55 protein-coding genes and 1 other annotated feature (2 of these 56 running past the window's edge) are annotated in these 57671 nt (G+C 48.2%); of the genes, 53 read left to right on the top strand and 2 right to left on the bottom strand.

Annotated features, from left to right (window positions below; translation table 11 throughout):
• From SB752_RS24930 to rsmI, 10 genes are all read left to right on the top strand, one after another.
• A protein-coding gene (locus SB752_RS24930) for an aminotransferase class I/II-fold pyridoxal phosphate-dependent enzyme (RefSeq protein ID WP_410718194.1) crosses the window boundary here: on the top strand, positions 1 to 972 show its 3' portion. The gene continues 501 nt to the left of window position 1, outside the view; only the last 972 of its 1473 coding nucleotides appear in the window; its start codon lies off the left edge, out of view; it ends in the stop codon at positions 970 to 972.
• A gap of 59 nt (positions 973 to 1031) precedes the next feature.
• A complete protein-coding gene (gene tmk / locus SB752_RS24935) occupies positions 1032 to 1673 on the top strand; it encodes a dTMP kinase (RefSeq protein WP_410718195.1) in 642 nt (213 codons plus the stop codon).
• A gap of 165 nt (positions 1674 to 1838) precedes the next feature.
• Complete coding sequence (locus SB752_RS24940) at positions 1839 to 2168, top strand: cyclic-di-AMP receptor (protein ID WP_007719896.1); 330 nt, start codon at positions 1839 to 1841, stop codon at positions 2166 to 2168.
• Between the two features lie 105 nt (positions 2169 to 2273).
• Positions 2274 to 2720, top strand: a complete 447-nt coding sequence (locus tag SB752_RS24945) for a YaaR family protein (RefSeq protein ID WP_410718196.1) — start codon at positions 2274 to 2276, stop codon at positions 2718 to 2720.
• Positions 2721 to 2735: 15 nt separating this feature from the next.
• Positions 2736 to 3716: a DNA polymerase III subunit delta' gene (holB, locus tag SB752_RS24950; protein ID WP_410718197.1), complete on the top strand. Its 981-nt coding sequence runs from the start codon at positions 2736 to 2738 to the stop codon at positions 3714 to 3716.
• 3 nt (positions 3717 to 3719) lie between these two features.
• Complete coding sequence (locus SB752_RS24955; RefSeq protein ID WP_410718198.1) at positions 3720 to 4535, top strand: PSP1 domain-containing protein; 816 nt, start codon at positions 3720 to 3722, stop codon at positions 4533 to 4535.
• Positions 4536 to 4563: 28 nt separating this feature from the next.
• On the top strand, positions 4564 to 4935 hold the full coding sequence (gene yabA / locus SB752_RS24960) for a DNA replication initiation control protein YabA (RefSeq protein WP_410718199.1): 372 nt from the start codon (positions 4564 to 4566) through the stop codon (positions 4933 to 4935).
• A gap of 87 nt (positions 4936 to 5022) precedes the next feature.
• Positions 5023 to 5790, top strand: coding sequence for a tRNA1(Val) (adenine(37)-N6)-methyltransferase (locus SB752_RS24965; RefSeq protein WP_410718200.1), 768 nt, complete (start codon positions 5023 to 5025; stop codon positions 5788 to 5790).
• Entirely contained in the window at positions 5726 to 6088 is a 363-nt protein-coding gene (locus SB752_RS24970; protein WP_410718201.1) for a GIY-YIG nuclease family protein, read from the top strand. The genes SB752_RS24965 and SB752_RS24970 overlap by 65 nt, the downstream gene beginning before the upstream one ends.
• Before the next feature lie 16 nt (positions 6089 to 6104).
• The gene (gene rsmI, locus SB752_RS24975) at positions 6105 to 6992 is read left to right on the top strand and encodes a 16S rRNA (cytidine(1402)-2'-O)-methyltransferase (RefSeq protein ID WP_410718202.1); all 888 of its coding nucleotides are present in this window, start codon (positions 6105 to 6107) and stop codon (positions 6990 to 6992) included.
• A gap of 148 nt (positions 6993 to 7140) precedes the next feature.
• On the opposite strand, the gene SB752_RS24980 is transcribed toward rsmI, so the two are convergent.
• Complete coding sequence (locus SB752_RS24980) at positions 7141 to 7392, bottom strand: AbrB/MazE/SpoVT family DNA-binding domain-containing protein (RefSeq protein WP_049742869.1); 252 nt, start codon at positions 7390 to 7392, stop codon at positions 7141 to 7143.
• A gap of 445 nt (positions 7393 to 7837) precedes the next feature.
• Positions 7838 to 8091 (top strand) — a binding site (T-box leader).
• Positions 8092 to 8147: 56 nt separating this feature from the next.
• On the opposite strand from SB752_RS24980, the gene metG reads away from it, so the two are divergent.
• The 11 genes from metG (at position 8148) to spoVG (ending at position 17878) form a co-directional block, all read left to right on the top strand.
• Positions 8148 to 10178 carry a methionine--tRNA ligase gene (metG, locus tag SB752_RS24985; RefSeq protein WP_410718203.1) on the top strand — a complete coding sequence of 677 codons (2031 nt, stop codon included), beginning with the start codon at positions 8148 to 8150 and terminating at the stop codon, positions 10176 to 10178.
• A 27-nt stretch (positions 10179 to 10205) separates the two neighbouring features.
• Entirely contained in the window at positions 10206 to 10976 is a 771-nt protein-coding gene (locus SB752_RS24990) for a TatD family hydrolase (protein ID WP_410718204.1), read from the top strand.
• Between the two features lie 347 nt (positions 10977 to 11323).
• Complete coding sequence (locus tag SB752_RS24995; protein WP_410718205.1) at positions 11324 to 12418, top strand: resuscitation-promoting factor; 1095 nt, start codon at positions 11324 to 11326, stop codon at positions 12416 to 12418.
• 167 nt (positions 12419 to 12585) lie between these two features.
• Positions 12586 to 13134: a ribonuclease M5 gene (rnmV, locus tag SB752_RS25000; RefSeq protein WP_410718252.1), complete on the top strand. Its 549-nt coding sequence runs from the start codon at positions 12586 to 12588 to the stop codon at positions 13132 to 13134.
• 3 nt (positions 13135 to 13137) lie between these two features.
• A complete protein-coding gene (rsmA, locus tag SB752_RS25005) occupies positions 13138 to 14037 on the top strand; it encodes a 16S rRNA (adenine(1518)-N(6)/adenine(1519)-N(6))-dimethyltransferase RsmA (RefSeq protein WP_410718206.1) in 900 nt (299 codons plus the stop codon).
• 209 nt (positions 14038 to 14246) lie between these two features.
• On the top strand, positions 14247 to 14519 hold the full coding sequence (veg, locus tag SB752_RS25010; protein ID WP_005830485.1) for a biofilm formation stimulator Veg: 273 nt from the start codon (positions 14247 to 14249) through the stop codon (positions 14517 to 14519).
• A 162-nt stretch (positions 14520 to 14681) separates the two neighbouring features.
• A complete protein-coding gene (locus SB752_RS25015; protein ID WP_410718207.1) occupies positions 14682 to 14864 on the top strand; it encodes a small, acid-soluble spore protein, alpha/beta type in 183 nt (60 codons plus the stop codon).
• A gap of 299 nt (positions 14865 to 15163) precedes the next feature.
• Complete coding sequence (gene ispE / locus SB752_RS25020) at positions 15164 to 16042, top strand: 4-(cytidine 5'-diphospho)-2-C-methyl-D-erythritol kinase (RefSeq protein WP_410718253.1); 879 nt, start codon at positions 15164 to 15166, stop codon at positions 16040 to 16042.
• Between the two features lie 55 nt (positions 16043 to 16097).
• Positions 16098 to 16931, top strand: a complete 834-nt coding sequence (gene purR / locus SB752_RS25025) for a pur operon repressor (RefSeq protein ID WP_103109815.1) — start codon at positions 16098 to 16100, stop codon at positions 16929 to 16931.
• A 7-nt stretch (positions 16932 to 16938) separates the two neighbouring features.
• A complete protein-coding gene (locus SB752_RS25030) occupies positions 16939 to 17322 on the top strand; it encodes a RidA family protein (protein WP_410718254.1) in 384 nt (127 codons plus the stop codon).
• Positions 17323 to 17590: 268 nt separating this feature from the next.
• Positions 17591 to 17878, top strand: coding sequence for a septation regulator SpoVG (spoVG, locus tag SB752_RS25035; RefSeq protein WP_049742862.1), 288 nt, complete (start codon positions 17591 to 17593; stop codon positions 17876 to 17878).
• Between the two features lie 47 nt (positions 17879 to 17925).
• On the opposite strand, the gene SB752_RS25040 is transcribed toward spoVG, so the two are convergent.
• Positions 17926 to 18942, bottom strand: coding sequence for a CobW family GTP-binding protein (locus tag SB752_RS25040; RefSeq protein ID WP_410718208.1), 1017 nt, complete (start codon positions 18940 to 18942; stop codon positions 17926 to 17928).
• 195 nt (positions 18943 to 19137) lie between these two features.
• Between SB752_RS25040 and glmU the strand changes: the two genes are divergently transcribed.
• The 32 genes from glmU to ftsH form a co-directional block, all read left to right on the top strand.
• Positions 19138 to 20523: a bifunctional UDP-N-acetylglucosamine diphosphorylase/glucosamine-1-phosphate N-acetyltransferase GlmU gene (glmU, locus tag SB752_RS25045; protein WP_410718209.1), complete on the top strand. Its 1386-nt coding sequence runs from the start codon at positions 19138 to 19140 to the stop codon at positions 20521 to 20523.
• Between the two features lie 22 nt (positions 20524 to 20545).
• The gene (locus SB752_RS25050) at positions 20546 to 21496 is read left to right on the top strand and encodes a ribose-phosphate diphosphokinase (RefSeq protein WP_410718210.1); all 951 of its coding nucleotides are present in this window, start codon (positions 20546 to 20548) and stop codon (positions 21494 to 21496) included.
• Between the two features lie 91 nt (positions 21497 to 21587).
• Positions 21588 to 22211 (top strand): 50S ribosomal protein L25, encoded by a 624-nt coding sequence (locus SB752_RS25055; RefSeq protein ID WP_410718211.1) that lies wholly within the window; start codon positions 21588 to 21590, stop codon positions 22209 to 22211.
• A gap of 135 nt (positions 22212 to 22346) precedes the next feature.
• A complete protein-coding gene (locus tag SB752_RS25060) occupies positions 22347 to 23321 on the top strand; it encodes a spermidine synthase (RefSeq protein WP_410718212.1) in 975 nt (324 codons plus the stop codon).
• Positions 23322 to 23413: 92 nt separating this feature from the next.
• Positions 23414 to 23983: an aminoacyl-tRNA hydrolase gene (gene pth, locus SB752_RS25065; RefSeq protein ID WP_410718213.1), complete on the top strand. Its 570-nt coding sequence runs from the start codon at positions 23414 to 23416 to the stop codon at positions 23981 to 23983.
• 108 nt (positions 23984 to 24091) lie between these two features.
• Positions 24092 to 24322, top strand: a complete 231-nt coding sequence (locus tag SB752_RS25070) for an anti-sigma-F factor Fin (protein ID WP_410718214.1) — start codon at positions 24092 to 24094, stop codon at positions 24320 to 24322.
• A gap of 217 nt (positions 24323 to 24539) precedes the next feature.
• Positions 24540 to 28097, top strand: a complete 3558-nt coding sequence (gene mfd, locus SB752_RS25075; protein WP_410718215.1) for a transcription-repair coupling factor — start codon at positions 24540 to 24542, stop codon at positions 28095 to 28097.
• A 31-nt stretch (positions 28098 to 28128) separates the two neighbouring features.
• Positions 28129 to 29199: a peptidylprolyl isomerase gene (locus SB752_RS25080; protein ID WP_410718216.1), complete on the top strand. Its 1071-nt coding sequence runs from the start codon at positions 28129 to 28131 to the stop codon at positions 29197 to 29199.
• Positions 29200 to 29445: 246 nt separating this feature from the next.
• Entirely contained in the window at positions 29446 to 29988 is a 543-nt protein-coding gene (gene spoVT / locus SB752_RS25085; RefSeq protein ID WP_410718217.1) for a stage V sporulation protein T, read from the top strand.
• A 200-nt stretch (positions 29989 to 30188) separates the two neighbouring features.
• Complete coding sequence (locus tag SB752_RS25090; RefSeq protein WP_410718218.1) at positions 30189 to 31835, top strand: putative polysaccharide biosynthesis protein; 1647 nt, start codon at positions 30189 to 30191, stop codon at positions 31833 to 31835.
• A gap of 30 nt (positions 31836 to 31865) precedes the next feature.
• Positions 31866 to 33353, top strand: coding sequence for a bifunctional methyltransferase/pyrophosphohydrolase YabN (gene yabN, locus SB752_RS25095; RefSeq protein ID WP_410718219.1), 1488 nt, complete (start codon positions 31866 to 31868; stop codon positions 33351 to 33353).
• A 3-nt stretch (positions 33354 to 33356) separates the two neighbouring features.
• The gene (locus SB752_RS25100; RefSeq protein ID WP_049742848.1) at positions 33357 to 33656 is read left to right on the top strand and encodes an RNA-binding S4 domain-containing protein; all 300 of its coding nucleotides are present in this window, start codon (positions 33357 to 33359) and stop codon (positions 33654 to 33656) included.
• 277 nt (positions 33657 to 33933) lie between these two features.
• Positions 33934 to 35040, top strand: coding sequence for a M20 family metallopeptidase (locus SB752_RS25105; RefSeq protein WP_410718220.1), 1107 nt, complete (start codon positions 33934 to 33936; stop codon positions 35038 to 35040).
• A gap of 1 nt (position 35041) precedes the next feature.
• A complete protein-coding gene (locus SB752_RS25110) occupies positions 35042 to 35803 on the top strand; it encodes an SDR family NAD(P)-dependent oxidoreductase (protein ID WP_410718221.1) in 762 nt (253 codons plus the stop codon).
• A gap of 24 nt (positions 35804 to 35827) precedes the next feature.
• Entirely contained in the window at positions 35828 to 37186 is a 1359-nt protein-coding gene (locus SB752_RS25115) for a glutamine synthetase family protein (RefSeq protein WP_410718222.1), read from the top strand.
• 12 nt (positions 37187 to 37198) lie between these two features.
• A complete protein-coding gene (locus tag SB752_RS25120) occupies positions 37199 to 38650 on the top strand; it encodes an NAD-dependent succinate-semialdehyde dehydrogenase (RefSeq protein WP_410718223.1) in 1452 nt (483 codons plus the stop codon).
• Between the two features lie 116 nt (positions 38651 to 38766).
• A complete protein-coding gene (locus SB752_RS25125) occupies positions 38767 to 40173 on the top strand; it encodes an APC family permease (protein WP_410718224.1) in 1407 nt (468 codons plus the stop codon).
• Between the two features lie 145 nt (positions 40174 to 40318).
• The gene (locus tag SB752_RS25130) at positions 40319 to 42415 is read left to right on the top strand and encodes a sigma-54 interaction domain-containing protein (protein ID WP_410718225.1); all 2097 of its coding nucleotides are present in this window, start codon (positions 40319 to 40321) and stop codon (positions 42413 to 42415) included.
• A gap of 71 nt (positions 42416 to 42486) precedes the next feature.
• Complete coding sequence (locus SB752_RS25135; protein WP_410718226.1) at positions 42487 to 44631, top strand: GDYXXLXY domain-containing protein; 2145 nt, start codon at positions 42487 to 42489, stop codon at positions 44629 to 44631.
• A 222-nt stretch (positions 44632 to 44853) separates the two neighbouring features.
• Positions 44854 to 46893: a copper amine oxidase N-terminal domain-containing protein gene (locus SB752_RS25140; RefSeq protein ID WP_410718227.1), complete on the top strand. Its 2040-nt coding sequence runs from the start codon at positions 44854 to 44856 to the stop codon at positions 46891 to 46893.
• Positions 46894 to 46992: 99 nt separating this feature from the next.
• Entirely contained in the window at positions 46993 to 47277 is a 285-nt protein-coding gene (gene yabP / locus SB752_RS25145) for a sporulation protein YabP (protein ID WP_410718228.1), read from the top strand.
• Positions 47274 to 47846 carry a spore cortex biosynthesis protein YabQ gene (gene yabQ / locus SB752_RS25150; RefSeq protein WP_410718229.1) on the top strand — a complete coding sequence of 191 codons (573 nt, stop codon included), beginning with the start codon at positions 47274 to 47276 and terminating at the stop codon, positions 47844 to 47846. Before yabP ends, yabQ begins: the two co-directional genes overlap by 4 nt.
• Positions 47847 to 47864: 18 nt before the next feature.
• Positions 47865 to 48173: an FtsB family cell division protein gene (locus SB752_RS25155; protein ID WP_410718230.1), complete on the top strand. Its 309-nt coding sequence runs from the start codon at positions 47865 to 47867 to the stop codon at positions 48171 to 48173.
• Between the two features lie 44 nt (positions 48174 to 48217).
• On the top strand, positions 48218 to 48583 hold the full coding sequence (locus SB752_RS25160) for a S1 RNA-binding domain-containing protein (RefSeq protein WP_376909903.1): 366 nt from the start codon (positions 48218 to 48220) through the stop codon (positions 48581 to 48583).
• Positions 48584 to 48872: 289 nt separating this feature from the next.
• On the top strand, positions 48873 to 51347 hold the full coding sequence (spoIIE, locus tag SB752_RS25165; RefSeq protein ID WP_410718231.1) for a stage II sporulation protein E: 2475 nt from the start codon (positions 48873 to 48875) through the stop codon (positions 51345 to 51347).
• A 64-nt stretch (positions 51348 to 51411) separates the two neighbouring features.
• The gene (locus SB752_RS25170) at positions 51412 to 52173 is read left to right on the top strand and encodes a vWA domain-containing protein (RefSeq protein ID WP_410718232.1); all 762 of its coding nucleotides are present in this window, start codon (positions 51412 to 51414) and stop codon (positions 52171 to 52173) included.
• The gene (locus tag SB752_RS25175) at positions 52133 to 53089 is read left to right on the top strand and encodes a serine/threonine protein kinase (RefSeq protein ID WP_410718233.1); all 957 of its coding nucleotides are present in this window, start codon (positions 52133 to 52135) and stop codon (positions 53087 to 53089) included. Before SB752_RS25170 ends, SB752_RS25175 begins: the two co-directional genes overlap by 41 nt.
• Before the next feature lie 14 nt (positions 53090 to 53103).
• Positions 53104 to 53853: a threonine/serine exporter family protein gene (locus tag SB752_RS25180; protein ID WP_410718234.1), complete on the top strand. Its 750-nt coding sequence runs from the start codon at positions 53104 to 53106 to the stop codon at positions 53851 to 53853.
• 6 nt (positions 53854 to 53859) lie between these two features.
• Positions 53860 to 54312 (top strand): threonine/serine exporter family protein, encoded by a 453-nt coding sequence (locus SB752_RS25185; RefSeq protein WP_103109914.1) that lies wholly within the window; start codon positions 53860 to 53862, stop codon positions 54310 to 54312.
• On the top strand, positions 54284 to 55711 hold the full coding sequence (gene tilS, locus SB752_RS25190; protein ID WP_410718235.1) for a tRNA lysidine(34) synthetase TilS: 1428 nt from the start codon (positions 54284 to 54286) through the stop codon (positions 55709 to 55711). Before SB752_RS25185 ends, tilS begins: the two co-directional genes overlap by 29 nt.
• The gene (gene hpt / locus SB752_RS25195; RefSeq protein WP_103109916.1) at positions 55708 to 56247 is read left to right on the top strand and encodes a hypoxanthine phosphoribosyltransferase; all 540 of its coding nucleotides are present in this window, start codon (positions 55708 to 55710) and stop codon (positions 56245 to 56247) included. The genes tilS and hpt overlap by 4 nt, the downstream gene beginning before the upstream one ends.
• 69 nt (positions 56248 to 56316) lie before the next feature.
• Positions 56317 to 57671, top strand: partial view of an ATP-dependent zinc metalloprotease FtsH gene (gene ftsH / locus SB752_RS25200; protein ID WP_410718236.1) — the 5' portion only. 628 nt of this gene lie beyond the right edge of the window; only the first 1355 of its 1983 coding nucleotides appear in the window; the start codon lies at positions 56317 to 56319; its stop codon lies beyond the right edge, outside the window.

The following is a 57671-nucleotide window of genomic DNA, read 5'->3' on the forward strand; positions in this document are numbered from 1 at the left end:
GATGCCAAGGCCGTCTTTTTGACCAATCCTACCTATTATGGAATGGGCATTGATTTGGCAAAAATGGCTGCGACCGTCCATCGGTTTGATGTGCCGCTATTAATCGATGAAGCGCATGGCGCACATTATGGCTTTCATCCCGCTTTTCCTCGGTCTGCGATGCAGTCTGGAGCAGATGCAGCCGTGCAGTCTACACACAAGATGGCTACAGCTATGACAATGTCCTCCATGCTTCACATAAAAGGGGATCGGATCGATCGGGCACGGTTGTATCGCCACCTGGCCATGATTCAGTCATCGAGTCCATCCTACGTCCTTATGGCTTCGCTTGATCTGGCCAGGCGTCATCTGGTGCTGGAAGCTTCAACTGAATGGGATCGGCTTTTGCCGCTTTTGGACAAGCTGCGTGAGCGGGTTGCTAGGCAGAAATGGCTGGAATGGCCAGAGCAAGCGTCGAATAGCGTGTATGCTACACTTGATCCATTGAAGCTGTTCTTGCATCTGCGCACCTCACAGCTGAGCGGATTTGCCCTGCATGAGTACATGGAGCGCTTCGGTATTTTTCCTGAGCTGTCCGATGACTCTCATGTACTGCTTGCTGCCTCTTCAGGGACGACGGTAGGTGACTTAGAAGCATTGGCGCGACTGCTCGAATCGTTGTCGCCACAAGTAGAGCCAGGGGAAGAGCGAGTGCTTTTGCCAGGTGTCGTGTCTTCCCATTATTTGCGTGAACAGGCTTTGCCGATGTACGAGGCTGTTGACATGCCCCAGGAAACGATTGCTTTGGATCAATCGTTAGGTCGAATTGTAGCGGAGATGGTGATTCCGTATCCTCCAGGCATTCCTGTACTGGTGCCAGGTGAACGGATGGATTCTGAGGGCCTCGTGATGCTCCAGGAGCTGCGCTCGGGGCAAACTCGTTTCCACGGTGTACAAGACGATCGCTTGCAGACCATACAAGTGTTGCGTTAAATAACCTCTAGCGAGGATTAAAAAGGCAAGGGCCTGATTTCAACAGGTGTGGAAGGAGCATGGAAGTGACAACAGGAAAAAAAGGCCGTTTTATCACTGTAGAGGGCGGGGAGGGAGCCGGCAAATCAACGATTATTGTGCGGCTGTATGAAGAATTGCTTTCTCGCGGCATGGATGTCATGCTTACCCGCGAGCCTGGCGGGATTGATATTGCGGAACAAATCCGCGAAATTATTTTAAACCCTGCACATACACAAATGGACAAACGAACAGAAGCGCTCCTGTATGCTGCTGCCAGACGTCAGCATTTGGCGGAAAAAGTAATCCCGGCACTGGCGGCTGGAAAGCTGGTGCTTTGTGATCGGTTTATTGACAGCAGCTTGGCTTATCAGGGACATGCCAGAGGATTGGGCATCGATGCCGTATATGAGATTAATCGTTTTGCGGTCGGGGATTGCATGCCAGAATTGACGCTGTTTTTCGATGTACAGCCAACGACTGGACTGGCACGGATCGATGCTGCGCGTGGTCGTGAAGTGAATCGGCTCGACCTGGAGGGCATTCGTTTTCATGAACGGGTACGCGAAGGCTATCAATTAGCGATGGCACTCGATCCTGAGCGTTTTGTCGTCATTGATGCCGAGCAGCCGATGGAGCAAGTGTATCAAGATGCTCTGGCTACACTAATCGCGCGGTTATAAAACAAGTTTGAACGGTTTGTATGAAGGTTGGCAGTACCGCATTGTAACGTACATGCTGTATAATATGGATAGGCATTATATCGTACCATGCCTAGATGTTTAACATACAATGAAGAAACCATGTACCTCTAAGGGAATGATTACCTGCGGAAAGGGTGATAGCCGATGAAAATGGTAGTTGCGGTCGTCCAGGATAAAGATAGTGGTCGTCTGTCTCAACAACTTGTAAAAAAGGGGTTTCGGGCTACCAAGCTTGCCAGTACAGGCAGTTTTTTACGAGCTGGCAACACGACTTTTTTAATCGGTACGTCTGACGAAAGCGTGCCGGAAGTAATCGACATCATTGCACATAACTGCAAATCCCGCAAACAAATGGTCACTCCCGTTTCTCCTCTCAGTAATGCCGTGGATTCGTTCATGCCGTACCCATTAGAAGTTCAAGTGGGCGGAGCAGCCGTATTTGTACTGGATGTTGGAGAATTCCACTCGTTCTAACCTCTCATTAATAAATAGTTCCTTCTCTCTTTTTTCGCCGCTTTCGTATATACTTGATCTCACAGGGACAAATCCCTTTTAGGATCAGGGTGCGGAGGTGGCGATTTGAAAATCGGTGATGGATTACGACCGAAGCTGGACATGATCAAAGCTGCGGATTCTCGAAGAAATCCACAGCTCGAAAAGATGAATTTTGGCACGATGATTCAAGGCGAAGACGAACGTATGTCCCAGGAGCGGTTGAATCGACTTCTCTCAGACATCGATAAGCAGGGGCAGATTCTCGCCCGTTCCAGATCCGTTCGTGACTTCTATTCTTATAAAAATCTCGTCAAGCAGTTCATGGAGGAAGCCGTCAAATACGGTGTTGCCCTGGATGATAGACGTGGAATGAATCGGCGTGGGCGCAGCAGGCTCTACAAGATCGTCAAAGAGGTGGATGCGGAGCTGCTCAGATTAACAGACGAACTGCTCAGTGAACAGGCACCGATGATTGATCTGTTGGCCCGGATTGGCGAAATTCGCGGCATGCTGATTAATTTGTACTTTTAGTAGGTGTAAACCATCATGACATGGACTCATTTTTCTCAGCAGCCAAGAGCGGCGGAGCTCTTATACCATAGCTTGCGCAACGAGCGACTTGCCCACGCTTATTTACTGGCCGGTCCCAAAGGCGCGGGAAAGAAGCAGATGGCCCTGCATCTGGCGAAATCCCTTTTTTGTAAGGAAAGGGAAGCAGACGCCTGCGGGGCCTGTGTTACATGTAGACGCATCGAGGGTGGTAATCATCCTGATGTGCTGTTTATTACACCGGATGGCGCTTCGATTAAAATTGATCAAATAAGGGCGCTTCAAAAAGAAATGGCGATGCGGGCCGTTGAGTCCCAGCACAAGGTATACATTATCGAGCACGTTGATAAAATGACGACCCAGGCTGCCAACAGTCTGCTCAAGTTTTTGGAGGAACCACCCGCGGGTGTACTGGCGTTGCTCTTGACGGAGCACAGTCACGCGATGCTTCCAACGATTTTATCCCGATGCCAAATTGTACAATTCCCCCCACTTTCTGCAGATTCAATCATCAAAGAACTGCGCGCTGATGGGGTTTTGGCAGGAATGGCGCAGGTTGCTTCCCACATTACGACAAATGTGGAAGAGGCCAAGGTGCTCAGCCAATCAGAATCGTTTGCACAGCTAAGAAATCTAGTGATACAATTGGTGCATGAGTGCAAACAACGCAATTCGTCTGCGCTCTTTACCATCCATGATTTGTTGCAAAAGAGCGACAAAATAAAGGAGGAACTACCCCTCTTTTTAGATTTGCTCATCCTTTGGCTGCGCGATATCCTGTATGTGCAAGTAGGCAGGCATGCCCATCTCATTAACAGCGACCAACAGGATGTGCTGCAAGGACAAGCACTGGTATGGACAAAAGCTGAGCTCTTGCATGGGATAGATTTGGTCATGGAAACGAAAAATCGGATAGAGCGAAATGCCAACGCACAGTTGGCTCTTGAGCGGTTGGTTCTTCAAATCCAGGAGGGATAACCCTTGTATGAGGTTGTTGGCGTCCGCTTTAAAAAGGCGGGCAAAATATATTATTTCGACCCTGACCGACTGCCGATAGAGAAGGATTGCACCGTAATCGTTGAAACGGCGCGAGGGGTCGAGTTCGGGAAGGTCGTCATTGGCAAAAAAGAAGTGGCAGATTCCGATGTGGTCTTGCCGCTGAAAAAAGTGATTCGGATGGCAGATGACCGCGATGCCAAGCAGGTTGACGAGAATAAGCAGGCTGCCAAGAACGCATTTGCAGTATGTCAGACGAAGATCAAGGAACACAAGCTCGATATGAAGCTGGTCGATGTGGAATACACGTTTGACCGCAACAAGATCATTTTTTATTTTACTGCTGATGGAAGAGTTGATTTCCGTGAGCTGGTTAAAGACTTGGCTTCCGTATTCCGCACGCGGATCGAGCTGCGCCAGATCGGTGTACGCGATGAAGCAAAAATGCTCGGCGGCATCGGTCCATGTGGTCGATTGCTTTGCTGTTCGACGTTCCTCGGTGATTTTGAGCCTGTATCGATCAAAATGGCCAAGGACCAAAACCTTTCGTTGAATCCAGCCAAAATCTCTGGTCTGTGTGGCCGGTTGATGTGCTGTTTAAAATACGAGAACGACAACTATGAAAGCACGCGCGACGAAATGCCTGATGTTGGAAAAATGGTGACCACCCCGATGGGGAATGGACGCGTTGTGTCTGTTAACATACTGGACCAATCCGTCCAAGTAGAGCTTTCGATCGACAAACGGGTCACAGAGTTTGGACTTGATGAGATTGCGATAGGGCTCCCCACTTTTGAATAAGCAGTGGGGGTAGGGGAGAGGTGAGCTAGTGGACAAACGGGAAATCTTCGTCAAAATGGCGAGCATTGAAGAACGTATTGGGGACCTGTATAAAGAGATTGGTGAGTTGAAAGACGTCATCGTCGTTTTGATGGAGGAAAATGCCCAATTACTCGTTGAAAACCAGCACCTTCGCAACCGACTGGAAAGAAAGAAGACAGGGCCCCAAACAAAACAAAAGGGAACAAGCCCTGTTGCGAAGGAGAAAGCCAAGAAGGCCGTAGTCGGAGAAGGATATGACAATCTGGCTCGTCTGTACGCAGAAGGATTCCACATCTGCAATGTGCATTTCGGAAGCTTACGTAAAGAAGGAGATTGCCTCTTCTGTCTCTCGTTCCTGAGCGGAGGCCCTCAAAAATAAAACGGTGTGTAAGGAAAAGCGACCTGGGCCACGTGTCAGGTCGCTTTTTCAAAGAGACGCAAAATCTAAAGGAGTAGGAAAAAGCGAATGGAACCTGTCACAGGCGTGCCGCTTTTTGAATCAGAGCGCATCGATGATTTATTGACACACGAGCTGAAAATTATTCAAAGCCATGAAGTATTTTGCTTTTCGATGGATGCCGTACTGCTGGCGCGCTTCGCTTCCGTACCGAAAAGAGGACGAATCCTGGATTTTTGCACGGGCAATGGTGCGATTCCGTTAATAATGACGACACGTACTCCCGAGGCAAAATTTGAAGGAATTGAAATCCAGGAACGGCTGTTTAGCATGGCGAGCCGTAATGTAGTGCTAAATGGGCTGGAAGAGCGAATTACGATGCACCACGGTGATGTAAAAGATGCGGTATCGCGTTTTGGGCATGGCGAGTTTGATTTGATTACGTGCAATCCGCCGTATATGCCAGCAACTAGCGGAGAAAAAAACATCAGCGAGCACTTCGCCATTGCGCGACACGAAATCATGCTTTCGCTTGAGGACGTAATCCGGGTAGGCAGTCAGCTGCTGAAAAACGGTGGCAAGCTGGCGATGGTCCATCGTTCTACTCGCTTGATCGATATCATTTCATTGATGCGCCAATACGGGATCGAGCCCAAGCGGATGCGGCTCGTATATCCGCGCAGAGAAGCGGAACCAAACATGGTCCTCATTGAGGGGATGAGGGGCGGCAGGCCAGAGCTCAGAATTGGTTCGCCGTTGATTGTCTACGAAAATGGAGAGGAATACTGTGAAGAACTACAAGAAATCTATTTCGGAAGACGCGATTCCCTCCTATAAAAGTCATTTTGTCTACATTCTGTCCTGTGCAGACAGCAGCCTGTACACCGGCTACACTACCGAGCTGTTGAGGCGCATTCGTATGCACAACGAGGGCAAGGGTGCGAAATACACACGTGGACGTGGGCCGGTAGAACTGCTTTATTGGGAAGAAGGGACAGATCGCTCCTGGGGATTGAAGCGGGAGGAAGCAATCAAACGACTGCCCCGCCCAAAAAAGGAAGACTTGATTGCCACTTTGCATGATCGACTGAATGAAGCCAGTCAAATAGTGTCGAAGAATTCGATGCCACAGTAGGAGGGAGGGACTCACGATGAATGTGCAACGAAGTTTTGCTGCTGAAGAAACAGGTGTCCTTTATCTGGTGGCAACACCTATTGGAAATCTGGAGGATATCACAGTCCGCTGTCTGGAAACACTGCGAGCTGTCGATGTCATTGCTTGTGAAGATACGCGCCAGACGAGAAAGCTGCTCAATCATTTTCAAATTGAAAAACGAACCGTGAGCTATCACGAGCATAATAAGGAAGCGAGTGGCAGCGGCCTTTTGCAATGGCTCGCAGAGGGTAAAAAAATTGCCTTGGTAAGTGACGCAGGCTTGCCTGCTATATCTGACCCTGGAGCCGAGCTAGTACGTGATGCAACAGAGGCAGGCTATCCGGTAATCCCGGTTCCAGGAGCCAATGCAGCTTTGACTGCGCTGATCGCATCAGGCTTGCCGACAGAGCGTTTTGTATTTTGCGGGTTCATAGGACGCGAAAACAAGGAGCGACGTGTGGAGCTGGAACGACTCAAAAGGTATCCGGAGACTTTGATTTTTTATGAAGCACCGCATCGTATTGAAAAGACGTTGACCGCGATTCGGGAAGCGTGGGGAAATCGCCGCGCTGTTTTGGCGAGAGAGCTTACCAAGCGCTACGAAGAGTTTGTCCGTGGAACGCTGGACGAGCTGATCGGATGGCTGCAAGAGGGTGAAGCGCGAGGCGAGTTTTGTTTGATAGTAGAAGGGTACACAGGGCCTTTGGAAGATGACCCTGAGGAAGCTTTGTGGTGGGCTGCTCTCAGTGTTGTAGAGCATGTCGATCATTACTGTACACAAGGCATGACAAAAAAGGAAGCAATCAAGCAGGCTGCTGATGATCGCAACGTTGCGAAGCGGGATATATATAATGAATACCACCGTCATCCTGATGATGAGTAGAGCTGACCAAATTGGGTCAGCTTTTTTTGTGAATGCTTTGCGAGTAAATTTGTCCCAAAGTCACGATGTTGCAGCGTTTTTCTCATACAAAAAAGCCTTCAAAGGGCTTGTCCACCTTCGAAGGCTTTGGTATATGTAAAGACTAAAATTAGCGTTTTACAACTGGCATTTCAGTCAGACAGTCTTGGCAAACAATTTTACCTTTAAAATGAGATACTCGATCAGCGTTACCACAGAAGATGCATGCAGGCTCGTACTTTTTCAAGATAATGCGCTCGCCATCTACGTAGATTTCCAAAGCGTCTTTTTCAGCGATGCCCAGTGTACGGCGCAATTCGATTGGAATAACTACACGGCCCAACTCGTCCACTTTACGAACAATACCTGTTGATTTCATCATAATGATTTCTCCTCCTAAATTGTGGATATGTCGATCCTATTGGTACGCGTATATTGTTAATCGTCAATATTCGACATTTTCTGTTGGGATCATCATACCAGCGATTCCCAAAGGTGTCAACATCATTTTGACAATTCTTTGAAAAGAAAAGTGTTTTTTGAAAATGAAAAGATTGATATACCAACGTTTATTCGATCAACTTCAACAATATGGAAATTCTTATGGATAAAATTTACTGGGATTATAGCCCGAAATATAAGTCGTATTATGTCGAATTATATAGAGGTGGTTCGACAAATAAAACTTATTTTCCCGTTATGTCCTTTTTTTGTCATCATCTTTTGTCGAATACGCAATTTTTCCTTATCCGTAAAAAGGCGCAAGGAGGATGTTTACAAAATATAGCGGTCGTGTACAATAGAGGATAAATGAGGCATTTCTATAACAAACGACCATGATGGGAAGAGTAAGCGGATACTCCTTATTCCAGAGAGCCGGGCTAGCTGAAAACCGGTATAAGCGAGCATGCTGAACATGGACCCTGAGTCCTGTAGATGAATGAGCGACGGCCTGACTGTTCGCAGTAGTCTACAGCGTATGCCCACGTTACGGGTCGAGTCACTTTTGACTCACCAAGTCCATTTTCCGTGAGGGAATGGAGCTTTTGGGTGGTACCGCGAGATAGAGCTCGCCCCAATTTATTTGGGGTGGGCTTTTCCTTTTTTTAAAACGTAAATTGGAGGAGTTATGTTGCAATGAAACCGACTTATTACATTACCACACCGATTTATTATCCAAGCAACAAGCTGCACATTGGGAATGCCTACACCACGATTGCATGTGACGCGATGGCTCGCTTCAAACGTCTGCAGGGCTATGATGTTTACTACCTGACAGGAACAGATGAGCATGGTCAAAAGCTCCAGGAGCGTGCAGCCGAGGATGGCAAGCAGCCACTGGAATTTATTGATCCTGTCGTCGATTGGATCAAGGACTTGTGGAATAAGCTCGATATTTCTTATGACGATTTTATTCGTACGACACAGCCTCGCCACAAAGACGTGGTACAAAAGGTATTCCAGCGTTTGCTCGACCAGGGAGATATTTATTTAGGCGAGTACGAAGGCTTTTACTGTGTACCGGACGAGGCATTCTGGACGGAGACACAATGTAAGACTGACAAAGGCTACATTTGTCCTGATTGCGGGCGCGAAGTGAAGAAAGTAAAGGAGAAAAACTACTTCTTCCGTATGTCGAAATATCAGGACAGATTGCTTCAGCATATCGAGGCGAATCCTGAGTTTATCCAGCCAGAGAGCCGCCGTAATGAAATGATCAATAACTTCCTGAGGCCCGGTCTGCAGGATTTGTCTGTATCTCGCAGCACGTTCGACTGGGGGATTAAAGTACCAAGCGATCCTGAGCATGTGATTTATGTATGGATCGATGCTTTGACTAACTACATTTCTGCGCTTGGTTATTTGTCCGATGACGACAGCAAATATCGTCGCTTCTGGCCAGCCAATGTCCACATGGTTGGTAAGGACATTTTGCGCTTCCATACCATTTACTGGCCGATTCTGTTGATGGCTCTCGATGTTCCGCTACCAAAACAAATCTTTGGTCATGGCTGGCTCTTGATGCCTGACGGAAAAATGTCGAAATCAAAAGGGAATGTGATTGATCCGAAGCTGTTAATTGACCGCTATGGTTCTGACGGTGTTCGTTACTTCCTGCTTCGTGAAATCAATTTTGGTCAAGATGGCATCTTTACACCTGAATCGTTTGTCCAACGTTTGAACTACGACCTGGCAAATGACATCGGTAACCTTTTGAGCCGTACCGCTACCATGATTGAAAAATACTTCGATGGGGTTGTTCCTGCTGCCCAGGACGCTGGCGAGCCGGATGACAGCCTGATTTCTCTGGCGGTGAAAACCAAAGGACTGGTTGAGGAGCATATGGAAGAAATGCGCTTCAGCAATGCGCTGGCTCACATCTGGGAGCTGGTGGGAAGAACGAATAAATACATCGATGAAACAATGCCGTGGAACCTCGCGAAGTCCGAGGAAACAAAAGGACGCCTGGCGACTGTTATGTATAATCTCGTGGAGAGCATCCGGATCAGCTCCGTGCTCATTCAGCCGTTTATGACCAAAGCACCTGCGAAAATTTGGGACCAATTGGGTATTTTGGGTAATGCCGAAGCAACTAGCTGGGAATCTGCAGGCGTATGGGGTGGACTGCCAGCTGGAAGCACTGTTAGCCGTAAAGAACTGCTGTTCCCGCGTCTGGACGTTCAAGCCGAGCTGGCGTTCATCGACGAGTCGACAGCAGAAGCACGCCGTCAGGCAGAGGAAAACAAGAAAAAGCAGGACGCGTTGAAAGGGGAACCAGCTGTGAGTGAAACGGCTGCAAACCAAACCGAAGCAGCCCAAGCGGAAAAGCCGGCAGATGCGAAAGACGAGATCGGCATCGACGATTTTGGCAAAGTAGAGCTGCGTGTGGCACAGGTTGTAGAATGTGCGAAGCATCCAAATGCCGATAAACTGCTGATTCTTAAGCTTGACCTCGGTTATGAAAAGCGTCAGGTTGTTTCGGGGATTGCCAAGTACTTCACTCCGGAAGAAATGGTAGGCAAAAAGGTTATCCTCGTAGCCAACCTCAAGCCGGTAAAACTGCGTGGAGAAATGTCCCAAGGCATGATTTTGGCAGCGTCCGCAGGCGATCAGCTGACACTTGCTACAGTAGACGAGGGCATGCCAAACGGAGCGATCGTGAAGTAAAAAGGGGCAGGAAAGGAAGGACCAGCTGTGTTATTTGAAACGCACGCGCATTTGAATGCAAAGGAATTTGATGAGGATCGGGAAGAAGTCATCGCCCGCGCGCAAGAAAATGGCGTCAGTACGATTGTAAACATCGGTTTTAATGCAGAGACGATCCCGACCTGCATGGAGCTGGCAGAAGCCCATGATTTTATATATGCAGTCATCGGCTGGCACCCGCAAGACGCCAAGGACATGACCGATGAGCATCTGGAGTGGATCGAGGAGCTGAGTCGTCATCCAAAAGTCGTAGGCTTGGGCGAAATGGGCCTTGATTACTACTGGGATACATCGCCGAAGGATGTTCAGGCAGAGGTATTTCGCAAGCAGATACGTCTGGCGCGCAAGCTCGACATGCCGATCATTATTCACAACCGGGATGCCCATCAGGACGTTTTGACCATTTTGAAAGAAGAGAAGGCAGCCGATGTGGGTGGGATCATGCACTGCTTCTCGGGTAGCTGGGAAACAGCCAAGATTGCACTTGATATGAACTTCTACATTTCGTTCGGGGGACCGCTCACTTTCAAAAATGCCAAGCAGCCAAAAGAAGTAGCGGCCAAAGTACCGCAGGGCAAGCTGTTGATAGAAACGGATTGCCCATATCTCACGCCGCATCCGTTCCGTGGCAAGCGAAATGAGAGTGGCTACGTCCGCTATGTCTGCGAGGAGATGGCGAACATTCGTGGCTTGTCTTACGAGGAAATGGCGCAAATTACTACTGACAATGCCAAGCGTTTGTTTCGACTAAGCAAATAAACAAAAGCGGGAAATCACGGCTTTCGTGGATTTCCCGCTTTTTTGTCGTTGTTCTACTCCTTTTTATCGACGCATACCATGAACAATGTGTCGAACGATTATTGTCCATCCGACACGTGCTCTCGACAGGAAACAGCTACCATTCGCCATTGGTTTTTTGCTAGTCTGGTTCCATTATCGCTTCGGCCAAAGTAGGGGGAATTTGACAAAGCCGGGAAGATAACATACAATCAAATCCGACCTTAATTAGTACCGGCCACTTCCAGAATATTAGTGCAATTACATCGACCCTTACCTGGCTAGACAGGAAAAGCCAACGCGCTTTTCTAGGAAAAGGAGTGTGGGAAATGGAGTTACGCGCAATTTGGGAAAGGTATAAGAATCGGGGGCTTGTCTTTTTCGGCTGCCTTGCTCTTGTGCTGGTTCCCATGATTGGCTATTTCTCTGCCCAGGCTACCCAGCCAAAACAGGTCACTTTTTCGTTGGACGGAGAAAGCAAGACGGTAGCTACCAAAGCAAAGACCGTCGAGCAGTTCTTAACCGAGCGAAGCATTACGGTAACGGAAAAGGATTCCCTTCAACCGACACCTCAGACGAAGCTAACAGACGGAGCAATCATTACCTTACATACAACCTGGTCAATACCAGTCCAGGTTGACGGGCAGACAAAAGTGATACAGACACTCAATCGCGATGTAGCTGGTGCGTTGAAGGACGGCGGCATTGCGCTGGGTGAAAAGGACCGGGTAGAACCGGCTTTGACCGCATCGTTGACCAAAGATTCTGCGATCAGCGTCAAACGCGTTGTGGAGCAGACGGTCGATGTGGATGAGAAAGTTACTTTCCAGGAAATACGCAAGAACGATCCCTCTTTAGAAAAGGGCAAGTCCCGCGTGCTACAAAGCGGGCAAGAAGGTAAGGCAATTGCACACTACAAGCTGGTCATGGAAGATGGAGTTGAGGTCTCCCGTGAACTGGTTTCAAGAGACGTACTTGCACCAAAGAAGGACCATGTGATCGCTGTCGGAACTGCAGTCCCAGTACTCCAAACGGATGATAAATCACAACGGGTCTTGGTCGCTTCAGCAGGTATGGTCTCTCGTGGTGGAAAAGTGTTTAGGCCGAAAAAAGTACTGACCGGTGTTACTCTAACTGCTTATTCACCATCAGGTGGAGGCAAACATCCTAGCTCGCCGGGCTATGGTCGAACGGCGACAGGAGTAAAAGCTAAGGCAGGTCATACGATTGCTGTAGATCCCAAGGTCATTCCATATGGATGGTGGGTCTACATTGATGGAGTAGGGTATCGTCGAGCAGAAGATACGGGTGGCGCTATGCGTGGTGGTAAAATTGACGTATTTGTTGGCACAGAATCGGAGGCGGTCCAATTTGGCCGCAAGCGCAACAAAACCGTTTACATTATAGGTCCGCAGAAGCCGTAGGACAGGAGCGATTGCTCCTGTCTTTCCGTTTTTTATCGAGTCATGATAAGCTGAATACTAGTAAGACGGTCCAGGGCCCAAAAACGTTTCACCCTTTTTGGGCTTTTGGCTTGGTTTTTTGGAACACTAGTACCATACGGATTTTTGTACGAAAGTGGGAGCACATGATGAAGATCAAAGAAGTCATCGTGGTAGAGGGAAGAGACGACACCGCTGCAATCAAGAGGGCGGTCAACGCGGACACGATTGAGACGGGCGGCTCTGCCATTCATACAAGAACGATCGAGAAAATCAGACTCGCGCAGCAAAAGCGCGGCGTTATCATTTTTACGGACCCTGATTATCAGGGGGAGCGCATTCGCAAAATTATTAGCCGTCAGGTGCCTGGTTGTAAGCATGCCTTTATCACACAGGAGGATGGCACCAAAAAAGGCGATATCGGGGTCGAGAACGCCTCTGACGAAGTAATCATTCGTGCACTGTCAGAAGTGCGTACAGAGATGGCAGAAACGGCAGGAGAGATTACGGCAGACGATATGCTCGAAAACGGACTGACGTCAGGTCCAGACTCCAAGGAGCGCCGTATAAAGCTGGGAGAGGCACTTGGCATCGGATACGCGAATGCGAAGCAGATGTTGCAGCGACTAAACGCTTTCCAGATCAATCGAGATGAATTTGAAGCGGCTATGAAAGCCATTAACAAAGAGAGGGAGTAAGCCATGACCCAACTAGCTGGGAAGGATATCGCCACACCTACACGCACCAAGGAAATTTTGGAGAAGTATGAGTTCTCCTTTAAAAAGAGTCTTGGTCAAAACTTTCTGGTCGACACCAATATCCTGCATAATATTGTTTCAGCCGCTGATCTGACCAAAGCAAAGGGAGCAATTGAAATCGGTCCGGGTATAGGTGCGCTCACAGAGCAGCTGGGACGCGTGGCAGGTAAGGTTATGGCGATTGAGATCGATCAACGTCTTTTGCCTATTCTGGAGGATACGCTGTCTCCCTATGAAAATATCGAGGTTGTGCATGGAGACGTGCTGGAGCTGGACCTGAAGTCCTTGATAGAGGAAAAAATGACAGGCGTAGACAAGCTTAGCGTAGTAGCCAATTTACCTTACTACGTGACGACGCCGATCCTGATGAAGCTCTTGGAAGAGCGTCTCCCGCTAGAAAATATCGTCGTGATGATTCAGAAAGAAGTAGCGGAGCGGATTGCAGCCAAGCCAGGTACGAAGGATTACGGCTCTCTTTCCGTAGCGGCACAATTCTATGCGGAAACAGAAGTAGCTATGATCGTGCCTGCAAGTGTTTTTATACCGCGTCCAAATGTAGATTCAGCGGTGATTCGTCTAAAGGTGAGAGACCGTCCTCCCGTCGAGGTGGATGATCAAGACGTTTTCTTCCGAGTTGTGCGTAGCTCGTTCGCTCAGCGTCGCAAAACACTGTTGAACAACCTGATGAATGGTCTGTTTCTAAAAACACAAAAGGATGAAGTAATACAGATGCTCGCTGACATCGGAATCGATCCGACTCGTCGAGGGGAGACACTTAGTATTGAGGAATTTTCTCGCCTTGCAAACGAAGGTTTACGGCGCGGTTTGATCAGCAAAAAATGAAAATGCCTCCCCGTTTTTGGGCTAATTACGCCAAAAATGGGGTTTTTTTATGTATTCAGCATTTAGTGACGATATTAGTGACAAAAATCTACGTATTTCATGAAAAAAACCCCGTTGACAAAATATCGGCTGGATTGCTATAATTTTTTATTTCTTTGACAAAATAAGCATGTGCTGTTATAATAGATTTAAGCGAGGTGGATGGAACAATGGCAAGAAACGCATTACTTGACATTAAACGCAGTTTAGACGGGCACATTGGTGAGCGCATCCTGTTGAAAGCTAACGGTGGCCGCCGAAAAACTGTCGAACGAAGTGGCATCCTCGAGGAAACATACCCATCTGTGTTTGTGGTAAAGCTAGATGATGATCAACTCTTTGAGCGGGTCTCTTACAGCTATGCTGACATCTTGACGGAAACAGTAGAGTTGACGGTGTGCCGGGAGAACGAGCACATCCGCATTACATTTGTACAACAGTAGAGCCCTTTGGGTTCTACTGTTTTATTTTTCGGAGTAGAAGCAGATAATATTCTGCTTCAGTATAAGTGCATGCAACCACGCCCCGCCAAATCTATGGCGTAGTGGTCAATGAAAAAGCCTCTGTGGGACAAACTAAACTTGTCAACGAGAAGGGAGGCTATCATGGGTCGCAGACGAGGCAGCATGATGTCAGAGGAGTTCAAAATGGAGCTAGCCAAGGATCTTGGGTTTTACGATAAGGTGAAAGCCGAGGGCTGGGGTGCCATCACGACGCGTGACGCTGGCAACATGGTAAAACGGGCTGTGCAGATGGCTCAGGAAGCGCTAGCTGCCAAAAAGCTATAACGGGCTGATTGTCCGAGTAGTCGCAGTTGTAGGTTTCGCAAGAGGGTCGAGGCGCTTTTCGTATACCATACAAACTCGTTGACAAGGCCAGGGGATTCCCTGGTCTTTTTGCTTGATACATAGCGTGCCCGGGATGGGATGACGAGGGCCAAAAGCATGCTACGGTAGTGCCGCTTTTTCGAATTTTTCGCCTTATCGTTGCCAACATATTCTTTTTGGTTGATCAAGTGGCATGGAAGAGAATCCCTATGCTACAATAGGGAACTAGGAAATTGAGAAAGTGGGCAGAGGTGAACAACGTGCGTATCTCGGTCAAAGCTCCGGCCAAAATCAACTTGACTCTTGACGTGCTTGCCAAACGGCCGGACGGTTATCACGAAGTGGAAATGGTGATGACTACCGTAGACTTGGCTGATCGTGTAGATCTGACCCTACGCGAAGATGGTGAGATTACGCTGGACTGTTCTGCCAGCTTTGTACCAGATGATATTCGCAACCATGCGTATAAAGCGGCAGTCCTTATGAAAGAACGCTATCAGGTGCGCCAGGGCGTACACATGTATATCGACAAACAAATACCCGTCGCTGCCGGTTTGGCAGGTGGAAGCAGTGATGCTGCTGCCACGTTGCGCGGATTGAATCAATTGTGGAAGCTCGGGCTGACGATAGACGAGCTGGCTGTATTAGGTGCAGAGATCGGCTCTGATGTGCCATTCTGCGTTTATGGAGGCACAGCGCTAGCAAAAGGGCGTGGAGAGAGAATCACGCATCTAGGGACGCCAGCTCCGTGCTGGGTCATTCTCGCCAAGCCGCCGATTGGTGTATCGACTCCAGACGTATACGGCAATTTGCGTGTACAGGAGATTACTAACCATCCACCAACGAAGCAGATGCTTCAAGCCATCGAGAGACAAGATTTCTCCCTGATGTGCCATTCGCTTGGGAATGTGCTCGAAAATGTAACGTTATCCATGCATCCACAGGTACGGCAAATCAAAGAGCTCATGATTGCGTCAGGAGCAGATGGAGTCCTGATGTCGGGCAGTGGACCGACTGTATTTGCCCTTGTACAAAAGGAAGCCAAAGTGCATCGCATCTATAATGCCTTGCGTGGATTCGTCAAAGATGTGTATGTTGTCCGAATGTTAGGCGCCGGTGAAGGGGAAGTGCTTGCATGAACCCGTATGGAAATGATACATTAGCACCATAATATTCGGTTTTGGAGGAAGAGCCATGAAGAAATTGCGCAGAAGTGCGCGTCTGGTCGACATGACGCAGCACTTGCTTGCTCATCCCCACACACTGACTCCTCTTACTTTGTTTGCCGAACAATACGGGGCGGCGAAATCATCTATTAGTGAGGACTTGTCTATCATCAAGGAAGCGTTTGAAGTCCAAGGTGTAGGCTTGTTGAAGACGGTGGCGGGGGCGGCAGGGGGAGTAAAGTTTATTCCTCAGGTCAAAACGGACGAGGCCCTTCAGTTTATTCGTGATCTGATGGTTCATCTGGCTAACCCGGAGAGACTGTTGCCAGGTGGATACCTGTACATGTCCGACATTCTTGGAAATCCGTCTACGATGTCACAGATCGGCAAGATTTTTGCGACGGCTTATGCAGAAAAAAATGTAGATGTCGTCATGACCGTGGAAACGAAAGGAATTCCGCTTGCATATGCGACGGCTATGTTCCTGAACGTTCCAGTGGTGATTGTGCGCCGTGACAACAAGGTAACGGAAGGTTCAGTTGTGAGCATCAATTATGTATCAGGTTCCAGTAAGCGGATTCAAACCATGTCACTGGCGAGACGTGCTCTGGCTGAGCAATCGCGTGTGCTGATTGTGGACGACTTCATGAAGGCAGGCGGTACGCTGCGGGGCATGATCGATCTGTTGCAGGAATTCCGTGCTACGGTAGTTGGATGTGGCGTTCTGGTGGAAACTACGGCCGACGTGTCTGAGCGTCTGGTTGATGATTATGTTTCACTTGCCAAGCTGCAGGATGTGGACATCAAGGGCAAGCAGATAGAAATTGAGCTAGGCAGCTTTTTTGAAAATAGAGGGGAGTAGATGAATGATGGCAATCTCTTTTGTTTCAACTGACAAGGCTCCAGCAGCAATTGGTCCTTACAGCCAAGCGGCAAAGGTAGGTCCGTTCTTGTTTGCATCCGGACAAATCCCGCTTCGTCCAGACGGTACGCTGGTAGAAGGCGACATCGCAACGCAGGCTCATCAAGTTTTTACGAACATCCAAGCTGTATTGGCAGAAGCAGGCGGAAGCTTGTCCAATGTAGTGAAAGCAACTGTGTTTATTAAAGACATGAACGATTTTGGCCAGCTGAACGAAGTGTACGGTCAGTATTTTGGCGACCATAAGCCAGCTCGTTCTACTGTAGAGGTTGCGCGTCTGCCGCGTGACGTGAAAGTAGAAATTGAAATCGTTGCCTATTTAGAAGCATAAAAAAATCTATATCGTTGCCTGCTCATGGAGAGCGACCGCTTTTTAGTGGAAAAGGCAGTGAAAATAGAAAACAGCCTGATGCGTGTTCGAGCATTGGGCTGTTTTTTGTGTTTTTATGACCGTAGTCTTAAAGTTATCTCGTAAATATGCTCAATGATATGAATAATTTTATATATTTTATAAAAATTTGCATAAGATTAGCAGGAATATTTACCCAGAGGGTGGAAATACTCCTAAACGCGTTTCATAGATAAAGGGAGTGAACTAGATGGAAGTTACAGACGTAAGACTTCGCCGAGTGAATACGGATGGTAGGATGAAAGCGATTGCATCCATTACAATCGACCATGAATTCGTGGTTCATGATATCCGTGTCATTGACGGGAACAATGGCATGTTTGTAGCCATGCCGAGCAAGCGTACACCGGATGGAGAATTCCGTGATATCGCGCACCCGATTTCCTCGACTACTCGAGAAAAAATCCAAGCGGCAGTATTAAATGAGTACGAACGCGTAGGTCAAGAAGAAGAAAGCACCATCGAAGCTGGTGCATAACCAAACAAAGCACCCTGTCCCTTACCGGCAGGGTGCTTCGGCGTCCGTTACACGTAGCAATCTTTTAGATCGTTCAAGATTTTTTCCTGATCCATTCCCTCACCGATGAAGACGGCTACCATCTTAGGGCCAAAGTTTTCAAACGGAAACAGATGAACCTGATTATCTGTATGCTGAAAAGAAATAAGCTCCTCTTTGCCGTGAAAAAGAACGTACCCTTTTGCACGATAGACGCTTTTCGGCAAAGCATAAAGAAAGTTCTCAAATTTTTCAGCATGGACCGGACCGGTGAACTGGTAGGAAAAACTGTCGATACTATTGTAAAGAGATGGCTTGCTCGTCCTTAGACCCAGCGACTGCTTGAGTTTGTCCATGGGAGAGAGTCGTCCAATTGTTTTTTGTACGGGTACCATTTTTTCGGGATCACTGTCTTTCGTGTACGATTTCACCAGACGTTCGACTGATAATAGGCTCTCCAGGTTCATGTCGCTTTGGATGGCCTGATGGATTGGAGCAAGTGGATTTAGTTCTTTCAATTTTTGCTCCACTTTTTGAAGAACCTCGGGTGTGGTCAGATCAATTTTATTTAATAGGAGCAAGTCTGCGTATTTGACTTGGTTACGGATGGTTTTGACCAAAGTGCTTGTAGAGGCAAAACGAGAATTGAGCTCCAGGAAGCGAGAAGCGTCTACGACACTTACGATTCCGCAGAGTTGCAGTCGATCATACAATTCTGGGTGAGTCAGCGCATCGACCACATCAATCGGGTCTGCGACACCAGTCGTTTCAATGAGGATGCGATCGGGAGCAAGTGATTGGAGAATTTCTTTTAACCCCTCCGTCAATTCCCCTTGGATGGAGCAACAGATGCAGCCGTCCAATAATTTTTTTACAGGAAAGCCAAAACCTTGCAGTTGTTCTCCGTCAATATCTTCCTCACCCATTTCGTTCATCAGGACCACAACCTTGTCATTCTGCTGCTGCAGATGAGTAAGTAATTTTTGCAAAAGTGTAGTTTTTCCGCTTCCCAAATATCCAGTCAGTAAGTAAACCTGAGCATTCATGTATTCCTACCTCCTCTAAAAACCCCTTTCGCCCATCAATATATCACACTTTTATCAGAAAATTAAATGTTTTCCGTTATATGGCTAACTTTCAGGAAAGATCAGGGAAACAGTGAGAATCCTGCATCGAGTGTCTTGAAATCCACATATGATTAAGATATAGTCATTGTGGAACTTCTACGATGGAGGGTTGACATGTCTAAGATCCATGCCGTGGTTCTGGCAGCTGGTCAGGGTACACGGATGAAATCGAAGCTGTACAAGGTTTTGCACCCTGTGTGCGGTAAGCCAATGGTCCAGCATGTAGTGGATACGCTTGGCAACATGCAGGTTGAGGAAATCGTTGTCGTCGTAGGTCATGGTGCTGACACAGTCCGCGCCAAACTAGGCGAGGACATCACTTATGCACTGCAAGAAGAACAGTTGGGAACGGCACATGCCGTTTCGAAGGCAGCGCCGTTTTTACAAGATAAAGAAGGCACTACGTTTCTTTTGTACGGAGATGTCCCTCTCTTGTCTGCACAGACGTTGTCCGATTTGCTTAGCTATCACGAAAAGCAGCAAGCGGCGGCGACCGTTCTGACAGCCGTGCTTCCTGATCCTACTGGTTATGGGCGTATCGTGCGGAATGAGTCGGGCGAAGTATTGCGAATCGTGGAACATAAGGACGCCTCCGATGAGGAAAGGGCGGTCCGCGAGATTAATACCGGAATATACTGTTATGACAACCGAAAATTATGGAAAGCCTTGGCGGAAGTGAAAAATGACAACGTGCAAGGTGAATACTATGTAACAGACTGTGTGGCCATTTTACGCGATGCTGGTGAAAAGGTAGTAGCATTCGAAGCGAAGGACCCGGATGAAACGATGGGTGTCAACGATCGCGTGCAGCTGTCTGAAGCCGAGGCATACATGCGTAAGCGTATTGCGGCAACTCACATGCGCAATGGTGTGACGATTATTGATCCTTCCTCTACGTACATCGAGGCGGATGTCATCATCGGATCGGATACCGTAATCGAGCCGGGTACACACTTGCGCGGACGGACAACCATTGGTGCAGATTGCGTCATCGGTCCACAAGTCGATTTGACCAATGTCGAATTGGCTGATGGTGTTTCCATTACGTATTCTGTCATGGTTGACGCAAGTGTCGATGCAGAAACTACGATTGGTCCATATGCCTACATTCGTCCGGGAACACAGATCGGGCGCAATGCCAAGGTCGGCGATTTCGTAGAATTGAAAAATGCAAAAATTGGTGACGGTACCAAGGTCCCTCATCTTAGCTACGTAGGTGATGCGGAAATTGGAGACGGTGTCAATATTGGCTGCGGAACGATTACTGTCAATTACGACGGTGCAGTCAAGCATAAAACAATCGTGCAGGATGGAGCTTTCATTGGTTGCAATACCAACTTGGTTGCTCCAGTCACTGTGGGACAAAATGCGTACGTTGCTGCAGGTTCGACAATCAATCAGGATGTACCAGATAATGCGCTTGCGATCGCACGTGAGCGTCAGGTAAATAAATTAGACTACGCTAGCAAAATGCCTCGCAAGGGCAAAAAGCAATCATAACGGGAGGTTCTAAGAGAAGATCATGGCTAACTACCGCGACCCAAAACTGAAGGTATTTACGTGCAACGCAAACCCGGAACTGGCAAAAGAAATCGCTGAACACATTGGTGTACCGCTCGGAAACGCACAAGCAGTGCGCTTTAGTGATGGCGAATGCCAAATCAAATTGAATGAAAGCGTTCGCGGTTGTGACGTATTTGTTATTCAGCCAACGTCTGCTCCCGTTAATGAACACCTGATGGAGCTTTTGGTAATGGTGGACGCACTCAAACGCGCTTCTGCAAAAAGCATCAACGTAGTAATTCCATACTACGGCTATGCTCGCCAAGATCGCAAGGCTCGCGCGCGTGATCCGATCACTGCCAAGCTGGTTGCTAATCTGATCGAAACGGCAGGGGCACAACGTGTCATTACAATGGACTTGCATGCTACACAAATCCAAGGATTTTTCGACATCCCTGTGGATCACCTGCTGGGAGTACCAATTCTGGGTAAACACTTCTCTGAAAAAGGTCTGTCGGACATCGTGGTTGTATCTCCTGACCATGGTGGGGTTACTCGTGCCCGGAAACTGGCAGAACGTCTGGAAGCGCCAATCGCCATTATTGACAAGCGTCGTCCTGAGCCAAATGTAGCTGAGGTTATGAATATCGTAGGGAACATCGAAGGCAAAACCGCAATCATCATTGACGATATCATCGACACAGCTGGAACCATCACACTCGCTGCCAATGCACTGGTAGAGGCAGGTGCTCGTGATGTTTATGCATGCTGCACGCATCCTGTTCTGTCTGGACCAGCAATCGAGCGTATCGCTAACTCGAAAATTCGCGAGCTGATCGTAACCAACTCGATTCCGCTGACAGATGAACAAATCATTGATAAAATTACGGTTCTGTCCGTTGCACCAATCATTGGTGAAGCGATTATTCGTGTTCACGAAGAGCTGTCTGTAAGCAAGCTGTTTGATTAATCAAGCCTTCCCCTTTTAGGGGATTGAAATAAACCTCCGATGGACAAGCTAGAGAGGAAACTTTTACTAGCGGTCTTAAGGAGGTTTTTTTGTGGAAGCGATACAGGCACAATCACGCACGCTAGACACGGGTAACACCGTCAAGACATTGCGGAGAAATGGGTGGGTACCTGCTATTGTTTACGGCAGCGATATGGGCAATCAGACCATCCAAGTCTTGGGCAAGGATCTGGATGCTGCTCTGCGCCATCAGGCGACGAACAAACCTTTTCGATTAAGCGTAGATGGCAACGCACATGATGTGATGGTGTACGAGCTGCAGCGCCACCCATTAATGGGGAACATCCTGCATGCCGACTTTAAGAAGATTAACATGAATGAAAAGATCCATACGACTGTTCCGGTCCTCATGACAGGAGATCCGGAGCTGGGGGTCGCAACACTCATCCGCCATAGTGTAGAGGTAAGCTGCTTGCCAGGAAACATCCCGGAATCATTTACAGTAGATGTGGATGGGTTCAATATTGGTGATGTCGTACTGGTCAGTGATTTGCAAATTCCACCTGGTGTTGAGCTGGGGCTGGATTCTACGGAAGTGCTGATCAGTGTACTGCCGGTCAAAGCCAAGTCAGAGGAGTCCATCGAAGCACAGCATGCCGCTGCAGAGGTAGCGGAGCAGGCAGAGGCTACAACAGAACAGGCAAAAAAAGTATAGAATATCAGGTAGAAGGCTCAGATGTACAGCTCTGAGCCTTTTTCTTGTTCCCCCAGGGACAGGTATCCACGCAAAAGACGAACCGGTTTCATACCTTGACTATATACACTAGGAGAGGGTGGAATCGAGACAGGTATGGACAAGCTTTTGTGGATGGCATCGGGTGCAGGTATTGCACTGGCTGTAGGGGCGCTGGTTTGGATTTACGTGCGGTATTGGCTCGGAATCCTCAGACAGTACGTTTCCAAGGATGAACAACCAGATGGGCCTTATCGTGTTCTGCGCAAGGTTCAAACGCCTTTTCAAAAAGTCGCACTGGTTGAGCACAATGACCAAATGTTAGTGTATGCAAACGGATATGTCATGTTCGGTACGACCGATGATGAGGACATGTACGGGGAAGCGCTGGTTCATGTGCCTTTGTCTTTGGCAAAGAAACGTGATCGCGTTCTGCTCGTTGGTGCAGGTGGTGGTATTACGACAAGGGAAGTGCTTCGGTATCCGGATGTCAAAGAGATTACCGTTGTCGACATAGACCCAGTGATGATGGAGTTCGGGAAGACACTGGAGCCGCTGGTCAAATTCAATCAAGGCTCATTGAATCATCCCAAGGTATGTACGGTAGTAGCAGACGGCAGAGCTTTTCTTGAGGCGAACGATGAAAAGTGGGATGCGATTATTCTGGATCTTCCTGAACCGACGATGAACAGCCTCTCGCTGGGGCGTCTATACAGCTGGGAATTTTACAGACTGTTGCAGGAGCGTTTGAATCCAGGAGGAATCGTGGGCATTGCCTGCTCAGTCCTGTCTGCCATGCCCGAATATTTTTGGACCATTCAAGCAACGCTTAAAGCCGCAGGTTTTTCCGTATTGCCTTACCATTTCGACTTGATTGTGGAGCACGAAGAGGATTGGGGATTCATGGTGGCCGCCACCAGACCTATTTCAGCGGCAGAGGTGCGAATTTCCGTACCCAACCGTTACCTGAATCCCGCAAGGTTAAAAGATATGTTCCACATCCGTTATGGATACGCAAAATATTGGGAAGAGGATGAAATTCAAACGGATAGCAATCAGGTATTGGCGTTAATCGAGGATGAAACGGATTAGCACGTCTTTTATAGCTCCACTTCAGATGGGGCTTTTTCTTTTGTTCAGATCAGCATTCTAGTACAATGAGGGGAGATTAGGAGGGAAGCAGAGTGAAAGTGATCATCGGATTGGGCAACCCTGGCAAAAAATATGAGGATACAAGACATAATGCTGGATTTATGGCCATAGATAAGATTAGCGAGAAATGGGGTATCCCTGTTACGCAAAACAAGTTTCGTGCGCTCGTTGGCGAGGGGAGACTGGAAGGAGAGAAGGTTCTTCTCGTTAAGCCTCAAACATACATGAACCTGTCTGGTGAATCGGTCGCAGAAATTATGAAATTTTACAAGCTGATCCCGGACGATTTGGTCGTCATTTTTGATGATCTTGATTTGCCGACCGGACAGCTGCGCTTGCGGGAAAAAGGAAGTGCAGGTGGACACAATGGCATTAAATCCATGATTGCACATTTGGGTACGCAGGATTTCAAACGGATAAAGGTAGGAATCAACCGTCCAGAGCCCGGAAGAAGCGTCAGTGATTATGTGCTGCAAGCATTCCCGGCTGCGGAGAAGGAAAACATTAACGAGGCTGTTACACTTGCAGCAGATGCGGCCGCCATGTGGACAAGAGAGCCGTTTATAAAAGTGATGAATCAATATAACAGCTTGAAAAAATAACATGCACGAATGACTCAAGCACTCGCACAACGATCGTGTGCCTCTAGTATGATTTCCCATCGAAAAGTCCATACTAAGCGATATGAACAGTATGGGGGTGGCATATACATGAGCATACGATATACGTGTCGTTGTTGCGGGATGAAGATTGCCGAATTTGATGAATCACAAGTGACTGAAGCGCAGCTCGGGTTTGATTCCTTGACCCCAGAGGAACGTGCTCTTATAATATCGAGAGAACAAAGTGGAGATACGGTTGTCAGCATTACGTGCGATTATTGCCGTGAAGCGCTGAATCATAATCCAGAGCTTTCGTTAGTTGGAAGCCCGCTTCAATAAGTGGATACCCTTTTCGGAACGCTTGCACTGACAAGGTCTTAGCTTGGGGAGCTAAGGCTTCTTTTCGCATGGTCGACCGATTCGGTCATCATGAAGAATCGTCTCTAGGTAAACTTTCTGAAATGCGTAACAACTTTTAAGCTACACACAAACACCTTGCCATGAATAGTCCTGGTAGAGGTTTTTACCCGAGAAGAATGAGAGAGGGGATTAGTGAATGCAAGTCATCATTAACCCGATGAAACAGGACACAAATGTCGGGACGATCGTGGCTGGTCTGGAAAAGGGACTACACGAACAGCTTATCTCTGGTTTGGCAGGCTCAGCCAGACAGACGCTTATGGCGGCAGTGAAACAGATGACTGATCGCCCAGTTTGTGTTGTGACCCATAACATGTACCAAGCGCAAAAAGTATATGAAGATTTGATCGAGCTAGTTGACCCCGATCAAGTATTGCTCTACCCAGGCAACGAGCTAATAGGTTCAGAGCTTGCCGTGGCCAGTCCAGAGATGCTGGCGCAAAGAATTCATGTGTTCAACCGTTTGGCCCAGGGCTTTACGGGTTTTTTGGTTGCTCCGTTCGCAGGCTTGCGGCGGTTAGTGGTGCCACCACAGGTTTGGAAGGAAGCACAGATCAAGCTCACTGTCGGTGAAGAGCTGGACATTGAAGCCTTTTTGCTGCGTTGTATTGAGCTTGGCTACGACCGCGTTGATATGGTTGAGCGCAAAGGAGAATTGAGCGTCCGCGGCGGGATTATTGACCTATATCCGATCGATTCTGAATGGCCTGTGCGAATCGAGCTGTTTGATGTGGAAATCGACTCGATCCGTACATTTGACATGCTTTCCCAGCGCTCTTTGGAATCCGTACAGACGTATGTCCTTGGCCCGGCAAAAGAAATGTTTGCGTCGACGCCGTTGCTTCAAGAATCCGCTGTGCGCTTAGAACAAAAGCTCGGTGAAACCGTTGCCAAACTAAAGGATGGCGGCGCCAAGGAAAAAGTAGTCGAGCGCATCGGGACAGATGTGGAGAAAATGAGCCAGGGGCAGCGTTTCCCTCAGCTTTATTCATACATTTCGGTGATATATCCTACCGAGGATACACTTCTGTCTTACATGCCAGCGGAAACTCTTCTCATTATTGACGAGCCTTCTCGCGTTTTGGATACGTCTGCTCAATTGCAAAAGGAAGAAGCAGAGTGGCTCACAGGCAGAATCATTCAGGGTGAGTATATGGCCAATCTCAGCCTGTCTCGTACGTACGAAGATATCGTGATGACCAAAAAGCGGCAGATCGTTTACTTGTCCCTGTTCCTGAGACAATCCCCGAAGACACAGCCGCAAAATATCGTCAATCTGACCTGTCGCACGATGCAAAATTTCCATGGGCAAATGAACGTGCTCAAAACGGAGCTGGCTCGTTGGAAAAAGTCACAGGATCAGATCGTGTTTGTAGCAGCAGACATGGAGCGTGCCAAAAGACTGGAGCGCGTTCTGCACGATTATGAGATGGAAGCAGATGTACTTGGAGATGCAGTAGAAACGGTGCCACCGGGACGTCCAACCATCATTTTGGGCAACCTGCAAACCGGATTTGAGCTTCCCTTGAATAAGCTTGTCGTCATCACGGAGGGCGAGGTATTTACAGCGAAGCAGCGCAAGGCTCGCAAAGTACAGCAAACGATGAACAACGCCGAGCGGATCAAGAACTACCTGGAGTTAAAACCGGGCGATTACGTCGTGCACGTCAATCACGGTATTGGAAAATACCTTGGAATTGAAACCAAGGAAATACTCGGAATTCATAAAGATTATCTTCATATTCAATACGCTGCGGGTGACAGTCTGTTTGTTCCGATTGATCAGATCGACCATGTCCAGAAGTACGTGGCGAGTGAAGAGGCTACTCCCAAAATTTATAGCCTGGGCGGCAGTGAGTGGAAGCGTGTCAAAAACAAGGTACAATCCTCGGTCAAAGACATTGCTGAGGATTTGATCAAGCTGTATGCATCGCGGGAAGCGGCAGTAGGCCATTCCTTTTCAGTGGATACGACTGAACAGCGTGAGTTTGAGTCGATGTTCCCGTACCAGGAGACGCCAGACCAGCTGCGAGCCATTTCAGAGGTTAAGTCAGACATGGAACGAAAGCGTCCGATGGATCGTCTAGTGTGTGGGGACGTAGGCTACGGAAAAACTGAAGTAGCGATTCGTGCAGCCTTTAAGGCAGTCATGGACGGCAAGCAGGTAGCTGTTCTTGTGCCGACAACGATTCTGGCACAGCAGCATTACGAAACATTCCGCGAGCGGTTCTCTGAATATCCGATTCGGGTTGAGGTTTTGAGTCGTTTCCGTTCACGTAAAGAACAGAATGCTACCTTGAAGGGACTAAAGGAAGGCATAGTTGATGTCGTCATCGGTACGCATCGCTTGCTGTCCAAAGACCTGCATTTCCGCGAGCTTGGTCTGCTCATCGTGGATGAAGAGCAGCGCTTTGGTGTAAGTCACAAGGAAAAGCTGAAGCAGATCAAAACCAATGTCGATGTTATGACGCTTACAGCGACGCCGATTCCACGGACCTTGCACATGTCCATGCTGGGAGTTCGTGACCTGTCTGTTATCGAAACGCCTCCAGAAAATCGTTTCCCGGTGCAAACCTATGTGATGGATTACAGTCCGGCTCTGGTGCGTGAAGCGATTGAACGGGAGCTCGCCCGCGATGGTCAAGTGTTCTTCCTGTACAATCAGGTACAGGGAATCGAACAAATGGCAGAGCAGATTTCCATGCTGGTTCCTGATGCACGTATCGCGGTAGCGCATGGACAGATGAATGAAAGCGAGCTGGAGGGCGTCATTCTCGACTTTTTAGAGGGCAACTTTGACGTTTTGGTTAGTACGACCATTATTGAGACAGGTGTGGACATCCCGAATGTAAACACGCTGATTATCTACAATGCTGACAAAATGGGCTTGTCCCAGCTGTATCAGCTGCGCGGTCGGGTCGGTCGTTCCAATCGGATCGCGTATGCCTATTTTACGTACCAGCGTGATAAGGTACTGACAGAGGTAGCAGAAAAGCGTCTTCAGGCCATCAAGGAGTTTACCGAGCTTGGCTCCGGCTTCAAGATCGCCATGCGCGACTTGTCGATTCGCGGTGCGGGTAATTTGCTCGGTGCAGAACAGCATGGCTTTATCAACACAGTCGGATTTGATTTGTACAGCCAGATGCTCAAGGAAGCGATCGATGAGCTGAAAGGCGAGGTCAAGCAGGAAATTGTCACACCTGTGGAAATCAATCTGCAGCTGGATGCGTATATTCCTTCGCTGTACATTACAGATAGCAGGCAAAAAATTGAAATGTACAAAAAATTTGTGGCTGTTTCTTCGCTGGAGGATGTCGATGATCTGGCAGAAGAGCTGCTCGATCGCTTCGGCCCTGTACCAAAGCCGGTTGATAATCTCCTGACCATTTCCAGATTGCGCGTATATGCCCTTGAGCACCACATTACGGAAATTAGTCAAAAGAACCCGGATGAAATCAAGCTGATTCTGCATCCTAGCCAAAACAACAACATTGATGGAGGAGCCTTGTTTGCTCTTGCCAGTAGTTGGAGCCGAAGAGTAGGGCTCTCGGGTGGACAACAGATCACCATTGCTGTTAAAGTAAAAGGGTTAAGAGAAGACGAAGGCGTGCAGTTGGTTGAAAAGCTGCTGCGTCAATTTGATCAGGTGCGTCGAGACACTGGTACGAAAGAGCCCTATGTCCTAGACAAATGAGTGGGCCTGCCAGGAAGGGAGAACCTTAATTATGAAACGTTCTGTAGCCATTTTATCTTCGGCTGTATTGGTCGTGGCACTCATGACCGGATGCGGAAAAGCGGAAGAAAATGCGCAGTCTAACCAACCACCAGCAAATCAGACAGATGGCCAAAATGGGAATCAGGCAGCAGATGCCAATGATCCATTGACTCAATTTCCTAAACTGACTTTGCCGTTCACGGTAGATCCTAAGGCAGTGGTAGTTGAGTATCAGGGAGGAACCGTAACAGGTCAGGAGTATGAAGAGTTTTTGCGTGTTATCAACTTCATGAATCCTCAACAAGGCGGCATGATTGAGATTGCTGACAATGATGCGCTGAAAGCTTTTGCCCGTGAGTATACAGCGACTAAGATTTTGGCTTCCCGCGCTGATGCTGCGATCCAAAAAGAGTCCAAGGATATGGCGGAAAAAACCTTTGAGAAAATCAAAGGCCAGTACATGGGCTTTTTGGGTAAAGACGAAGCGAAGTTTACCAAGCTGATTGAGGGCCAAGGAGTAACCAAGGAAAAGGTTATTAACCAAATGGCGCTCATCAACGACTCGATCAATGTGCTGAAAAAGGACATTAACGATGCTAAGTTGAAGCCAATTTATGACAGCATGGATAAAGCGTCCCGTACGACTGCTTCTGTCCGTCATATCTTGATCTCCACCGAAAAACGTACGCCAGAGGAAGCATTGAAGCTGGCTAACGATCTGGAAGCTCGCCTGAAAAAAGGTGAGGACTTTGCAAAGCTTGCGAAGGAATTTACGGATGATCCAGGCAGCAAGGAAACGGGCGGCCTGTATGAAAATGCTGATGTAACTGGGTGGGTGCCTGAGTTCAAAGAGGCATCCCTGGCACAAAAAGTTGGAGAAGTGGGACCACCAGTTAAAACGGACTATGGTTACCACATCATCAAGGTAGAGAACCGCAAAGAAAAAACGTTTGACGAAATGAAAGACCAGCTCCGTGCAAGTGCACTGGAAAAAGGGTACGATGAATTTGGCAAAACCGAGCTGGACAAGCTTATTACCAAGTACAACGTTCCTGAAGCAAAACACCCAGCGGCAAAGTAATAAATAGGCTCACTTAAAAACAGGGAAGCAAATTTCCCTGTTTTTTCGTTTTCTCGCATATTCTTGAAGCATGGGCAAATACTATAATCACTCGCTACCACCCGGGGGAGAGTAACTGAAACAATCTGGTAAAAATTTCAGCCGTCACGCATAGTTAAAATTAGAATTTCAGGAAAAAATACAGCTAACCAACCAACACTATTTCATTTCACTACCCACTTCTCAGGGAAAGCGAGGCAACATGACATGAAAGCAACTGGTATCGTTCGTCGAATTGACGACCTCGGCAGGGTCGTGATTCCCAAGGAGATTCGTCGTACACTGCGCATTCGTGAAGGCGACCCGCTTGAGATTTTTGTGGACCGTGACGGAGAAGTCATTCTCAAGAAGTATTCGCCAATTGGAGAACTGGGAGATTTCGCAAAAGAATACGCTGACTCTCTCTATGAGAGCATGAATCATACCGTATTGATTTCGGACAGGGACAGCGTGATTGCCGTATCGGGTGCGTCAAAAAAGGAATATCTGGAAAAGGCAATTGGCAGCATTGTGGAAAAGAGCTTGGAGGAAAGAAAAACACGCCTGGAGAAAAATGCAGGATCGTATGAGATTTGTCGCGACATGAATGAGACGTATGGATCATTCGTGGTAGCTCCTATCGTGGCTGGCGGCGATCCAATCGGGTCGGTCATTCTCCTCAATAAGAATGAGTCCACCAAGATGGGCGACTTGGAGATGAAAATGGCGGAAACAGCAGCCGGATTCCTCGCCAAACAGATGGAGCAATAGGTGTGTAAAAAGAAGCAGCCTCGCATGTCGGGGCTGTTTTTCTTGTTGCCTTTTCCATGTACTATCAGACTATAAAAATTATAAGGATGATAGTATAAGTGCAACTAAGGCCCTGCCTGCGCCAATAGGCTTGGCAAAGCCAAGTTTTCTAATGGTATAATGGACGAAGTTTCTGGTTGGAGAGGAGAAATTTCACGCACATGGGTCAAGAAAAGGCATCTGTACAATTTGTGAAAGGCGCCGCGATTCTCGGGGTTGCCGGTCTTGTCTCCAAACTGTTGGGCGCAGTATACCGCATTCCGTACCAAAACATTGCCGGTGACATCGGTCTGTACGTATACATGCAAGTGTACCCGCTATATACCACCCTCCTGATTTTGGCGACCGCAGGTTTTCCGATTGCCATCTCCAAAATCGTCTCGGAGCGAGTGGCAGTCGGCGATGTAATTGGCGCGCGCAGGGCATTTCGCGTAGCCAGTATTTCGCTCGTGATCCTCGGCTTCTTTTTCTTTCTCCTGTTGTATACGGGAGCCCCTCTAATTGCCACGTTTATGGGCGATCAGCATTTGACTACACCGCTTCGCGCGGTCGCATGGTCGTTACCGTTAGTTCCGATGGCAGCTATTTTACGAGGTTATTTTCAGGGACATCAGAATATGATGCCTACAGGTGTTTCACAGGTAGCTGAGCAGTTAATTCGTGTTGTATTTATTTTATTGTCCGCGGTTTGGGCAATGAGTGTGTATCAGGATGCTTATTTGGCGGGAACAGGTGCAGTATTTGCGGCATTCCCTGGTGGGGTGGCTGCTGTTCTCGTATTGCTGTGGTATTGGAAAAAGGACAAGCATAACCTGCTTCCGATTGCTACGACGCAAGTACAGTCGTCAGGTGTAAGTGCGTGGACGAATCGTCAGGTACTACAGAGCTTGTTGTATTATGCGCTACCCATCTGTATGGGCGCATTGGTGCTGCCGCTTATTCCTCTGGTAGACTCGGTGACCGTCGTAAACATGCTCCAGTGGAGCGGTATGCATGAGGATTTGGCCAAGCTGGCAAAAGGTGCGTTTGACCGCGGGCAGCCGCTCATTCAGTTTGGAACGTTCTTTGCCACATCGCTTTCATTGGCATTGGTTCCAGCTATTAGTGAAGCGGCGGCGCAACGGCAAAACAAGCTGATTGCCAACCGGGCTGAGGTTGCCATTCGTCTTACGTTTTTGCTAGGTCTCCCAGCCTCCTTTGGCCTCGCGCTGCTGGCTGAGCCAATCAACGTGATGCTCTATGGAGATGATAAAGGAACACAGGCACTTGCGATCCAGTCGTTCACGATTATTTTTGCGACGCTCAGTATTGCGAGTGCAGGAATTTTGCAAGGAATGGGCCGGGTGATGCGACCTGCGCGCAATTTGTTTATCGGGGTAGTTGTTAAGCTTGTCCTCAATCTAGCGCTCGTTCCTTTTTGGGGAATTGCGGGAGCGGCATTGTCCACGGTGCTCGCGTATTTGGTTGCCATGGGCCTCAATGTGCTTGCGGTGAAAAAGTATTCCGGAGCACAAATTGGTCTGCGTCAAACAGCCCTGAAGCCATTCATCTCGGTCATCATGATGTCAGTCGTGGTGCTGGTTGTAGAATGGGGAGCGAGTTCTCTGTTCGGTAAAGTCATCAGCTCGGAGCGACTGTTCCATACCATTGTTGGCCTGATCGCGGTCGGGGCTGGTGCTGTCGTCTATTTGCTGGCGCTTCTCAAAACCGGTGGCCTAACGAGAGCTGACATTCACTTTTTACCAAAAGGCAAACGTATTGCAGCGCTTTTAACCAAGTTTCAGTTTCTTCCCAAGGAAAGACGATAGATAAACGTAACAGGTAAGGAGGCAAGGCCAGTGGGAACAGGGAAAAACACGCTTACGGTAGTAGGCTTGGGTGCAGGTGATCTCGATCAGCTTCCATACGGGATTTACCGCACGCTCAAGCAGGCATCTCATCTGTATCTGCGAACGCAGGAGCATCCAGTCGTTACGCAATTAGTAGCGGAGGGCGTAACCTATGAGTCATTTGATGCAGTGTATGAACAGCATGATGCCTTTACCGAAGTGTATGCGGAGATTGTGGAACGACTGTTGACGAAAGCTGCACAAGAAGACGGGATCGTATATGCGGTCCCTGGCCATCCCCTCGTGGCAGAGCGCACGGTTCAGCTTTTGCTGGAAAACGGCCGGGCAAGAGGCGTAGAAATCGAAATTGGCGGAGGACAGAGCTTTATTGATCCTCTGTTCGCCCGTTTGAAAATTGACCCGATCGAGGGTTTCTCTTTGCTCGATGGTACTGCTTTGGTTGCGCATCAGATCTCTCCTGGCTTACATACGATTATCGCCCAGGTGTATGACGCGTTTATTGCATCGGATGTAAAGCTGACCTTGATGGACGTGCTTCCGGATGACTACCCGGTGACCGTTGCGACAGCAGTAGGGGTTAAAGGTGAGGAACACATAGAGACCGTCCCGTTGTACGAGCTGGATCGACTCGATCACTTTGGCAATTTGTCTCTCGTTTACGTTCCCCCTGCAAAAGATGAGCGTGCACGGTATCGTCAGTTCTCACACTTGAAAGATATCGTTGCGATTTTACGCAGTCCAGACGGTTGTCCGTGGGATCGGGAACAGACGCATCAGAGTATTCGCAAAAACTTGATCGAAGAGACGTATGAAGTGCTGGAGACAATCGATGACGAAGACCCCGATGCGATGTGCGAGGAGCTGGGCGATCTGTTGATGCAGATCATGCTGCATTCCCAAATGGCTGCCGAGGAAGGGTACTTTACAGTAGATGACGTCATTGCTACCTTGAACGAAAAGCTGGTTCGCCGTCATCCGCATGTATTCGGTGAAAAAAGCGCAGAGGATTCCGAAGAGGCGTTGGCGAATTGGCAGGAAATCAAGGCGCAGGAAAAAGCGGCAAAAGGAATCGACGTCACGGCGCAGTCACAACTGGCTGGCATCCCGCGTGATCTGCCTGCGCTCATGTACGCGTACAAGCTTCAGAAGAAGGCTGCGCATGTCGGCTTTGATTGGGACAATATTTCCGATGTATACGCCAAGGTTGACGAGGAATACCGTGAGCTCCAAGAGGCATCCGAGGATGAGCGGGCGGGAGAGCTGGGTGACCTGTTGTTTGCTGTAGTCAATCTGGCGCGATTCCTCAAGCTCGACCCGGAAGAAGCACTCGCATTGACCAACAATAAGTTCAAAAAGCGTTTTTCCTATATCGAAGAAAAGCTGCAGGAAGCAGGTCGTTCATTTGAAGAAACGAACTTGCAGGAAATGGATAAGTGGTGGGAGGAAGCCAAGCACCACGGGAAAGGGAGAGGATAATACATGAGACTGGACAAGTATTTGAAAGTATCTCGTTTGATCAAAAGACGTACACTCGCAAAAGAGGTATGTGACAAGGCACGAGTGGAAATCAACGACCGCCCGGCAAAAGCATCCAGTAACGTAAAGATCGGTGACAAGCTTGCTATCCGCTTTGGTCAAAAGATCGTTAGCGTAAAAGTAGAGGACATCAAAGAAAATCCGCGTAAAGAAGAGGCAGCATCACTCTACACCGTTATTGGAGAAGTACCAGTGCCGCGTGACGAAAAAGAAGAGGAAGCTTACATCAAAGGGAAAGAATAGACTACAATGCAAGAAAGCGAAAAGGATGGGTACTCAGATGAAAGTCTGACTGCACTATCCTTTTTTCTTTGTGGGTTAGATTTTTCTGAACAGTAATATCAAGGAAACGAGGGTAAATAGGTTAATTGGGTTAAACGAGTAGATAATCCCAATTCGCCTGATTGTGAATGTAGAAAAATCAGATATTTTGGGTTGGTATGCAGATTGCAAAGTCCAGTATTGCCATTAAACCAAATTACGTTTAACTGAGGTGGAATGACAACTGGATAAAGTAGAGATGAAAAACGAGCATGGTCATTATTTTGAGGAATCCATCGAAGCGTTAGCCAGTAGATTGATCCAATTTGAGGCTACAAGTGCAGAAAGGGTCAATCAATGTGCAGATTATTGTTGCGACTGGTTGCGTAGCCATGGACTCAACGTCGACGTTTATGTGAATCAGGGATTAAAAAGCGTGGTGGCGACTGTAGGTGAAGGGGAATCTACGCTCATCCTGAATGGACATCTGGATGTTGTACCGGGGCAGCCGGAGCTGTTTGTTCCGAAAACAGCAGATGGGCGACTGTACGGCAGAGGTAGCTACGACATGCTGGGAGCAGTGGCCGCGATGATGGTGCTGACGGCAGGATTGGTCAAGGATCCTCCTGATTGCAAAGTGATTTTGGCATTGGTGCCAGACGAAGAGACTGGTGGTGAGCTGGGGAGCGGCTTTTTGGTCCAGCAAGGAATACTCGGGGATTTGGTCATTTGCGGGGAACCGACGAATTTCAAGATAGGCGTTCATGCAAAAGGGATTCTACAGCTAAAGGTCGATGTAAAAGGAAAAGCTGCGCATGGCAGCAGACCGTGGCTGGGTAAAAACGCCATTCTAAAAGCGATGGAGCATTACCAATCAATCGTCTCCATGGATGTTTTTCAAGAAAGCACAACGTATTTCAAGCAGCCGTCCATCAATTTGGCAAAAATACAGGCGGGAAAAGTATATAATCAGGTGCCTGACTTTTGTTCAATGGGGATCGACATTCGATATTTACCAGGGCAAAATCCTGACGAAATTATGGATCAAATCAGAGCATTGCTGCCAGATGCCGAGATCAAGGTTGAATTTCAGGGCAGACCAGTAGAGACCAAAAGCGACGATCGATTTGTTAGAAGATTATGTGAGGTTGCCACTCAGCTCGCGGGAGATCAGGTTATTCTCTTCGGGCAGGATGGATCAGCGGATACACGCTTTTACGCTGCAAAAGGGGTGCCTGCTGTTGAGTTTGGTCCAGTTGGTGCGAACCATCACGGGCCGGATGAGTATGTCGATATCCATTCCTTGTATGTGTACAAAGACATTTTAAATAAATTGACTAAAAATTCAAAAACAAAGGGTGAATAACATGAGTTTTCGTGACAAGGTAGCGATTGTAACAGGTGCTGGTTCGGGTAATGGGCGGGCGATTGCCCTGCAATTTCTGGCTGAAGGGGCAAAAGTGGTGATTGCCGACATTAACGTGGATGGTGCAAACGAGACCGTATCCCTCTCCGAACATGGTGACAATGCGCTAGTCGTAAAAGTGAACGTGACGAAAAAAGCCGAAGTAGAGAGCATGATTGCACAAACCGTTGAGCATTTTGGAACGCTCGACATTTTGATCAACAACGCAGGAATCGTCAAATTTTCCACCTTCCTAGAGATCGAAGAGGAAGAATGGGACCTGGTCCATGACGTGAATTTGAAAGCACCATTCTTGTGCTCGCAAGCGGCAGCCAAGGAAATGATCAAATCGAATACGCGTGGCCGGATTATCAATATTACATCGGTAGAGGCACACCGCATTGTATCCAGCAGCGGTCATTGCCAGCCACACTACAATTCCTCCAAGGGTGGTCTGAATTTGCTGACCAAAGCGATCGCGCTTGAGCTCGCTCCGCATGGAATTACGGTTAACAGCGTTGCTCCGGGTGTAGTGGAAACACCGTTTACAGCAAAAGGTCTGGAAAACCCGGAAATTCGAGCATGGGTACTTGATCGCGTTCCGGTAGGACGTGTGGCAACGCCTAATGATATCGCCAATGCCGTTCTGTTCCTGGCAAAGCCTGAGTCAGAGTACGTGACAGGTGCGACGCTGTTTGTCGATGGCGGATGGACAATCCACTAAACAAATTTGGAGGGCGAATCAGATATGACAAGGCTGGATATGAACCGTCTGAAAGAACTGGAAGCACAAGGTGAGATTGATACGATCATTATTGCTGGTGTGGACATGCAAGGCAAGCTGTTTGGAAAGCGTGTGCCGGCGTCCTATTTTATTGAGGATGCCAAGGACGGGATACATACCTGCGCGCTCAATCTGGCTTGGGATGTCAGCTTGAACTTCGGTGGCTTCAAGTTTTGTAACTGGGATACGGGCGTTCACGACATGAAAACGGTGCCTGATCTGTCGACACTTCGTCCGTACCCATGGCAAAGCAAAACGGCGTTTGTACTAGCTGATTTGCAAAATAAAGATGGCTCGGATGTTTCCATAGCACCTCGCAACATGCTGAAGCGGCAAATCAACAAGGCACGGGAACAAGGCTTCATGGCAAAGGCAGCTTCCGAGATCGAATTTTATGTGTTCCGGGAAACGTCTTCCTCCGTGCGCGAAAAGAACTACAACAATTTGACGCCGCTGTTTGAGTATCCGATCGACTATTCCCTCTATCGCCTGACGGTAGATGACTGGTTCCTTAGCCAGCTGACTCGTAATTTGGAGGCGGTAGGAGTACCGATCGAAGCTCTCAAAGGGGAGTGGGGAAATGGTCAGATCGAGCTGAATGTTCGCTATGCCGAGGTTTTGGAGATGGCGGACCGTACGGCTATTTATAAAAATGGCATCAAGGAAATTGCGGCACTGAATAATCTAATGGCGACTTTCATGGCAAAACAGGATGCCAATGATTCCGGTAGCAGCGGACATACCCATATCAGCCTGTGGGATACCGAAGAAAAAAATAACCTCTTCTACGATCCCTCTATGGAATACGGACTCTCACAGCTCGGTCGCTACTTCCTTGGGGGCATGCTGGAGCTGGCACCTGAGATGATGCTGATGTATGCCCCTTACGTCAATTCCTACAAGCGCCTCAGCAGCTTTGGCTCCGGCGCACCGAATACGGTCAGCTGGGGGATTGATAACCGCAGTACATCCTTCCGCTATGACGGCAAAGGCAAGTCCAGCCGTTTTGAAAACCGCATTCCCGGAGCAGATGCGAACCACTATTTGGTGCTTACCGCGATGATGGCATCAGGAATGTACGGGATCGAGAATAAGATCGACATTCCACAGCCTGTGAGTGGAAATGCGGCCGATCAGCCGGTTCCGCGTCTCCCCACCAACCTGTTTGATGCTATCCGCCTGTTTGAAAAGAGTGAACGCGTAAAAGAATTGCTTGGTGAAGACGTTTTTGATCACTATTTGCAGGCAGCGCAAAACGAGCTTCAGGACTTCTTGACTGCTGTTACGGATTGGGAGAGAAAGAAGTACTTCGAATTTATTTAGGAGGAAAAATAGATGGCTGTCGATCAATTGAACCGTTGGAATCATAACTGGATTAATGGTGAAAAGATAGAAACCGATCAGGTCGTTGCTGTACACAATCCGGCAACGGGTGAAGTGATCGGCCATGTTCCCAGTCTCACCGAGGAATTGGTCACAGGTGCAGTGGATGCAGCCAGCCAGGCGCTCCCTAGTTGGTCTCGGCTAACCGCGAAACAAAGGGGCGACTATTTGCTAGCGTGGGGAGAGCGCATTCTTTTGCACAAGGAAGAATTGGCACAGCTTCTCTCGCTTGAACAGGGAAAAGCCCTGAAAGAGGCAAGGGGAGAAATCGGAGGATCGGTTGAAATTCTTCGCTGGTATGCCGAAGAGGCCAAGCGCGCTTACGGAGAAATCATTCCCTCTTCAAATCCAGGCCAGCAATTGTTGATTTATCGCGAGCCAGTCGGTGTTGTCGGGCTGATCACTCCGATGAACTTTCCTGCTGCTACACTGATGCGTAAAATAGCGCCAGCGCTTGCAGCGGGCTGCACAGCGATCTTGAAGCCGGCGAGCACCACCTCGCTCATCGCAGTTGCGTTGTTTGAGCTTCTGATGGATACGAACCTGCCCAAAGGGGTAGCAAATCTCGTAACAGGCAGCTCCAACGTGATTGGAACAGTACTGATGAACGATTCACGAGTGCGCAAGGTTTCCTTCACAGGGTCTACAGAGGTAGGCAAGCTGCTGATGGAGCAGGCAGCAAAAACGGTCAAAAAACTCGGACTGGAGCTGGGCGGCAATTCACCTGTAATCGTCTTCCCGGATGCCGATCTGGACAAAGCTGCACGGGATATCGTGGACAACAAGTTTGAAAACTGCGGGCAGGTATGCAACGGAATTAACCTGATTTATGCACATGAAGATATTCGCGAGCAGCTGGCAGAAAAAATCGTAGAGCTGGTCAATCGTTTGAAGGTAGACGTTGGCACACAGCCGGAGACGGATATCGGGCCGCTGATCGACCAAGGAGCTGTCACAAAGGTGGAGGCATTGGTCGAGGACGCGATTGCCAAGGGTGCCAAGGTGCTGACAGGCGGAAAGAGATTGCAAGATGGCGTTTATCAAAAAGGTAACTTTTATGCGCCTACTGTGCTCGATCACGTAACACCTGAGATGAACATCACCCAGGAAGAGATTTTTGGACCAGTGGCACCGATTCTTACGTTCAAGGATGAGGAAGAGGTATTGAAGCGTGCAAACGACACACCGTATGGACTGGCAGCCTATCTTTTCACGAAAGACGCAGCGCGCATCTATCGCGTGATTCAGGAATTGGAAACGGGAAACATTGGCGTAAACGGAACCTCGCTTGCCTATGTCCAAGCTCCATTCGGCGGGGTAAAGGAAAGCGGTATGGGCAGAGAAGGCGGCCGTCACGGCTTGGATGAGTACCTGGAGTCCAAATACGTTGCGTTGACCCTGTAGACCGGTAGAAGAGCAATGAACTGACAGACAGTGGCAAAGTGAGCGGGTGGCAGCAAGCCAGTCTGTACCCGCTTCACTTTTGACCACAGAACATCTCAAATAAGGTGGAATGGCGTATGGGAAGTATTTCGAGTGCAGAATTGAATCAGAGCAGCACTGAAACAGGTCACGATACCGAGAAGTTCGGGTATAAGCAGGAGCTGCATCGTGGACTGACATTAAAAGACCTCATCATTTATGGTTTAATCACCATGCTGCCGATCGCGCCCATTGAGGTGTATGGACTTGTAGCAGGTGCAAGCTTTGGGATGGTTCCGTTTGTATACATGATTGGGATCATTGCGATGGTATTTACCGCGCTGAGCTACAATACGATGAGTAGGGAGTTTCCCATTTCAGGTTCTGTCTATTCCTATGTACAGCGTGGTTTGAATCCACATGTAGGATTTGTAACAGGCTGGCTGATCATGATCGATTACATTATGTGTCCAGCGCTGCTGACAGGGTTTGCTGCATTGTGGTTGAACCGAATCATTCCGTCTATCCCTATTTATTTAATTATTCTGATATTTACCATCATCAATACATTCATTATCGCTCGCGGAATCACGCTGACTGCGATTGCCAACCGGATCTTTCTTGCCATGGAGCTGATCATTCTTGCACTCTTTATCTTTTTTGCCGTAAAGTATGTCTTTATCGATGGACATGGCGCGGGCGGATTCTCTTTGGAGCCGTTGTTCCAGGCAGACAAAATGGACCTCGGCTTTCTCGCAACGGCTACTTCAATTGCAGTTTTAGGATTTTTAGGCTTTGACGTTATCAGTACGTTGTCTGAGGAGGTCAAAAATCCGGTCAAAACAGTCGGTAGAGCTACTGTATCATCTCTTCTGATTATCGGGCTGCTGTTTGTGGTTCAGACCTATGTAGCGGCGCTGGCTCATCCGCAATACGAGAATCTCGACCCTGACATGGCGATGTTTGATATCGCAAGAGAGGTCGGGGGAGACTGGCTCTACTATACGTTCATCATCGTTGGCGTTCTCGCAGTAGGTGTCGCGAACGCGCTTGCGATTCAATCCGCTATCTCCCGTATTATTTATTCCATGAGCAGAGACAAGCTTCTTCCATTTTCTGGGGTATTGGGTAAAATTCATCCGCAATACAAGACGCCGTTCAATGCGACCATCTTTGTCGGGATCGTTACACTGGTCGTTGCGGTTACTGTTTCAATCGAATCGATCGTGCAGCTGTTGAACTTTGGCGCGCTCACTTCCTTTATGCTGCTGAACATAACCGTTTTTGCTTACTTCTTTATTAAAAAACGTCAAAGAGATTTCAAGGGCTTTTTGAAATACGCCGTACTTCCGGCAATTGGTTTTAGTATTATCGCGTTTGTTTGGTCCGGCTTTGACGCCAGGACGTTCATGGTTGGTTTCGTATGGATGGCGATCGGGATCATCATGGGTGCGGTGAAATCAAAAGGATACAAAGAAGTGCCTCCAACACTTAGGGATGTTTAAGAAAACAGAATTGTGTTACAACTAAATAGAACCATCAGCCAAAAAGGCGCATGATGGGATCATTTCTCTTACTTCATATATGAAAATATGTGAAGTTTTTTCTTTGCTACAAAGAAAAACGAATAGATGCGATGAACTTAAGGGGGTGTTTCCCATTTCAATCGTAAAAGTTGCCATCATTGCCGGATATGAAACAACCAGTCAACGAATCTGTGACCAGCTCACGGCTCTTTGGGGAGCGTATATTTCATTCATCCCGATGGCTGCAGGCCGTTATGAAGAGAGTATGGCACAAGATGTCGACTTGATTTTGGTCAGTTCCCATATCATTTTTACTCGTTCTTCACCTGCTGTGATCAATAAACGGACAGATGTACAAATAATCGGGAGAACGTTGTCCAAAGCAGGGTGGGAAAAAATCAAAAATCTACCCGACGGAAATTATCTGGTGGTCAATGATGAGCGCGACTCTGCTGTGGAGACGATCTCGTTGATCTATGAATTAGGGCTCAGAAATGTCAATCTGCTGCCATGCTATCCTGGCGTTCCAGAGCAGCCAAAATCAGCTATCGCGATAACGCCTGGTGAGCGCAGCTATGTTCCCGCTCATATTGAGCATGTGATTGATGTAGGCGAGCGGGTCGTTGATATTAGTACGATGGTGGAGATGCTGACCCGCTTTCATCTCCTCAATCATGAGACGACGCTCATCTTAAATGAATACGCGAAAAAAATCGTATCGCGCAGCCAAGGCTTACAAGCGACCATGGCCGGTTTGATTCACACGAAAAACATGTTCGAAGAAACGCTAAACATGGTGCAGGACGGCGTCATTACGTATGATGAGCGAGGAAAGATTACATTCCTCAACAAAGTAGCGGAGGAAATTTTGGCCTTGCCGTTTTCTCGCGTAGCCAACCGCGATATACGTGGTGTGTGCAGAGAAATGCAGATTGATACAAGCTTTTTAGACGAGGATATGCAAAATCAATTAATTACGATCCAAAACCAGAATATTTTGGTTAATAATATGAAGATTTTGAGTCGCGGGAATGTGGCAGAAGGTGTCATTACGCTCAAGATTGCCAAGGAAGTCGAGGAATTAGAGCTAAAGCTCAGGACCCAGCTCAGAACGAATGGACATACGGCACGCTTTCACTTTTCAGATATCGTAACGAATTCACCGATCATGAAGCGGGTGGTCAGCCGTGCACAGCGTATGGCACCAAACGATTTGGGTGTGCTCATCCTGGGCGAAAACGGAACGGGGAAGGAGCTGTTTGCTCACTCTCTCCACAATGCATCGCTCAGGGCCAACTTTCCCTTTGTTGCAGTTAATTGCAGCGCGCTCCCTGAGTCGTTGTTGGAATCCGAGCTGTTCGGGTATGAAGATGGGGCCTTTACGGGTGCGAAAAAAGGGGGAAAGCCCGGCCTGTTTGAACAAGCTCACAGAGGAACGATCTTTTTGGATGAGATCGGCGATATTTCTCCCCATCTGCAAACCAGACTTCTTCGGGTTGTTCAGCAAAAAGAGATAATTAAAGTAGGGGGAACCAAGGTGCTCCCGGTCGATGTTCGCGTCATCGCAGCGACAAATCGCAATTTGGTTACGATGATAAGGGAAGAGAAATTCCGCGAAGATCTATACTATCGGCTCAAGGTATTGCAAATCGAGGTACCACCGCTTCGGGAACGAAAAGAGGATATCCCTTATTTGGCCCAGCACTTTTTGAAGAAAAAGAAGATGCCCACGGTATTTCCTGAGCCCATCATGGACGTCATTACACAGTACCAATGGCCCGGAAACGTCAGGGAGCTGGAGAACACGATTGAATATTTAACGATTATGAACGATGGAGACTTACAAATCGAGGACCTGCCCTTTAGCATTGGCGAAACTGTTGTGCAGGTAGCAAGCGCAAGCGACAAGATGGTCCAGCCGAGACAGGAGGTGAATCGGCGAGATCAAAAGCTTGTGCCTGCTGAGTATGTAGAGATGAACCTCGAGCGACTCCTTTTGGAGCTAGTTCTGGAAGCCAAAGTGAGAGGGTTTCATACAGGGCGGAAGCATCTCATGCAGCTGGCTAGAGAAAGAGGGGTTCTTTTGACAGAGAACATGATTCGTAGGCAGGTCGATTCTCTCCGCCAAAAAGGACTGGTTAACGTAAAAATAGGGCGAGCGGGCTGTCAACTAACGCCGAAGGGCTATGCCTATATAAAGAATCAAGAGGAAGATCTCTAGACTACTGTCTTCATGAAAAAAAAGGATATAATGGAGGTAAATGAAAGCGGAAAGAAAGGATGTGGTAACAGATGCAACAAAGAGGAGTTCGTATGGGTTACTTCCTAGCCATTTCGCTTTTGCTTTCAGCCTTGTTTTACTTCTTTGCCTCGAATTGGCCTGCGCTTGATCGATGGGGAAAAATCGGTGTGAGTGCTGCGGTATTGGCTCTTTTTTATCTGTTTTCCTATGTGGGAGCATTCATATTAAAACGGCATTCGTTCATTAGTAATTGGCTGTTGGTAGCAGGGGGGGTGGCATTTGGGCTGAGCGTAGCCATGCTTGGGCAAATATACAATTCCCACGCGGATAGCTACATGCTTTTTGTCGTCTGGTTCATCCCCAATCTGCTTTTTGCCATTTGGACCCGTTATCAGCCCTTTTACGTGATAAGCTACGTTCTCGCGCACCTGGCAGTCTTCTTCTTTCTGGATCCTTCTGTTGTCAATGTGGCTCGCGAGGATGAATGGTGGTTCATGGTTTTCTGGCTGATTGCACTCGTGAATATCTCGTTATTCTGGCTCACCTCGACAGGGAGACTGCAATCGCGTCCGATCTACTACTTGTCCTTTTTTGTCTTTCAGGTAAGCCTGTTTACCTCTTCTTTTGTGGATGTATACGGCCCGTTTCCAGAGCTTTTATATATGCTACTAGGGGTAGGCTTATTTATCACCTTCTTAAAAGGGGTACCGAATCGTGGCTTGTTGATCGCCACATCTGCGTTTTTGGCCCTGTTTTTACTGGCGAATTTCTTTTGGTTCATGATGAAGCACTTCTCAGAGGGCTTCTTTGTGATTGCTTTGCTGGTAGCGGCCGGACTCGTATGGGGAGCGGTGGCTGGTATCAAATGGGTGCGTCAGGAATCGCCATATCAACAGAGCGGTTGGGTGCGGTTTTTCCAGGAGGCGTTTACGGTTCTGGTCACTACGATTTCTTCCTTGATCGGGGCCATCTCGTTGACGGGGCTGCTGTTTCTGATTTTGGAGGATGAAACAGTTGTTCATTTTATCTTCTTCTTGTCTTTGATCGGCTTTGTTGCGCCGGTCCTGTTCTACTCTAGAATGAATGCTACGGTGAGGTATACGCTGCTTACGATGGGATATCTCCTCGCAGCCGGCTCATCGATCTTTCTGGAGGGCTATTACTGGATCTTTTTTCTGGCTGTGCTTCTGTATGCGTGGTTTACTTTATCCAGCATTCCAGCGAGGTTGTTGACTCAACTGGCATTTCTGCTCGTCCTGTATTTTCAACTGCAGCATCAATATGTGGTTCGTGAAGAGCTAGCTTTGCTAATTGTGATTGTCTCACAGCTAGCGATGTATTTCCTTCCGCGTTTGCCAGTCGTTTTGCAAAACAGCTCTTTGGTTTATGCGCTGATCAGCTTTTTAGCGCTGACGGAGACGAATTCGTACGGCCCTGCTATGAATGTGGCGATTAATCTGGTGTTTTTCGGGTTTACCACATATATGCTCTATCGTACCCTGCATCAAAACAGGCGAGTTGATTTTGGAATCATCCTCGGCTTTTGGTTCGCCTTTTTACTAATGAAATACTACGACTTTCTTTGGAGCTTGCTGCACAAATCGCTCTCACTGATACTACTCAGCTTGTTGTTTTTTGCGGTCAGCTATTGGCTCGAACGTCGCTCGACAGAAGAAGCACCACTACAGACACCGTTTTTTTCGCAAAAGCATAAACGACTCTTACTTGGTGCTACAATTCTGCTGCAATTTGCGCTGCTGGGCTATCAAGTATTGAGCAGCGAGTCCATCTTAACCAACGGAACGACAGTAAAGCTTGAGCTGGCACCCGTAGACCCGCGCTCCCTGCTGCAAGGGGATTATGTGCAGCTGGCTTATACAATAGCTACCTTGCCGGATACGGACTTCGAGGCAGGCAAGAAGCTTCGGGTTGTGCTGAGGAAACAGGAAAACGGGATACATGAATATAGCGGGTTCTACGAACAAGATGGTGTGTGGAATCAGCCGTATGAAAAGCAGGCGGATGATGTCATCATCAACGGGACAACGCTTGGCTACCAACGGATCGAGTACGGGATCGAAAGCTTTTTTGTCCCAGAAGGAACCGGTCTGGAGATCGAGAGGACCGCAAAGTACGCGATTATCAAAATAGGCAGCAAAGGCGATGCCCTATTGGAAAGCTTGTCGCCAGAGTAAAGAGACTGTAGAAAGAGGCTGCTCGCTACTGAGCAGCTTCTTTGCATGCTTTGGGTAAAGTCATTCGTTACCAGTCTGTAACCTTTTTTTGTCGAACTTTTCCTATCATAGAAGGAATTGCAGATCACAGTCTCGGCTGTGTTGTGCTGACCGCAAGCGGTCACATCCAATTTTTTGAAAGACGTCAAGGGCGTTTTTTCACGGAAAAGGGAGGAGTTACCGTTGAACAAGAGCGCAAAAAAAGGGATTTCATTACTGCTGGCAACATCGGTTTTGGCTAGCCCATTTGTCTTGGTACCGAATGCTGCATATGCACTTACCGTTGAAGAGGTTTCGGCGGACGATACGGGTGTAGACGAGGAAACAGAATATACAATTGAGTTCGAAATCGACAAGGAACTGAAAGCGGGCGGTACGATCACCGTTAAATTTCCTTCTGGATATCAGGTAGACAAAAACCTGAAAAAGAAGGATGTTACGCTAGAGGATGACGACGGCGATAAAATCGCGATTTCCAGCGTGGATGCATCCAAGACAACTGTCGATATCGAAGTAGACGAAAAGATCAAAAAAGGCACAATCCTCGTATTGACCATTGATAAAGTAACCAACCCGGACGACAAGGACAGTTATTCGATCGGTGTGAAGACGAGTGCTGAGAGTACGTACAAATATGAAAAAATCAGCATTGGCAAATCCTCGAGCAGCAGTAGCAGCGGGAAATTCGGAGTCTCACTTAGCAGCAAAGACTCAGAAGCGGCAATCTCGCTGACACTGGGTAAGCTGAGCCTGGCTTCCAAGACAAAGCTCAAAAAGGGCCAATACATTTACGTGAACTTCCCGACCAAGGACATGCTTCCCAAGAGCATTAACAAGTCTGACGTTCGAGTGAATGGTGAAAAGGTTGATTACGTATCGATTTTGTCTAATAATTCGGTTCGTATCGAGGTTCCGAGTCGAGTAGATGGAGACAACTATATTGATCTAGAATTTTCGAAATCAGCAGGAATCGTGAATCCATCAAAGGCAGATAAATATTATACCTTTACGATTGAATACGATGATAAAGAGTATAAATCAAAAGATGTAGAGGTTACCGGCTCTTCCTCCTCCAGTTCTTCATCGATCTCGGTGGGGATGTCCGATTATAAAGCAGGAGCACGCGCCAGCTATACGCTTGATTTGGAACTATCCGAAAGACTGTATTCAAATACAGACATTCAAGTTGACTTCCCAACAGCAGATATGGTGCCGCCTGTGCTCTCCGCTTATAATGTAACGGTGAACGGAGACCAGGTGTCGAACCTGTCCACCAGTGGAAGCAGGGTTAGTTTCCGTACGCCAAGTGGATTCAAGAGCACAGACAGCGTAACGATCCGATTTACTCAGGATGCGTATATTACCAATCCTAGAACGGCAGGTTTTTATAACATCACCGCCAAAGTGGATGGCAAAACGTATCGCTCCAAAGAATTCCAGATTACTGGTGCGGCAATACCTACCCCAATTCCGATAGACAATTCGCTGGCAACCATTGGCCTAACAAGAGCGACAGCTGCTACGCCTGCTGGCCTTTCGATCGGTATTAAAGGTCTGGGTGTTGCGGTTCCACGTGCCCAAGGCTTCGTGGAGGTCGTACTTCCTGTTGGATTCCGCGTACCTGCCTATCTGCCAGCAAACACGGTGACGGTAAATGGTGTGGCTGCCAACTATGTGGGTGTGCGTGGACAAAATCTCATTATTTATCCTTCTCAGGATATTCCGGCACAAACCGCAGTTCAGGTAAATATCGCGGAAACAGCAGGTGTCGTGAATCCGGCGACTGCTGGTGTATACAGCATCGGTGTGTACACTTCAGAGGAAAAAGGATTGCTGTTTGCTCGCCCAACGACCATCGTTGCGCTGAACGGTGTCAGCTTCAAAGCGGATGTAGCGAATTTTACCAAGTCGGGTAAAACAACTGCTCTGGCAGTGGCTCCTTATACGGTAAACGGCAACACGCTGATTCCTACTACGTTTTTCCGTGATGCGCTAGGCTTCCAAATCAGCTACACAAAAACGACAGCGAAGGTCGTCAGCGGAAATACGGTCATGAATTTTAAAGTGGGTTCGAACGTAGTCAATATTAACGGACAAAACGTAACCCTTCCTGCAGCGGTTCAATTGAAAAACAATATTCCCACGCTGCCATTGAAAACAATTGCTGACCGTACAGGCTATAAAATCATTTATGTGAACGGAAATTACACCGTTTATAAATAGAGTGCGAGCAAAGCCCCGTCTATGGCGGGGTTTTTTGTTCTAAAAGGACATCCCCCTCCATACGATTGTACAAGAAGGGTACGTTAGGGGGGAGTAATCATGAATGACCACTTGAAGCGGCCTCGCCATGAAATCGTAATGATCAATCGACGCAGCTTGGCAATTTCGGGAGTGAAAAACGTCGAAAGCTTTGACAGCGAAGAATTCCTCTTGGAGACGGATGGCGGCTTTTTAACTATACGTGGCCAAAATCTTCATATGAAAAATCTGAGTTTGGAAACCGGAGAAGTAGCGATCGAGGGCCTGGTCCACGAAATGGCCTATCTGGAGCAAGGGCAGGCGTCAGATCGGTCGAGAGGATTCTTCGGCAAACTGTTCAAGTGAGTATCGTCACTCAGTTGCAGACGGTGCTGGCCATGTCGACGTGTGGAGCATTAATGGGAATAGGATTTGACACGTATCATGTATTCAAAGGAAAGAGCAGGCTGCCGCTTTGGCTCGTGTTCATCTTTGACATCCTTTTTTGGGTAGGCAGCATGGGCGCTGTTTTCTACATCCTTTTAAAAGTGAATGATGGTGTCATTCGATTCCCCATCTTTTTTGGAATGATCTTTGGTGCATGGCTGTATTTTTTAATAGGTAGTAAGAAGTATATCCATTTTTTACACCGCGTGATAAAATTTTGTCAGTGGTTATACCGAACAATTATACAAATCATTGACACCCTCGTAGTACGTCCCGTGTTGTTTTTGTACCGAGTGATCCTGATGTTGCTGGCATTTTTGTATTCCGTATTGCTTGCGATCACAGGCTTTTTGTGGAAGGTGACGCGTTTTGTCATTTCTCCGTTTGCCAAATGGGGTCAAGTTTTGGGGAAAAAAATGTTCGGGAAAACAACAGGAATTTGGACCAATTGGAAGAATTGGTTTCACTCAAAGAGAAAGCGGGAGTAAAAACGAGGTGGCCTATTCATGAAAGAAGCGATATCCATGCCAACTAATCGAAAAGGGCAACGGCGTAGAATGAGGCTCTTTTTCTTTTTTGTCCTCTGCTTTTTCATCTGGACTGGCTATACCCTCTACTTGCAGAGTGGCGTGCTGGCACAGAAGAAAAACGAGCTGGAGACCCTGAAGCAAGAAGCAGCGGTCTTGCAGCAAAAGCAAGAGGAGCTTACCTATGAAGCGAGCCGTCTCAACGATCAGGAGTACCTGGCTGAGCTAGCGCGCAAACGAATTTTCTACACCAAGCAGGGCGAGAGTATTTACGTGATTCCAGAATAAGTTGCCTTATCTGATCTTCGAGGAGAGGGAGGCTTTCCACATACATGGGAGTCGAGGTCGGGAGCAAACTTGAAGGAAAAGTGACAGGTATCACGAAATTTGGCGCGTTTGTAGAGTTGCCTGGGAATGTGACCGGTCTTGTCCACATCAGTGAGATTTCGGACGTTTACGTCAAAGATATTCATCAGTTTTTGAAGATTGGTGATAAGGTGATTGTAAAAGTACTGAGTATCCGTGAAGGCAAGATTGGTTTGTCGATTAAAAAAGCACAGGAAAAAGAACGTCCGCCGCGAAACCACCGAGAACGTGGAGAAGGCTTTGAAGATAAATTAAACCGCTTTTTAAAAGAAAGCGAAGACCGCCAATCCCCATTGAAAAAGAGCGGGGACAAAAAGGGACGCGGTCGGTGAAATTGGTTCTGAAGATTGTGATTTTTCTTTCTTTATGAAAAGTGTATTTTACTGCAAATTCAGGAAGGGCATTTGAAAGCAATGACGAATACGTATCGTAAGCCCGTTTCGCAAAGCGCGAATCACCTGTCAGCCGACGTTATCCGCCATAACGTCGGTTTTTTTTGTCCAAATACGTTAATGAATTTGTCGCACGATTATGTGAATACACTTTGGTTTTTTGACAAATTTTACAATACCACCTCCGTATAATTGAGAAACACATTGAACAAGAACGGGGTGGTACGAAATGATCGCAAACAAAAATGTCACTGGAGCCGGACAGGTATGGACCAGGCAAGTTTCAGAACGAATGGATACAACTACACGAACGTGGGGAGAGAAGATGGCTGATGCAGCACAGAAGTGGAATGTCCTTCCGCTCCTCATGGGTTTCTTGCTCGGACGTGCGTTGATTCTCGAAGAACTGACCCCTTTTGTCATACCTTATTTCATTGTCATGTTTTATATCCGGCGAGATTGTATCCTAACAACCGGATTTGCTCTGATTCTGGGAGCTTTTACACAGTCGGTCCCCATTGGTTTGCAGACAGTCCTCAGCGTGGTGCTGGCGCTGGTTGTGTGCAAGATCATGGAGAGAACGCGCAGGAAGGATTTCTCCCGTACGCCTCTTTTAGTCGTGACGACGGTATTCATCAGTCATTTGCTTTATGCCGTGTTGACCAACCAGGTTAACACCTATGAGCTAGTGATGATCGCAGTCGAAGCGGTACTCGGATTTGTTTTGACGCTCATCTTTATCCAGTCACTTTCGATCATCCATTTGGCCAAGCCCTATGAGCCGTTGAAAAACGAAGAGATCGTGTCGTTGGTCATCTTGCTGGCGTCATTGATGACAGGAACGGTCGATTGGATGGTAGAGGGCGTGTCAATGGAGCATGTACTCTCACGTTATCTGCTCCTCGTATTTGCCTTCGTTGGAGGTGGCACAATAGGTGCGGCTGTAGGTGTAGTGACTGGTTTAATTCTAAGCTTGGCAAATGTCAGTGCACTCTTGCAAATTAATTTGCTGGCGTTTTCCGGTCTTTTGGCTGGTTTATTGAAGGAGGGCGGCAAAGTAGGGGTTTCCGCAGGACTTTTGATTGGAACAGCTATACTCGCGATATATGGCGGTGCAGAAGAGACGCTTTACCTCTCATTAGTTGAAACTTCAATTGCGATCGCCCTGTTTATTTTGACACCTGCAGCTCTGTGGAAAAAGGTTTCCCGATTTATACCCGGAACTCCCGAAAATCTCCAATCCCATCAGGAATATATGCGCCGTGTCCGTGATGTTACTGCAGGAAAAATTCAGCAGTTCTCTGATTTGTTTACGCAGCTGTCGCATAGCTTTGCCCAGACGGCGGATCGTGATGAGGTCGAGGAACAGGCGGATGCCTTCCTCAGTCGCGTAACGGAATTCACCTGCCAGAGGTGCTGGAAAAAAGAACAGTGTTGGGAAAAGGATATGCAGTCTACCTACGATGGTATGCGCTTTCTTATGGATAAGGTGTACGAAAATGGTACGCTTGCTGGCGTAACACCGCCTCGAGATTGGGAACGGAAATGCGTGAAAACGGAAAAAGTGATGACCGTGATCGAGCAGGAGTTCGATCGCCAGGAGTCGTTTGATCAACTAAAGAAGCAGGTAAAGGAAAGCCGCAAGCTCGTCGCTGATCAGCTGTCAGGGGTTTCGCGGGTGATGAGTGACTTTGCCCGGGAAATTCAACGGGAAGGCATGGAGCTGAGTCTACAGGAAAAGCAAGTTTCAAAGGCGCTGGAAGGACTGGGTCTTTCTGTACGCCGCGTTGATATACACAGCTTGGAGGAAGGCAAGGTAGATATCGAGATCAGTCAGCCCACCTGCTATGGAAGGGATGAGTGCGCCAAGATTGTTGCCCCCATGCTAACCGAAATATTGGGAGAGAATATCGTGGTCAGGGAGCGGCAGTGCGAAGCGCAAAAAGACGGTTCGTGCACGATGTGCCTCGCTTCCGCCAAAACGTTTGAAATTGATATCGGCGTGGCTGGGGCTGCCAAGGACGGCAAGCTGTTGTCCGGCGATAGCTTCCGCACGATGGATTTAGGGAATGGAAAAATGGCCTTGGCGATTAGCGACGGGATGGGAAATGGGGAGCGCGCTTCCCTGGAGAGCCAATCGGCGCTCGACATGCTCCAGCAGCTGTTGCGCTCGGGAATGGATGAAAAAATTTCGATCAAAACGGTGAATTCAGTGCTTGCCCTGCGCTCAACTGAGGAGATGTTTGCCACTGTTGACCTGGCACTGATTGACCTTCAAACTGCTCACACTCGATTTATCAAAATTGGTTCTACACCCAGCTTTGTGAAAAGAAGCCATGACGTCATAACGATCACAGCGAACAATTTGCCAGTGGGCATACTGGAAGAAATCGAAGTAGATGTGGTATCCCGTATGCTAAAGCCTGGAGATCTGTTAATCATGATGTCTGATGGTATTTATGAGGCTCCGCGGCATATCGAGAATCGCCAGATGTGGATGAAGCGGATTATTAGTGAGCTCGAAACCGATGATCCACAGGAAGTGGCTGATCTTTTGCTGGAAAAGGTGATACGGCAGCACTCCGGAAATATTGTCGATGACATGACAGTACTCGTAGCCCGCATCGACCGATTTGTACCGCAATGGGCAGCGATTCAGGTCCATGGGATGCCGAAGCTGGAGCGTCCACGGATTGTAAGTTAAGAGTATGATTTCTGATCTCCCCGTCGATACTGTTGCTAAAACAGGCAGAATGGGGAGATTATTTGTGAAAGAAGCGACACTTAAACAAATTTTGGTGGTGACCGATGGCTGCTCGAATTCCGGTATGAGTCCAGTTGCTGCGGCTTCCCTGGCACGAGAGCAAGGCATTACGGTCAACGTGATTGGCGTCATCGATAAAAGCGAGCTGGGTGAGAAGGGAGAACGTGAGATTCGGGATATCGCAGAAGCGGGAGGCGGTCTGTGTGATATCGTCTATCCGCAGCAGCTGGCACAAACGGTACAAATGCTGACGCGCAAGGCAATGACGCGAACGATTCATCAAGTGGTCAATAAAGAATTGAAAGAGATTTTGGGCGATTCCGGAATAGAGGAGCTGGCCCCGGAGAAAAGGGTACAAGTCGCGGGGATGGTAGATGAGCTGGGCGAAAAAAGCAGCCTCAACGTGGTCATGCTGGTAGACACCTCGGGTAGCATGAAGCCAAAGCTGTCCGCTGTGCAACAGGCGATTCACGATTTCAGTATCAGCCTGCATTCTCGAAGCGGACAGAGCAGAATGGCAGTAGGCTCCTTCCCGGGTAAACATAAATATTTGGACATTCGAATCCCGTGGACAGAAAAAGTAGAGCAGGCCCATCAAATCACCAGCGATTTGGCGATGAGTGGGATTACTCCTACGGGTCCAGCCATTGTGGAAGCAATTGCTTTGTTTGAGCAGGTAAAGCTCCCTCAGTCGTTATCTGACCGTTATACAAGCGTGGAAGAGGATGACGATCACAACGGAAGCTTGCGTGACCATGTCTTCTAAAGTGAATATTCCAGACTTACCGAAGTATTTCCAGGGCAAATGGAACAAAAAATCGTATCACGTCCTAAGGGAGCTGGGGCGTGGGGCGAATGGAGCTGTGTATCTAACCTCTCAGGATGGCGCAGTGCGCGCAGTTAAAGTTGGGCAGGAAGGCATAGATATCTTAATGGAAGTAAACGTGTTAAAAAGCGTGCAGCAGGGGCGGGATTCCCGAGTGGGGCCGCTCCTGTGTGATGTCGATGATCTGATGTTAAACGGCAAGTCTTGTACGTTTTATGCCATGGAATACTTGGATGGGGAGCAGCTGGACCGTTATATACAGCGGGCCGGGACAGAGTGGGTGACAGTGATGATTGTCCAACTGCTTGCCCGGCTCGACATTCTTCACAAGCACGGATGGGTATTTGGGGATTTGAAGCCAGAGAACATAATGGTGACCCAGTCTGACAAGCAGGTACGCCTGATCGATTTTGGTGGAGTAACCAAGCTGGGCAATGCCGTTCGTCAATTTACCGAAGAGTATGATCGAGCTGCCTGGCACGCAGGTGACAGACGAGCAGAGATTGGATACGACCTGTTCTCAACAGCTGTCATGATGGTGCGACTTATGGTTGACAAGGAAACGTGGAAAAGTAGCTTGGGCGACCCGCGCGAGACGGCATTGCTCTGTGATATAATACGGAAAAGTGACAGACTATACCCCTATCGAGTGTCTCTTCTTAAGGCCTTCCACGGAAAGTTCGCAACGGCGGGGGAAATGAGAGCAGAGCTGTTGGCCATTCTGCGAGAGCAGACTGTTGCCGCTATGCAGAAACCAAAGCGGGCATCCAAACCTGTAGGCAAAGGAATCAGTGGCCTGTTTGTCGCCTCTTTGCTGCTCTTGGCTGGAACTTTGTATTATGCATGGTTCATGTGAAGGGTGTGACAGTCGTGTCCTCAGATTTGGTGATGGATGCATGCTTATTGGCTGGCTCGATTATTTTGAAGAACGGTGGAGAGACCTACCGGACAGAAGAGACGATGGCGCTGATAGCACAGGCAGCAGGAATGGATGATGTCAACAGCTCGGCTACGCCGACGAGCATCATTTTGTCTTTCCGCTGCAAGGGGCAGGACCATACACGTATGGTTCGTACTCCGAGAAGAACAACCAATCTAAACAAAATTACATTAGTCAACGATGTTTCCAGAAAGTTTGTCAGTGGTGGAATCAATCTGGAGCAAGCGTATCTGACACTGCGTGAAATTGATCAAAAAAAGCCGCTGTATCCCAAATGGATGCAGCATATGGCAGCCACGATAGCCAGCGGCTCTTTTTCTATGCTGGTTGGTGGAACCTGGTACGATCTCGCTCCGGCCGCTCTGGCAGGGCTGATCGTCAACCTGAGTCAGGAATATTTGGAACAGTTTGTACGAATGAAGTTTTTTACGGAGTTTTCTGCGGCCTTATTGGGAGGATTATTCGCATTACTGGCGGTTACGATTTTTCCGCAGCTGCACATTAGCATCATTATTATTGGTGCGATGCTCCCGATGTTCCCTGGTATTGCGATTACCAATTCGTTGCGTGATTTGTTGGCGGGGGATTTGGTTGCGGGAGTTTCGCGCGGAGTGGAAGCGATGCTGACAGCTGTTTCCGTCGCGGTAGCTACAGCTATTATTCTTTGGTTTATGAGGTGAGCCCAGATGTTGCTGCAGGGAATGGTGCTGAGCCTGATTTCATCAACTGCGTGGTGTGTTCTGTTCAACGTCCCGATTCGCACGATTTTTGCAGGGGGACTTGCGGGAATGATCGGATTTTTGGTCTTTTCCTATCTTCCGACGTTGGGGTCGGAGGTATTGTTGTCCACATTTGTTGCTGCTGCGGTTGTATCCTTGTTAAGCCAGTTACTATCCATCATATTGCGTGTCCCTTCTACTAACTTTAGTGTTGCGGGAATTATCCCGCTGGTTCCGGGATCGTTGGCTTACAAATCCATGCTGGCCTTTGTGAACAATGATTATGTAGAAGGTATTACGCTCGCTACCAAGACGATGATGGTAGCAGGAGCGATCGCTTCCGGTCTGATGTTTGGCATTTCTGTGTTGACGATTTGGAGAGGAGCGCGTCATGCTGGCAGACGTACGCAACGAGATTGAATCAGAAAAACTGCTGCTCCCTGGCGAAACAGTTGTTGTAGGAGTTTCCGGCGGAAATGATTCTACAGCTCTTTTGCATATCTTGGCGACTCTGAATGAAAACTATGACTACGGCTGGAAGCTTCACGCGGTTCACCTGAATCATGGGTTTCGCGGTGAGGAAGCGAGGCAGGATGCATTATTCGCTCAGGAGCTGTGCAAAAAGCTAGGCGTTACCTTTCACCTGTTTGAGTATGATGTGCCCGCTTATATGGAACAAACGGGTATGGGAGGGCAAGAAGCCAGCCGGGAAATTCGTTATCGCCTGTATCAGGAGGTAGGCTCCAGGAACAAAGCGACAAAGCTGGCAGTCGCCCATCATGCAGATGATCAGGTAGAGACGATCCTGTTTCGATTCGTGCGTGGGACTAGGCTCCAAGGGTTGTCGGGAATGCCTATGCGGCGAATGCTTGAGGACAGTCAGATGGAGCTGATTCGGCCGCTATTGCATAAAACTCGTAAAGAACTGGAAGCCTACTGTCTGGAAAATGAGCTAAAGCCAAGAGAGGATAGCAGCAACCAATCACGCAAGTATTCGCGCAATTTATTGCGGCTGGATGTGATGCCGCTACTCTCGAAAGTCAATGAGCGTTACCGCGAGCATATTCTTGAAGCAGCTGCTGCCATTGGTCAGGATGAGGCCTTTCTGATGAAGCTCGCACGCGAGCACTTGGAACAGGCTACGATGGAGACAAAACACGACTCCGTCGTGATTGAGAAAGACAAGTTTCAAACTTGTGACGTTGCTTTACAAAGGAGAATGATTACTCTAATATTAAGTTATCTCTCAAAACAAACCGAATGGTCTTCGCAGCATGTGGAGACCGTTTTGCACATGCTAGGGGGAAGTCGCCCCTCTGCGGAATTGCATTTGCCGGGGCAGCTGGTTGTAAGCCGGATGTACGGCCGAATTCTTTTTCGTCGTAGCGGGCGGGAAGATCGCATACATACGTATTGTTACGAACTCGCCGTTCCGGGTAGTACCTGGATCGATGAGAGCAAGGCCACGGTACATATTACTTACCTTGAGGGTCCCATGGATTTGGAGCGACTTCCGAAGAATGAAGCGGTATTTGATGCCGATCATTTGCCTGGAGCGCTGTATTTGCGTAACCGAAAGCCTGGAGACCGTCTCACCCTGTTTGGCTCAGCAGATGGAAAAAAGCTGAAGGATTTACTGATTGATGCCAAATTCCCGAGAGTCTGGCGGGACAAACTTCCGCTTTTAACGGCGGGCGATGAGGTGATTTTGGTACCGGGCGTGCGCCGTTCCGCCGTAGCGCCAGTAAATGAACAGACCAGGCGTTTTCTACACGTGCGGATAGAGTTTGGAGAAGATTGGCGGGAGGTTTTTTCATGAATCAAGACATCGAGAAGATTTTGCTATCAGAGAAAGAAATCGCAGACAAAGTACAGGAATTGGGCAAGACCTTGGCTGCAGAATATCGGGATAAAAATCCTTTGGTTATCTGCGTGCTAAAGGGTGCAGTTGTGTTTATGGCTGATTTGATCCGTCACATGGATATTCCTTGCGAGATGGACTTCATGGCTGTTTCCAGCTACGGAAGCGGAACAGAGTCTTCTGGCATGGTGAAAATCCTGAAGGATCTGGATGCCTCCGTGCAAAACAGGCACGTACTGGTAGTAGAGGATATCATGGACAGCGGACTGACGCTGAGCCGACTGCTTGAGCTGTTGCGCCATCGTGAGGCAGCATCTGTTAAAGTGGTAACTCTCCTGAACAAGCCAGAGCGTCGCAAGGTGGATTTATCACCAGATTACAGCGGTTATGATATTCCAGACGAATTCGTTGTCGGATACGGACTGGACTATTCCGAGAAGTATCGTAACCTGCCGTACATTGGGGTGTTGAAGCCTGAAGTCTACACGAAGTAGGTTTGTTGTGGAGACTGTGCTTACTATGATAAAATGTGAAAAGTGTCTGTTCGTGAGAGGAGGTAAGGCATGAATCGCTTCTTTCGTAATACCGGGTTCTACCTACTGATTTTTCTTGTCACGGTCGGGATCGTGAATTTCATCCTCTCCGGTACTGATAAGGTTGGGAAACTTACATATCAGGATTTCCGGATACAGCTGAAAGCCGACAACATTACTGAGTTGTCTATTCGACCAGAGAACGGTACATACCGCATCGAAGGTACGTTGGCCAAGGCAATTCCGGGACAGGAAAGCAACAAATTCTTTACCAATGTGTTTTTGTATGACTCTGATATTATCTCTTTGGTAGAAGCGAAGATTGATGAACAAAAAGTGAAGAAGGTAGAGGTCAATCCGGCCGAGGGCAACAGTATTTGGCTCACGTTCCTGACTTCCATCATCCCGTTTGTCATCATTTTCATTCTGTTTTTCTTCCTTTTGAATAATGCCCAGGGTGGCGGAAGCCGAGTAATGAACTTCGGTAAAAGCCGCGCGAAGCTTTACAATGAAGAGAAGAAGCGCGTTACATTCGACGATGTAGCGGGTGCAGACGAAGAGAAAGCGGAGCTGGAAGAAGTCGTTGATTTCTTGAAAGACCCGCGCAAATTTAACGCTGTTGGTGCCCGTATTCCTAAAGGGGTCCTGCTCGTAGGTCCTCCGGGTACAGGTAAAACCTTGCTCGCTCGTGCTGTAGCCGGTGAAGCAGGCGTTCCGTTCTTCAGCATCTCCGGTTCCGACTTTGTGGAGATGTTCGTCGGGGTGGGTGCATCCCGCGTGCGTGATCTGTTTGAAAATGCAAAGAAAAATGCGCCTTGCATTATCTTTATTGACGAGATTGACGCGGTTGGTCGTCAACGCGGAGCTGGACTCGGCGGCGGCCACGATGAGCGTGAGCAAACTCTCAACCAGTTGCTCGTTGAAATGGACGGTTTTGGTGGAAACGAAGGCATCATCATGGTGGCTGCGACCAACCGCCCGGACATTCTCGACCCGGCACTTCTGCGTCCGGGACGCTTTGACCGTCAAATTACAGTTGATCGCCCTGACATCAAGGGACGTGAAGCGGTGCTCAAGGTACATGCCCGCAACAAACCGCTTGGTGAGGACGTAAAGCTGGATGTGATCGCTCGTGGTACTTCGGGCTTCACAGGTGCTGATCTGGAGAACCTCTTGAACGAAGCGGCTCTTTTGACAGCTCGTAAAAACAAGAAGCAAATTAACATGTTGGAAGTGGACGAAGCCATCGACCGCGTCATTGCTGGTCCGGCGAAAAAGTCTCGCGTTGTGAGCGAAGACGAGAGACGCCTGGTTGCGTTCCACGAAGCTGGTCATACGATTATCGGCTACTACCTGAGAAATGCAGAAATGGTACATAAGGTAAC

The organism is Brevibacillus sp. SIMBA_040, assembly GCF_046535075.1.
Classification (GTDB): Bacteria; Bacillota; Bacilli; order Brevibacillales; family Brevibacillaceae; genus Brevibacillus.

Coding starts and splice junctions, on each gene's coding strand:
- tmk (WP_410718195.1), top strand. CDS start 1,032: ATGGAAGTGACAACAGGAAAAAAAGGCCGTTTTATCACTGTAGAGGGC.
- SB752_RS24940 (WP_007719896.1), top strand. CDS start 1,839: ATGAAAATGGTAGTTGCGGTCGTCCAGGATAAAGATAGTGGTCGTCTG.
- holB (WP_410718197.1), top strand. CDS start 2,736: ATGACATGGACTCATTTTTCTCAGCAGCCAAGAGCGGCGGAGCTCTTA.
- SB752_RS24965 (WP_410718200.1), top strand. CDS start 5,023: ATGGAACCTGTCACAGGCGTGCCGCTTTTTGAATCAGAGCGCATCGAT.
- SB752_RS24970 (WP_410718201.1), top strand. CDS start 5,726: ATGGAGAGGAATACTGTGAAGAACTACAAGAAATCTATTTCGGAAGAC.
- rsmI (WP_410718202.1), top strand. CDS start 6,105: ATGAATGTGCAACGAAGTTTTGCTGCTGAAGAAACAGGTGTCCTTTAT.
- SB752_RS24980 (WP_049742869.1), bottom strand. CDS start 7,392: ATGATGAAATCAACAGGTATTGTTCGTAAAGTGGACGAGTTGGGCCGT.
- metG (WP_410718203.1), top strand. CDS start 8,148: ATGAAACCGACTTATTACATTACCACACCGATTTATTATCCAAGCAAC.
- SB752_RS24995 (WP_410718205.1), top strand. CDS start 11,324: ATGGAGTTACGCGCAATTTGGGAAAGGTATAAGAATCGGGGGCTTGTC.
- rnmV (WP_410718252.1), top strand. CDS start 12,586: ATGAAGATCAAAGAAGTCATCGTGGTAGAGGGAAGAGACGACACCGCT.
- rsmA (WP_410718206.1), top strand. CDS start 13,138: ATGACCCAACTAGCTGGGAAGGATATCGCCACACCTACACGCACCAAG.
- veg (WP_005830485.1), top strand. CDS start 14,247: ATGGCAAGAAACGCATTACTTGACATTAAACGCAGTTTAGACGGGCAC.
- SB752_RS25015 (WP_410718207.1), top strand. CDS start 14,682: ATGGGTCGCAGACGAGGCAGCATGATGTCAGAGGAGTTCAAAATGGAG.
- purR (WP_103109815.1), top strand. CDS start 16,098: ATGAAGAAATTGCGCAGAAGTGCGCGTCTGGTCGACATGACGCAGCAC.
- SB752_RS25030 (WP_410718254.1), top strand. CDS start 16,939: ATGGCAATCTCTTTTGTTTCAACTGACAAGGCTCCAGCAGCAATTGGT.
- spoVG (WP_049742862.1), top strand. CDS start 17,591: ATGGAAGTTACAGACGTAAGACTTCGCCGAGTGAATACGGATGGTAGG.
- SB752_RS25040 (WP_410718208.1), bottom strand. CDS start 18,942: ATGAATGCTCAGGTTTACTTACTGACTGGATATTTGGGAAGCGGAAAA.
- glmU (WP_410718209.1), top strand. CDS start 19,138: ATGTCTAAGATCCATGCCGTGGTTCTGGCAGCTGGTCAGGGTACACGG.
- SB752_RS25050 (WP_410718210.1), top strand. CDS start 20,546: ATGGCTAACTACCGCGACCCAAAACTGAAGGTATTTACGTGCAACGCA.
- SB752_RS25060 (WP_410718212.1), top strand. CDS start 22,347: ATGGACAAGCTTTTGTGGATGGCATCGGGTGCAGGTATTGCACTGGCT.
- SB752_RS25070 (WP_410718214.1), top strand. CDS start 24,092: ATGAGCATACGATATACGTGTCGTTGTTGCGGGATGAAGATTGCCGAA.
- mfd (WP_410718215.1), top strand. CDS start 24,540: ATGCAAGTCATCATTAACCCGATGAAACAGGACACAAATGTCGGGACG.
- SB752_RS25080 (WP_410718216.1), top strand. CDS start 28,129: ATGAAACGTTCTGTAGCCATTTTATCTTCGGCTGTATTGGTCGTGGCA.
- spoVT (WP_410718217.1), top strand. CDS start 29,446: ATGAAAGCAACTGGTATCGTTCGTCGAATTGACGACCTCGGCAGGGTC.
- SB752_RS25090 (WP_410718218.1), top strand. CDS start 30,189: ATGGGTCAAGAAAAGGCATCTGTACAATTTGTGAAAGGCGCCGCGATT.
- SB752_RS25100 (WP_049742848.1), top strand. CDS start 33,357: ATGAGACTGGACAAGTATTTGAAAGTATCTCGTTTGATCAAAAGACGT.
- SB752_RS25105 (WP_410718220.1), top strand. CDS start 33,934: ATGAAAAACGAGCATGGTCATTATTTTGAGGAATCCATCGAAGCGTTA.
- SB752_RS25110 (WP_410718221.1), top strand. CDS start 35,042: ATGAGTTTTCGTGACAAGGTAGCGATTGTAACAGGTGCTGGTTCGGGT.
- SB752_RS25115 (WP_410718222.1), top strand. CDS start 35,828: ATGACAAGGCTGGATATGAACCGTCTGAAAGAACTGGAAGCACAAGGT.
- SB752_RS25120 (WP_410718223.1), top strand. CDS start 37,199: ATGGCTGTCGATCAATTGAACCGTTGGAATCATAACTGGATTAATGGT.
- SB752_RS25125 (WP_410718224.1), top strand. CDS start 38,767: ATGGGAAGTATTTCGAGTGCAGAATTGAATCAGAGCAGCACTGAAACA.
- SB752_RS25135 (WP_410718226.1), top strand. CDS start 42,487: ATGCAACAAAGAGGAGTTCGTATGGGTTACTTCCTAGCCATTTCGCTT.
- yabP (WP_410718228.1), top strand. CDS start 46,993: ATGAATGACCACTTGAAGCGGCCTCGCCATGAAATCGTAATGATCAAT.
- SB752_RS25155 (WP_410718230.1), top strand. CDS start 47,865: ATGAAAGAAGCGATATCCATGCCAACTAATCGAAAAGGGCAACGGCGT.
- SB752_RS25160 (WP_376909903.1), top strand. CDS start 48,218: ATGGGAGTCGAGGTCGGGAGCAAACTTGAAGGAAAAGTGACAGGTATC.
- spoIIE (WP_410718231.1), top strand. CDS start 48,873: ATGATCGCAAACAAAAATGTCACTGGAGCCGGACAGGTATGGACCAGG.
- SB752_RS25175 (WP_410718233.1), top strand. CDS start 52,133: ATGACGATCACAACGGAAGCTTGCGTGACCATGTCTTCTAAAGTGAAT.
- SB752_RS25185 (WP_103109914.1), top strand. CDS start 53,860: ATGTTGCTGCAGGGAATGGTGCTGAGCCTGATTTCATCAACTGCGTGG.
- tilS (WP_410718235.1), top strand. CDS start 54,284: ATGCTGGCAGACGTACGCAACGAGATTGAATCAGAAAAACTGCTGCTC.
- hpt (WP_103109916.1), top strand. CDS start 55,708: ATGAATCAAGACATCGAGAAGATTTTGCTATCAGAGAAAGAAATCGCA.